The organism is Saccharopolyspora halophila, assembly GCF_039531955.1.
In the GTDB taxonomy this organism is placed as follows: Bacteria; Actinomycetota; Actinomycetes; order Mycobacteriales; family Pseudonocardiaceae; genus Saccharopolyspora; species Saccharopolyspora halophila.
The window spans coordinates 1-56,152 of record NZ_BAAARA010000007.1; the positions used below are offsets into that span (position 1 = coordinate 1).

60 protein-coding genes and 1 pseudogene (1 of these 61 cut by a window edge) are annotated in these 56,152 nt (G+C 69.7%); 12 read left to right on the forward strand and 49 right to left on the reverse strand.

Annotated features, from left to right (window positions below; translation table 11 throughout):
* Positions 1–185 precede the first annotated feature (185 nt).
* The 5 genes from ABD289_RS11045 to ABD289_RS11065 all read left to right on the forward strand — a co-directional run bounded on the left by ABD289_RS11045 (position 186) and on the right by ABD289_RS11065 (position 6,519).
* Positions 186–1,808 carry a glucose-6-phosphate isomerase gene (locus tag ABD289_RS11045; RefSeq protein ID WP_344129722.1) on the forward strand — a complete coding sequence of 541 codons (1,623 nt, stop codon included), beginning with the start codon at positions 186–188 and terminating at the stop codon, positions 1,806–1,808.
* Positions 1,805–3,334 (forward strand): glucose-6-phosphate dehydrogenase, encoded by a 1,530-nt coding sequence (gene zwf, locus ABD289_RS11050; RefSeq protein ID WP_344129724.1) that lies wholly within the window; start codon positions 1,805–1,807, stop codon positions 3,332–3,334. Before ABD289_RS11045 ends, zwf begins: the two co-directional genes overlap by 4 nt.
* Entirely contained in the window at positions 3,331–4,317 is a 987-nt protein-coding gene (locus tag ABD289_RS11055) for a glucose-6-phosphate dehydrogenase assembly protein OpcA (RefSeq protein WP_344129727.1), read from the forward strand. The genes zwf and ABD289_RS11055 overlap by 4 nt, the downstream gene beginning before the upstream one ends.
* Positions 4,314–5,069, forward strand: a complete 756-nt coding sequence (pgl, locus tag ABD289_RS11060; RefSeq protein ID WP_344129730.1) for a 6-phosphogluconolactonase — start codon at positions 4,314–4,316, stop codon at positions 5,067–5,069. The genes ABD289_RS11055 and pgl overlap by 4 nt, the downstream gene beginning before the upstream one ends.
* 238 nt (positions 5,070–5,307) lie before the next feature.
* Positions 5,308–6,519: a glycoside hydrolase family 10-like protein gene (locus ABD289_RS11065; RefSeq protein WP_344129733.1), complete on the forward strand. Its 1,212-nt coding sequence runs from the start codon at positions 5,308–5,310 to the stop codon at positions 6,517–6,519.
* A gap of 167 nt (positions 6,520–6,686) precedes the next feature.
* Here the strand turns inward: ABD289_RS11065 and ABD289_RS11070 are convergent, their stop codons facing one another.
* The 4 genes from ABD289_RS11070 to ABD289_RS11085 form a co-directional block, all read right to left on the reverse strand.
* A complete protein-coding gene (locus tag ABD289_RS11070) occupies positions 6,687–7,352 on the reverse strand; it encodes a potassium channel family protein (RefSeq protein ID WP_344129736.1) in 666 nt (221 codons plus the stop codon).
* Positions 7,345–8,706, reverse strand: a complete 1,362-nt coding sequence (locus ABD289_RS11075) for a TrkH family potassium uptake protein (RefSeq protein WP_344129739.1) — start codon at positions 8,704–8,706, stop codon at positions 7,345–7,347. The genes ABD289_RS11070 and ABD289_RS11075 overlap by 8 nt, the downstream gene beginning before the upstream one ends.
* Positions 8,707–8,749: 43 nt before the next feature.
* Entirely contained in the window at positions 8,750–9,223 is a 474-nt protein-coding gene (gene rraA, locus ABD289_RS11080; protein ID WP_344129742.1) for a ribonuclease E activity regulator RraA, read from the reverse strand.
* A 67-nt stretch (positions 9,224–9,290) separates the two neighbouring features.
* Positions 9,291–10,088 (reverse strand): alpha/beta fold hydrolase, encoded by a 798-nt coding sequence (locus ABD289_RS11085; protein ID WP_344129745.1) that lies wholly within the window; start codon positions 10,086–10,088, stop codon positions 9,291–9,293.
* A 26-nt stretch (positions 10,089–10,114) separates the two neighbouring features.
* Between ABD289_RS11085 and ABD289_RS11090 the strand changes: the two genes are divergently transcribed.
* On the forward strand, positions 10,115–10,576 hold the full coding sequence (locus tag ABD289_RS11090) for a MarR family winged helix-turn-helix transcriptional regulator (RefSeq protein WP_344129748.1): 462 nt from the start codon (positions 10,115–10,117) through the stop codon (positions 10,574–10,576).
* Positions 10,577–10,624: 48 nt separating this feature from the next.
* On the opposite strand, the gene ABD289_RS11095 is transcribed toward ABD289_RS11090, so the two are convergent.
* The 11 genes from ABD289_RS11095 to ABD289_RS11145 form a co-directional block, all read right to left on the reverse strand.
* On the reverse strand, positions 10,625–10,969 hold the full coding sequence (locus tag ABD289_RS11095) for an RNA polymerase-binding protein RbpA (protein ID WP_344129751.1): 345 nt from the start codon (positions 10,967–10,969) through the stop codon (positions 10,625–10,627).
* Positions 10,970–11,023: 54 nt separating this feature from the next.
* A complete protein-coding gene (gene secG / locus ABD289_RS11100; protein ID WP_344129754.1) occupies positions 11,024–11,257 on the reverse strand; it encodes a preprotein translocase subunit SecG in 234 nt (77 codons plus the stop codon).
* 335 nt (positions 11,258–11,592) lie between these two features.
* Complete coding sequence (gene tpiA, locus ABD289_RS11105; protein WP_344129757.1) at positions 11,593–12,378, reverse strand: triose-phosphate isomerase; 786 nt, start codon at positions 12,376–12,378, stop codon at positions 11,593–11,595.
* Positions 12,378–13,580 (reverse strand): phosphoglycerate kinase, encoded by a 1,203-nt coding sequence (locus ABD289_RS11110; RefSeq protein WP_344129760.1) that lies wholly within the window; start codon positions 13,578–13,580, stop codon positions 12,378–12,380. The genes tpiA and ABD289_RS11110 overlap by 1 nt, the downstream gene beginning before the upstream one ends.
* A 444-nt stretch (positions 13,581–14,024) precedes the next feature.
* Positions 14,025–15,035 carry a type I glyceraldehyde-3-phosphate dehydrogenase gene (gap, locus tag ABD289_RS11115; RefSeq protein WP_344129763.1) on the reverse strand — a complete coding sequence of 337 codons (1,011 nt, stop codon included), beginning with the start codon at positions 15,033–15,035 and terminating at the stop codon, positions 14,025–14,027.
* A 348-nt stretch (positions 15,036–15,383) separates the two neighbouring features.
* Positions 15,384–16,370, reverse strand: coding sequence for a DNA-binding protein WhiA (whiA, locus tag ABD289_RS11120; protein WP_344129766.1), 987 nt, complete (start codon positions 16,368–16,370; stop codon positions 15,384–15,386).
* Positions 16,371–16,373: 3 nt separating this feature from the next.
* Positions 16,374–17,318: a gluconeogenesis factor YvcK family protein gene (locus tag ABD289_RS11125; RefSeq protein WP_344130562.1), complete on the reverse strand. Its 945-nt coding sequence runs from the start codon at positions 17,316–17,318 to the stop codon at positions 16,374–16,376.
* A gap of 8 nt (positions 17,319–17,326) precedes the next feature.
* Complete coding sequence (rapZ, locus tag ABD289_RS11130) at positions 17,327–18,208, reverse strand: RNase adapter RapZ (RefSeq protein WP_344129769.1); 882 nt, start codon at positions 18,206–18,208, stop codon at positions 17,327–17,329.
* Positions 18,209–18,210: 2 nt separating this feature from the next.
* Positions 18,211–20,214: an excinuclease ABC subunit UvrC gene (gene uvrC / locus ABD289_RS11135; RefSeq protein WP_344129772.1), complete on the reverse strand. Its 2,004-nt coding sequence runs from the start codon at positions 20,212–20,214 to the stop codon at positions 18,211–18,213.
* A 164-nt stretch (positions 20,215–20,378) separates the two neighbouring features.
* Positions 20,379–21,401, reverse strand: coding sequence for a beta/alpha barrel domain-containing protein (locus tag ABD289_RS11140; RefSeq protein WP_344129775.1), 1,023 nt, complete (start codon positions 21,399–21,401; stop codon positions 20,379–20,381).
* Between the two features lie 107 nt (positions 21,402–21,508).
* On the reverse strand, positions 21,509–21,655 hold the full coding sequence (locus ABD289_RS11145; protein WP_344129778.1) for a hypothetical protein: 147 nt from the start codon (positions 21,653–21,655) through the stop codon (positions 21,509–21,511).
* A gap of 82 nt (positions 21,656–21,737) precedes the next feature.
* On the opposite strand from ABD289_RS11145, the gene ABD289_RS11150 reads away from it, so the two are divergent.
* On the forward strand, positions 21,738–22,112 hold the full coding sequence (locus tag ABD289_RS11150; RefSeq protein ID WP_344129781.1) for an FKBP-type peptidyl-prolyl cis-trans isomerase: 375 nt from the start codon (positions 21,738–21,740) through the stop codon (positions 22,110–22,112).
* A gap of 70 nt (positions 22,113–22,182) precedes the next feature.
* Here the strand turns inward: ABD289_RS11150 and ABD289_RS11155 are convergent, their stop codons facing one another.
* From ABD289_RS11155 to ABD289_RS11215, 13 genes are all read right to left on the reverse strand, one after another.
* Positions 22,183–22,620, reverse strand: a complete 438-nt coding sequence (locus tag ABD289_RS11155; protein ID WP_344129784.1) for a PH domain-containing protein — start codon at positions 22,618–22,620, stop codon at positions 22,183–22,185.
* On the reverse strand, positions 22,617–23,117 hold the full coding sequence (gene ribH / locus ABD289_RS11160; protein WP_344129787.1) for a 6,7-dimethyl-8-ribityllumazine synthase: 501 nt from the start codon (positions 23,115–23,117) through the stop codon (positions 22,617–22,619). Before ribH ends, ABD289_RS11155 begins: the two co-directional genes overlap by 4 nt.
* Positions 23,114–24,412: a bifunctional 3,4-dihydroxy-2-butanone-4-phosphate synthase/GTP cyclohydrolase II gene (locus ABD289_RS11165; RefSeq protein ID WP_344129791.1), complete on the reverse strand. Its 1,299-nt coding sequence runs from the start codon at positions 24,410–24,412 to the stop codon at positions 23,114–23,116. The genes ribH and ABD289_RS11165 overlap by 4 nt, the downstream gene beginning before the upstream one ends.
* On the reverse strand, positions 24,412–25,068 hold the full coding sequence (locus tag ABD289_RS11170; protein ID WP_344129794.1) for a riboflavin synthase: 657 nt from the start codon (positions 25,066–25,068) through the stop codon (positions 24,412–24,414). The genes ABD289_RS11165 and ABD289_RS11170 overlap by 1 nt, the downstream gene beginning before the upstream one ends.
* 37 nt (positions 25,069–25,105) lie before the next feature.
* The gene (gene ribD / locus ABD289_RS11175; RefSeq protein WP_344129797.1) at positions 25,106–26,128 is read right to left on the reverse strand and encodes a bifunctional diaminohydroxyphosphoribosylaminopyrimidine deaminase/5-amino-6-(5-phosphoribosylamino)uracil reductase RibD; all 1,023 of its coding nucleotides are present in this window, start codon (positions 26,126–26,128) and stop codon (positions 25,106–25,108) included.
* 13 nt (positions 26,129–26,141) lie between these two features.
* Positions 26,142–26,822 (reverse strand): ribulose-phosphate 3-epimerase, encoded by a 681-nt coding sequence (gene rpe, locus ABD289_RS11180; protein WP_344130565.1) that lies wholly within the window; start codon positions 26,820–26,822, stop codon positions 26,142–26,144.
* A 194-nt stretch (positions 26,823–27,016) separates the two neighbouring features.
* Positions 27,017–28,402, reverse strand: coding sequence for an amino acid permease (locus ABD289_RS11185; RefSeq protein ID WP_344129800.1), 1,386 nt, complete (start codon positions 28,400–28,402; stop codon positions 27,017–27,019).
* A gap of 227 nt (positions 28,403–28,629) precedes the next feature.
* Positions 28,630–29,043 (reverse strand): OsmC family protein, encoded by a 414-nt coding sequence (locus ABD289_RS11190; protein WP_344129803.1) that lies wholly within the window; start codon positions 29,041–29,043, stop codon positions 28,630–28,632.
* Between the two features lie 213 nt (positions 29,044–29,256).
* A complete protein-coding gene (locus tag ABD289_RS11195) occupies positions 29,257–30,666 on the reverse strand; it encodes an RsmB/NOP family class I SAM-dependent RNA methyltransferase (protein WP_344129806.1) in 1,410 nt (469 codons plus the stop codon).
* On the reverse strand, positions 30,663–31,586 hold the full coding sequence (fmt, locus tag ABD289_RS11200; protein WP_344129809.1) for a methionyl-tRNA formyltransferase: 924 nt from the start codon (positions 31,584–31,586) through the stop codon (positions 30,663–30,665). Before fmt ends, ABD289_RS11195 begins: the two co-directional genes overlap by 4 nt.
* Positions 31,586–32,131 carry a peptide deformylase gene (gene def / locus ABD289_RS11205; protein ID WP_344129812.1) on the reverse strand — a complete coding sequence of 182 codons (546 nt, stop codon included), beginning with the start codon at positions 32,129–32,131 and terminating at the stop codon, positions 31,586–31,588. The genes fmt and def overlap by 1 nt, the downstream gene beginning before the upstream one ends.
* A gap of 81 nt (positions 32,132–32,212) precedes the next feature.
* Positions 32,213–33,943 (reverse strand): gamma-glutamyltransferase, encoded by a 1,731-nt coding sequence (gene ggt, locus ABD289_RS11210; protein WP_344130568.1) that lies wholly within the window; start codon positions 33,941–33,943, stop codon positions 32,213–32,215.
* A gap of 351 nt (positions 33,944–34,294) precedes the next feature.
* Entirely contained in the window at positions 34,295–35,716 is a 1,422-nt protein-coding gene (locus ABD289_RS11215) for a putative glycoside hydrolase (RefSeq protein ID WP_344129815.1), read from the reverse strand.
* Positions 35,717–36,041: 325 nt separating this feature from the next.
* Between ABD289_RS11215 and ABD289_RS11220 the strand changes: the two genes are divergently transcribed.
* Complete coding sequence (locus ABD289_RS11220) at positions 36,042–37,064, forward strand: polysaccharide deacetylase family protein (protein ID WP_344129819.1); 1,023 nt, start codon at positions 36,042–36,044, stop codon at positions 37,062–37,064.
* A gap of 116 nt (positions 37,065–37,180) precedes the next feature.
* On the opposite strand, the gene ABD289_RS11225 is transcribed toward ABD289_RS11220, so the two are convergent.
* Together ABD289_RS11225 and ABD289_RS11230 are read right to left on the reverse strand one after the other, a co-directional pair.
* A complete protein-coding gene (locus tag ABD289_RS11225) occupies positions 37,181–39,205 on the reverse strand; it encodes a primosomal protein N' (protein WP_344129823.1) in 2,025 nt (674 codons plus the stop codon).
* 9 nt (positions 39,206–39,214) lie between these two features.
* Positions 39,215–39,367 (reverse strand): hypothetical protein, encoded by a 153-nt coding sequence (locus ABD289_RS11230; protein ID WP_344129826.1) that lies wholly within the window; start codon positions 39,365–39,367, stop codon positions 39,215–39,217.
* 242 nt (positions 39,368–39,609) lie between these two features.
* Between ABD289_RS11230 and ABD289_RS11235 the strand changes: the two are divergent.
* Both ABD289_RS11235 and ABD289_RS11240 read left to right on the forward strand, forming a co-directional pair.
* A pseudogene (locus ABD289_RS11235) lies at positions 39,610–39,999 on the forward strand (SDR family oxidoreductase); the annotation flags it as partial.
* A gap of 42 nt (positions 40,000–40,041) precedes the next feature.
* On the forward strand, positions 40,042–40,497 hold the full coding sequence (locus tag ABD289_RS11240) for a tRNA (cytidine(34)-2'-O)-methyltransferase (RefSeq protein WP_344129829.1): 456 nt from the start codon (positions 40,042–40,044) through the stop codon (positions 40,495–40,497).
* Between the two features lie 188 nt (positions 40,498–40,685).
* Here the strand turns inward: ABD289_RS11240 and ABD289_RS11245 are convergent, their stop codons facing one another.
* The 17 genes from ABD289_RS11245 to ABD289_RS11325 all read right to left on the reverse strand — a co-directional run bounded on the left by ABD289_RS11245 (position 40,686) and on the right by ABD289_RS11325 (position 53,860).
* Positions 40,686–41,363 carry a YwaF family protein gene (locus tag ABD289_RS11245; protein WP_344129834.1) on the reverse strand — a complete coding sequence of 226 codons (678 nt, stop codon included), beginning with the start codon at positions 41,361–41,363 and terminating at the stop codon, positions 40,686–40,688.
* Positions 41,364–41,468: 105 nt separating this feature from the next.
* Positions 41,469–42,665: a methionine adenosyltransferase gene (gene metK, locus ABD289_RS11250; protein ID WP_425564655.1), complete on the reverse strand. Its 1,197-nt coding sequence runs from the start codon at positions 42,663–42,665 to the stop codon at positions 41,469–41,471.
* 44 nt (positions 42,666–42,709) lie between these two features.
* Positions 42,710–43,960 (reverse strand): bifunctional phosphopantothenoylcysteine decarboxylase/phosphopantothenate--cysteine ligase CoaBC, encoded by a 1,251-nt coding sequence (gene coaBC / locus ABD289_RS11255; protein ID WP_344129837.1) that lies wholly within the window; start codon positions 43,958–43,960, stop codon positions 42,710–42,712.
* Positions 43,957–44,250 (reverse strand): DNA-directed RNA polymerase subunit omega, encoded by a 294-nt coding sequence (rpoZ, locus tag ABD289_RS11260; protein ID WP_344129840.1) that lies wholly within the window; start codon positions 44,248–44,250, stop codon positions 43,957–43,959. The genes coaBC and rpoZ overlap by 4 nt, the downstream gene beginning before the upstream one ends.
* 70 nt (positions 44,251–44,320) lie before the next feature.
* Positions 44,321–44,923, reverse strand: coding sequence for a guanylate kinase (gene gmk, locus ABD289_RS11265; protein WP_344129843.1), 603 nt, complete (start codon positions 44,921–44,923; stop codon positions 44,321–44,323).
* The gene (mihF, locus tag ABD289_RS11270; protein WP_344129846.1) at positions 44,920–45,237 is read right to left on the reverse strand and encodes an integration host factor, actinobacterial type; all 318 of its coding nucleotides are present in this window, start codon (positions 45,235–45,237) and stop codon (positions 44,920–44,922) included. Before mihF ends, gmk begins: the two co-directional genes overlap by 4 nt.
* 458 nt (positions 45,238–45,695) lie before the next feature.
* Positions 45,696–46,544 (reverse strand): ESX secretion-associated protein EspG, encoded by an 849-nt coding sequence (locus ABD289_RS11275; protein WP_344129849.1) that lies wholly within the window; start codon positions 46,542–46,544, stop codon positions 45,696–45,698.
* A 7-nt stretch (positions 46,545–46,551) separates the two neighbouring features.
* Positions 46,552–47,766, reverse strand: a complete 1,215-nt coding sequence (locus tag ABD289_RS11280) for a hypothetical protein (RefSeq protein ID WP_344129852.1) — start codon at positions 47,764–47,766, stop codon at positions 46,552–46,554.
* 14 nt (positions 47,767–47,780) lie between these two features.
* Complete coding sequence (locus ABD289_RS11285) at positions 47,781–48,347, reverse strand: DUF3558 domain-containing protein (RefSeq protein ID WP_344129854.1); 567 nt, start codon at positions 48,345–48,347, stop codon at positions 47,781–47,783.
* Positions 48,344–48,745, reverse strand: a complete 402-nt coding sequence (locus tag ABD289_RS11290; RefSeq protein WP_344129856.1) for a hypothetical protein — start codon at positions 48,743–48,745, stop codon at positions 48,344–48,346. Before ABD289_RS11290 ends, ABD289_RS11285 begins: the two co-directional genes overlap by 4 nt.
* Before the next feature lie 186 nt (positions 48,746–48,931).
* Positions 48,932–49,126 carry a DUF397 domain-containing protein gene (locus ABD289_RS11295; protein WP_344129859.1) on the reverse strand — a complete coding sequence of 65 codons (195 nt, stop codon included), beginning with the start codon at positions 49,124–49,126 and terminating at the stop codon, positions 48,932–48,934.
* On the reverse strand, positions 49,126–49,995 hold the full coding sequence (locus ABD289_RS11300) for a helix-turn-helix domain-containing protein (protein ID WP_344129862.1): 870 nt from the start codon (positions 49,993–49,995) through the stop codon (positions 49,126–49,128). The genes ABD289_RS11295 and ABD289_RS11300 overlap by 1 nt, the downstream gene beginning before the upstream one ends.
* A gap of 332 nt (positions 49,996–50,327) precedes the next feature.
* A complete protein-coding gene (locus ABD289_RS11305; RefSeq protein WP_344129865.1) occupies positions 50,328–51,593 on the reverse strand; it encodes a WXG100 family type VII secretion target in 1,266 nt (421 codons plus the stop codon).
* A gap of 5 nt (positions 51,594–51,598) precedes the next feature.
* The gene (locus ABD289_RS11310; RefSeq protein ID WP_344129868.1) at positions 51,599–51,904 is read right to left on the reverse strand and encodes a type VII secretion target; all 306 of its coding nucleotides are present in this window, start codon (positions 51,902–51,904) and stop codon (positions 51,599–51,601) included.
* A gap of 15 nt (positions 51,905–51,919) precedes the next feature.
* Complete coding sequence (locus ABD289_RS11315) at positions 51,920–52,339, reverse strand: YbaB/EbfC family nucleoid-associated protein (protein ID WP_344129871.1); 420 nt, start codon at positions 52,337–52,339, stop codon at positions 51,920–51,922.
* A gap of 22 nt (positions 52,340–52,361) precedes the next feature.
* Complete coding sequence (locus ABD289_RS11320) at positions 52,362–53,267, reverse strand: DUF6346 domain-containing protein (RefSeq protein WP_344129874.1); 906 nt, start codon at positions 53,265–53,267, stop codon at positions 52,362–52,364.
* Positions 53,268–53,668: 401 nt separating this feature from the next.
* Positions 53,669–53,860, reverse strand: a complete 192-nt coding sequence (locus ABD289_RS11325; RefSeq protein WP_344129877.1) for a hypothetical protein — start codon at positions 53,858–53,860, stop codon at positions 53,669–53,671.
* On the opposite strand from ABD289_RS11325, the gene ABD289_RS11330 reads away from it, so the two are divergent.
* On the forward strand, positions 53,859–54,110 hold the full coding sequence (locus ABD289_RS11330) for a hypothetical protein (protein WP_344129880.1): 252 nt from the start codon (positions 53,859–53,861) through the stop codon (positions 54,108–54,110). The two genes, ABD289_RS11325 and ABD289_RS11330, sit on opposite strands and share 2 nt — an antisense overlap.
* Positions 54,111–54,119: 9 nt before the next feature.
* Here the strand turns inward: ABD289_RS11330 and ABD289_RS11335 are convergent, their stop codons facing one another.
* Together ABD289_RS11335 and ABD289_RS11340 are read right to left on the reverse strand one after the other, a co-directional pair.
* Positions 54,120–54,743, reverse strand: coding sequence for a phosphatase PAP2 family protein (locus tag ABD289_RS11335; protein ID WP_344129883.1), 624 nt, complete (start codon positions 54,741–54,743; stop codon positions 54,120–54,122).
* 79 nt (positions 54,744–54,822) lie between these two features.
* Complete coding sequence (locus ABD289_RS11340) at positions 54,823–55,617, reverse strand: methyltransferase (RefSeq protein ID WP_344129886.1); 795 nt, start codon at positions 55,615–55,617, stop codon at positions 54,823–54,825.
* Positions 55,618–55,678: 61 nt separating this feature from the next.
* Between ABD289_RS11340 and ABD289_RS11345 the strand changes: the two genes are divergently transcribed.
* On the forward strand, positions 55,679–56,152 hold the 5' portion of the coding sequence (locus tag ABD289_RS11345; RefSeq protein WP_344129889.1) for a hypothetical protein. Its footprint extends 57 nt past the window's final position; the window shows 474 of its 531 coding nt (coding positions 1–474); its start codon is at positions 55,679–55,681; its stop codon lies off the right edge, out of view.

The window sequence follows — 56,152 nt, forward strand, 5'->3', positions numbered from 1 at the left end:
AGCGAAGGCGTCGCCAAGTTCGAGAAGTCCTGGAACGAACTCCTCGACACCGTCGCGCAGCAGCTCGAGCAGGCCAAGTAAGGCCTCGCCGCGTTGAACCCGGGCCGGTGCGGCAGCTCGCCGCACCGGCCCGGGTCGGCGAGAATTTGATCGAATCGCATACTCTCGAGCCCTGAAGGATCTTCATGGCAACCGATGTTTCTGTCCGTATTGCCGATGTGGCGCTGGAGGCCGACGCCCGGCCGCTGGCCGAGCGGCTGGCCGCTGACGCGGTTGCCGGCAAGCTCGCCGACCAGGACGCCACGCTGTGGGGCCCCGACGCGGAGTCGGAGGCCTCCATCCGGCTGTCCTGGACGACGCTGCACGAGAGCTCCCGCCCGCTGCTGGCCGAGATCGACGCGCTGCGCGCCGAACTGCAGGCCGAGGGCCTGGACCGGATCGTGCTCGCCGGGATGGGCGGCTCCTCCCTCGCACCCGAGGTCATCACCGGCACCGCCGGTGTCCCGCTGACGGTGCTGGACACCACCGACCCCGGTCAGGTCGCCGACGCGCTGGCGGGAGACCTGGAGAACACCGTTCTGGTGGTGTCCTCCAAGTCCGGCAGCACCGTCGAGACCGACTCGCACCGTCGGATCTTCGAGGCGGCCTTCCGCGAAGACGGAATCGATCCTGTGAGCCGGATCATCGTCGTGACGGACCCCGGCTCGCCGATGGAGAAGGCGGCCAACGAGGCCGGTTACCGCAAGGTCTTCACCGCCGACCCGAACGTGGGCGGCCGCTACTCCGCGCTGACCGCGTTCGGCCTGGTCCCGGCGGGCCTCGCGGGCGCCGACATCGCCGCGCTGCTCGATGACGCCGCTGCCGCGTTCACCGCCGTGCGGGCCGACGACGCCGACAACCCGGCGATCCAGCTGGCCGCCGCCATGAGCGCGGCGCACTCCAAGGGCGCCGAGAAGGTCGTCTTCGCCGACACCGGCTCCGGCATCGCGGGCTTCGGCGACTGGGTCGAGCAGCTCATCGCCGAGTCCACCGGCAAGAACAGCACCGGCCTGCTGCCGGTCGTGGTGGAGAGCCCCGGGGCCCCGGGCTTCGCCGACGCCGGCTCCGACGCCACCGCGGTCGCCGTGGGCCCGGGCGTCGACGCCGCGAGCATCTCCACCAACGGCCCGCTGGGCGGCCAGTTCCTGCTGTGGGAGTTCGCCACCGCGCTGGCCGGCAGGCTGCTGGGCATCAACCCGTTCGACCAGCCGGACGTGGAGGCCGCCAAGAAGGCCGCCCGCGCCCTGCTGGACGCCCCGACCGACGACGGGCAGGCCACTCCGGTGCTGTCCGAGGGCGCCGTGGAGGTCCACTCCGCGGGCGACTGGCTCTCCGGGGCGAACGACCTCGCCGAGGCGCTGCGCGCGTTCGTCGACGCCGCGCCGCAGGCCGGCTACCTGGCGGTGCAGGCCTACCTGGACCGGCTCGACGACGCCTCCGCCACGGTGCTGCGCACCGAACTGGCCAAGCGCACCGGACTGCAGACCACCTTCGGGTGGGGTCCGCGGTTCCTGCACTCCACCGGCCAGTACCACAAGGGCGGCCACCAGAACGGGACGTTCCTGCAGATCACCGGCGATGCCGAGGAGGATCTGCAGGTCCCGGACCGGCCCTACACGCTTTCCGGACTGCAGCGGGCACAGGCGCTGGGCGACGGCCAGGTCCTGGCCGACCACGGACGTCCCGTGCTCCGGCTGCACCTCACCGATCGCGCGGCCGGCCTGGTTCAGCTGGTCAAGGCCGTGCAGGAGCTGGAGGCTCGGCAGTGACTTCCGAATGGCAGAACCCGCTGCGGGACCCGCGGGACAAGCGGCTTCCCCGGATCGCCGGCCCGAGCGGACTGACGATCTTCGGTGTCACCGGTGACCTGTCCCGCAAGAAGCTGATGCCGGCGATCTACGACCTGGCCAACCGCGGCCTGCTGCCGCCCGGCTTCGCGCTGACCGGCTTCGCTCGCCGCGACTGGGCCGACCAGGACTTCGGACAGGTCGTCTACGACGCGGTCAAGGAGAACGCCCGCACCCCGTTCCACCAGACGGTGTGGGACCGGCTGGCCGAGGGGATCCGGTTCGTGCCGGGTTCCTTCGACGACGACGCCAGCTTCGACCAGCTGGCCTCGACGATCAAGCAGCTGGACGCCGAGCGGGGCACCGGTGGCAACCACGCCTTCTACCTGTCGGTACCGCCCTCGGCGTTCCCGACGGTGCTCAAGCAGCTCTCCCGGTCCGGGCTGACCGAGCCGACCGACGAGAGCTGGCGACGCGTGGTCATCGAGAAGCCGTTCGGCCACGACCTGGACAGCGCCAAGGAACTCAACCGGATCGTCAACGACGTCTTCCCCGAGGAGTCGGTGTTCCGCATCGACCACTACCTCGGCAAGGAGACGGTGCAGAACATCCTGGCGCTGCGCTTCGCGAACCAGCTGTTCGAGCCGCTGTGGAACGCGCACTACGTCGACCACGTGCAGATCACCATGGCCGAGGACATCGGCCTGGGCGGTCGCGCGGGCTACTACGACGGCATCGGCGCGGCCCGCGACGTCATCCAGAACCACCTGCTGCAGCTGATGGCGCTGACCGCGATGGAGGAGCCGGTCTCCTTCTCGCCGGACGACCTGCGCGCCGAGAAGATCAAGGTGCTCTCGGCGACCAAGCCGGTCGGCCCGTTCGACGAGACCACCGCGCGCGGTCAGTACACCGGCGGCTGGCAGGGCGGTTCGCTGGTGCCGGGGTTGCACGAGGAGGGCGGTTTCGCGTCCGACTCGATCACCGAGACCTACGCGGCGATGACCCTCGAGGTGGAGAGCCGCCGCTGGGCGGGCGTGCCGTTCTACCTGCGCAGCGGCAAGCGCCTCGGCCGCCGGGTCACCGAGATCGCCGTGGTGTTCAAGCGCGCCCCGCACCTGCCGTTCGACTCCACCATGACCGAGGAGCTGGGGCAGAACGCCCTGGTCATCCGGGTTCAGCCGGACGAGGGCGTGACCATGCGCTTCGGTTCGAAGGTCCCGGGCACCTCGATGGAGGTGCGCGACGTGACCATGGACTTCGGGTACGGCCACTCCTTCACCGAGTCCTCACCGGAGGCCTACGAGCGGCTCATCCTGGACGTGCTGCTGGGTGAGCCCTCGCTGTTCCCGGTCAACCAGGAAGTCGAGCTGTCCTGGGAGATCCTCGACCCGGTGCTCAAGCACTGGGAGTCCAGCGGCAAGCCCGAGCCCTACAAGGCCGGCACCTGGGGTCCGTCGTCGGCGGACGAGATGCTGGCCCGCACCGGACGCGTCTGGAGGCGACCGTGATCATCGACCTGCCGTCGACCACCACTTCCAACGTCAACAAGAAGCTGGTGGAATTGCGCGAGTCCGGTGGCGCGGTCGCGCTCGGCCGGGTGCTGACGCTGGTGATCGTCACCGGTGACGGCTCCGAGGTGGAGGAGGCCGTGCAGGCCGCCAACGACGCGAGCCGGGAGCACCCCTGCCGGGTGATCGTGGTCGCCAGCGGTGCGCGCCAAGCGGCGCCGCGGCTGGACGCCCAGATCCGCATCGGCGGTGACGCCGGCGCCTCCGAGGTGGTCGTGCTGCGGCTGTACGGGCCGCTGGCCGACGAGGGCGCGGGCGCGGTCGTCCCGCTGCTGCTGCCGGACGCCCCGGTGGTGTCCTACTGGCCCGGCCAGGCACCGGACGTGCCCGCCAAGGACCCGATCGGGGCGCTGTCGCACCGCCGGATCACCGACGCGGCCGCCGAGCCCAATCCGATCGCCGCGCTGCACAAGCGGGTGCGGTCCTACACCGCCGGGGACACCGACCTGGCTTGGACGCGCCTGACGTCGTGGCGGGCGATGCTGTCCTCGGCGCTGGACCTGCCTCCGCACGAGAACGTCACCGCGGCCGCCCTCAAGGGTGCCCCAGATTCGCCCTCGACCGATCTGCTGGCCGCCTGGCTGGCGGTCTACCTGGACATCCCGGTCACCCGCGAGGATCACCCGCGCCAGGGGTCGGGGCTCTACTCGGCGGTGCTGGAGCGCCCCTCGGGCAACATCGAGATCGTCCGGCCGGACGGCAAGGTCGGGTCGCTGACCCAGCCGGGCCAGCCGGATCGGCGGATCGCGCTGCAGCGCCGCGAGGTCCGGGACTGCCTGAGCGAGGAGCTGCGGCGCCTCGACCCGGACGAGATCTACCACATCACCCTCGGCGGCCTGGACAAGATCGAGCGGGCGACCGACCGGCCCGACGACGAGGCGGACGAGGAAGCGGCCGCCGAGGCCGGGAAGGGGCAGTCGTGACCCGATCCGAGGTCCTGATTCATCAGGACGGGGACGTACTGGCCGCGGCGGCCGCCGCGCGGCTGATCACCCGGATCGCCGATGCCCAGGCCGCGCGCGGTTCGGCGTCGGTGGTGCTCACTGGTGGTCGTACCGGGATCGGCGTGCTGGAGCGGGTTCGCCGGTCCCCCGCGCTGGATGCGGTGGACTGGTCCTCGGTCGACTTCTACTGGGGCGACGAGCGGTTCCTGCCGGACGGTGACCCGGAGCGCAACGAGACGCAGGCCCGGCACGCGCTGCTGGACCACATCGGCGTCGACCCGAGCCGGGTGCACCCGATGGCGCCCTCGGACGGCAAGTTCGGCGACGACGCGGACGCCGCGGCGGCGCACTACGCGGAGGTCCTGGCGACCACCTCGGCCGCCGAGACCGACATCGCGGTGCCGCACTTCGACGTGCTGATGCTGGGCGTCGGCGAGGAGGGGCACACCGCCTCGTTGTTCCCGGACACGCCGTACGTCGCCGAGCGGGAGCGCACGGTGGTCGGCGTGCACGACTGCCCGAAGCCGCCACCGACCCGGATCTCGCTCACGCTGCCGGCGATCCGGGCCGCCGGCGAGGTCTGGCTGATGACCACGGGCAAGGCCAAGGCCGAGCCGATCGCGGCTGCCCTGGCGGGCGCCGAGCCGGTCGACATCCCGGCAGCGGGAGCCACCGGCCGAGACCGCACCCTCTGGCTCCTGGACGCGGACGCGGCCAACACCCTCCCCTGAACAACCGAACACGAAGGCCCGGACTCCACATCGGAGCCCGGGCCTTCTCAGTTCGGTGACAGTTTTGCCTAGAACTGTCCGGACATTTCGGGCGCCGGAGGCTCACAGTTTTAGGCAAAACTGTCACCCGTCCCCCGTCCCGGTGAGCAGTTGGCGCCAGTTCGCGCGTTTTCGGGGATCGGGTGGTGACTTCGGCCTAGGGTCCCGAACACCACGACTGCTGCGCGAAGGGGACGTGATGGGGCCGCGGAAGACACGCCGCATCGGCAGGTCGGGACTCGCACTGGCGATGGCCACGGCGTTGAGCGGGCTCATCGCGGGCTCCGGGACCGCGTCACCGGCCGCTGCGGATCCCGCAGTCGCAGCTGCGGATTCCACCGCGATGCGCGGCGTGTGGATCGCGAGCGTGGCCAACACCGACTGGCCCACCGAACCCGGCTTGTCGCCGCGGCGGCAACGCGACGAGTACCGCGCCCTGCTGGACCGGGCCGCGGCCGACGAGATGAACGCGGTGTTCGTGCAGGTCCGCCCGAGCGCGGACGCCTTCTGGCCGTCACCCCACGAGCCGTGGTCGCGCTACCTCACCGGCGAGCAGGGCCGCGATCCGGGCTACGACCCGATGCGCTTCCTGGTCGACGAGGCGCACGCTCGCGGTCTGCAGTTCCACGCCTGGTTCAACCCCTACCGCATCGGCGACCCGAGCGCGCTGACCCCGGACCACCCGGCCAACCAGCACCCGGAGTGGACCTTCGACTACGACGGCCAGCGCTACTACGACCCGGGCGTGCCGCAGGCGCGCGAGTTCGTCACCGGCGCGATCATGGACGCGGTCCGGCGCTACGAGGTCGACGGCGTGCACCTCGACGACTACTTCTACCCCTACCCCGTCGACGACGCCTCGATCCCCGACGAGCGCACGTTCGAGCTGCACGGCAAGGACTTCGACAGCATCGAGGACTGGCGCCGCGACAACGTCGACGACCTGGTGTCCGAACTGGACCGCCGGGTGCACCGGGCGCGGCCGGACGCGAGCTTCGGGATCAGCCCGTTCGGCATCTGGCGCAACGCCTCCAGCGATCCGGCCGGGTCGGACACCAGCGGGCTCGAGTCCTATTCGGCGATCTACGCCGACACCCGCAAGTGGGTGCGGGAAGGCTGGGTCGACTACATCGCCCCGCAGGTCTACTGGCCGATCGGGCATGACGCCGCCGACTACGCCGCGCTGATCCCGTGGTGGTCGCGAACCGTCGCGGGCACCGGCGTGGAGCTCTACATCGGACAGGCCGCCTACAAGGTCGGGCAGCAGGGCTGGAGCGATCCGGGCCAGCTCAGCAGCCACCTGACGTTCAACGCGCGGCACGGGGTTTCCGGGGACATCTTCTTCAGCGCCACGTCACTGGCCACCAACGCCGCCGAGGCGATAGCACGGGTCGTGGCCGATCACTACTGACCGGCGGCATCCGCGCCGACGAGCCCGCCGAACACCGCTCCGGACGTCCGCCGCACCCGAACGCGGTCCTCGAACTCGCCGGAAACCGGGGTCGCGTTCTCACGGGTTCTCGGCGAGTTCGCCGGTTGGGGAACGGTGCTCGCGGTGTGCCGGAGTTGCGGAGCCGGTCAGACGCGTTCGGCGAAGCGCTCGACCTGGGTCGTGGTTCCCGCGACGACGAGGATGTCGCCCTCGCCGACCTGAGTCTCCGCGGTGGCGTAGGTGAAGTCCTCGTCGGGGCGCTTGATGCCCACCACCGTGACGCCGTACTTGGAGCGCAGCCGCAGCTCACCCAGCGTCCGGCCGAACGCCTCCGCTGGGGCGTGCGTCTTGATCAGGGCGTAGTGCTCGGCGAGCTCGATGTAGTCGAGCATCCGGCCGAAGACCAGGTGTGCGACGCGCTCTCCCATCTCGTGCTCGGGCAGCACCACGTGGTGCGCGCCGACCCGCTGCAGGATGCGGCCGTGCTGCCTGCTGGTGGCCTTGGCCCAGATGTTGCCGATCTCGAAGTCGGCCAGCAGCGAGGTGGTCAGGATGCTGGCCTCCAGATCGGTGCCGATGGCCACCACCGCGCGGTGGAACTGGTGCACGCCGAGCTGCTTGAGGCTCTCGCGGTCGGTGGTGTCGGCGACCGCGGTGTGCGTGATCTCGTCCGCGTGCCGCTGCACCACGTTCGGCCGCGAGTCGATGGCCAGCACCTCCGACCCGCGCCGGACGAGCTCACTGGCCAGCGAGCTGCCGAACCGGCCCAGCCCGATGACCACGATCTGGTTCGTCGCGTCGTTCCTAGCCAACGATCGGTCGCTCCTCAGGTAGTTCGTAGCGCCTGCTGCGTTCGCGCAGCGCCAGCGCGGAGGCGAGGGTGATCGGGCCGAGCCTGCCGATGAACATCAGCCCGATGAGCATTACGTGGCCGAGCGGAGGCAGCTCGCCGGTGATGCCGGTGGACAACCCGACGGTCGCGAACGCCGAGATGGCCTCGAACATCGACCGCTCCAGCCCGAACGGGGAGATGGCCAGCAGCGCCAGCGTCGCGGCGACCACCGCGCCGACCCCGATCAGCACGATGGTCAGCGCCTGCCGCTGCACGGTGTTGGGCAGCTTGCGGCCGAACACGTGCACGCTGGGTTCGCCGCGGACCTCGGCCAGGATCACGAAGGCCAGCAGCGCGAAGGTGGTCACCTTGATCCCGCCCGCGGTGCTCGCGCTGCCACCGCCGATGAACATCAGGATGTCCTGCACCAGCAGCGAGCTGTGGTTCATGGATCCGATGTCGATTCCGTTGAACCCGCCGGAACGCGGCATCAGCGCGGTGAAGAACCCGACCAGCAGCTTCGCGTGCCAGGACATCGGGGCGAGCGTGTCGGGGTTGTTCCACTCCGCCACGGTGATCGACAGCCAGCCCCCGGCGATCAGCACCGCGGTGGCCAGCAGGGTGATCCGCACGTGCATGGTCATCCGGTGCGGACCGCGCAGGCGCCGGAACAGCTCGATCCACACCGGGAAGCCGAGCCCGCCGGCGAACACGGCCAGGCAGATCGGCAGGCTGAACCACGGATCAGCGGCGTACCGCATCAGGCTGTCGGTGTGCAGCGCGAACCCGGCGTTGTTGAAGGCCGATACCGCGTAGAAGAGCCCCTGGTACAGCGCCCGTCCCGGTGCGAGGTCGTATCCGAGGATCAACCTCCCGGTCAGCAGCACGAGCACGACGACCTCGAACACGAGGCTGAGCACAACGATGCCGCTGACCATGCGCCGCACGTCGCCCATGCCCAGCGCCTTGGTCTCGGCCTGAGCGGTCAGCCGCAGCCGGAGCCCGAAGCGCCGGAACATCAGCAGGCTCAGCGTCGAGGCCACGGTCATGATGCCCAGGCCACCGAGCTGGATCAGCCCGAGGATGACGACTTCGCCCGCGGTCGACCAGTACGTCGGCGTGTCCACCACGATCAGACCGGTCACGCACACCGCGGAGGTCGAGGTGAACAGCGCGGTGACCAGGTCCGCGCTCTCGCCGGACTCGCTGGAGAACGGCATCACCAGCAGCAGCGTTCCGATACCGATCAGCCCGGAGAAGCCGAGCACGATGGGCAGCGCCGGCCTGCGCAGGACGGTCGTCAGCGCGAGGTTCAGCCGCGGGTGGACACGCACGAGGAGGAACTGTACTTCGACTCCGAGCGCGATTAACGGTGGGTCACGGTTCCGAAACCACGATTACCCCATCGTGGTCTGCACAAACGTATTCGCCGGGCACGAACCGGACGCCGCCCAGCTCCACGACCTCGTCGACGGCTCCGTCTCCGGTCTTCGTGGACTTGCGCGGGTTGGTCCCGAGCGCCTTGGCGCCGAAGTCCATCTCGCCGATCACCGCGGAGTCGCGAATGGCACCGTTGACGATGACGCCGCTCCACCCGTTGGACCGGCCGAGTTCGGCGATGAGGTCGCCCACCAGGGCGGTGTGCACCGACCCGGCACCGTCGATGACCAGGACCGCGCCCTCACCGGGCTCGGAGAGCACCTTCTTGAGCAGCGCGTTGTCCTGGAAGCAGGTGACCGTGCGGATCCGGCCCTCGAAGGTCGTTCGCCCGCCGAAGTCGCGGAACTGCGTGTCGCAGCTGCGCACCTCCGGGCCTTCGCGGTCCGCCAGATCAGCCGTCGCCCAAGCCATGAGAATCCTCCCGCTCGCTGTTTGCGCCGGATGCTACCGGTCGGTAACAAAGGGCGCCACTCCCCCGTCAGCGCAGGAAGTCCCGCAGCGTCCGGTTGAACTCGGCGGGCTTCTCCATGCTCAGCATGTGCCCGGCGCCGGGCACGACCTCCAGCCGAACGTCCGGCATCCCGCCGGCCAGCATCCGGCCCATCCGGTGCAGCTCGGCGGCCTCCAGCTCGCCGACGACCACCAGCGTCGGCGCGCTGATCTCCGGCAACCGGGACCGCACGTCGGCCTCGAGCATCGCGCCGGTGGCCGTGCGATGCGCCGCAACGGTGTCCGCGAGCATCTCGCGGCAGCGCTCGCGCACGCCACCGGGCACCTCCTCGGGCCTGCGGCGGGGACCGTCGACGCTCATCCGCAGCATCGAGGACAGGTAGCGGTCGAGATCCATCGCCTCGACGGCAGCGGCCTGCTCGCGGTGTTCGGCGAGGATGAACGGATCCTGGAACTCCACCGGCGGCACGCCCGGGCCGACCAGCGCGAGCCGATCCACCCGGTGCGGGTGGCGCAACGCGAAGGTCAGCGCGGTCGCACCGCCCATCGAGTTGCCCAGCAACGTCGCCGCCTCGACGCCGAAGTGGTCCAGCACCGCCAGCAGGTCGTCCTCCAGCCGAAAATCGGCCATCGCGGTGCTGGAGCGCCCGTGCGAGCGGGCGTCGTAGCGGATGATCGTGCGCTCGTCGGCGAGCTCCAGCTGGTCGTCCCACATCCGCGCGCTCTGGCCACCGGCGTGCAGCAGCACCAGCGGTGACCCCGACCCGCCGATCTCGGCGTGGAGCTCACCGCCCTCGACCGGAATCCCCACCTTCTTCAGCTCCATGACAACCAAAGTGTCATAATGACACCGTGGTTGACAAGTTGAATCCGCTACCGCCCGAAGAGCTGGGACCGAGGCTGGCCGAGGTCTACGCCGTGGTCGGCCCGCTGTACCGGCGCGCGGCGCGCGTCGTCGAACAGGAGACCCCCCACACCGGCCTGTCCGTGGGCGTGCGCGCCGTGCTGGAACGCCTGGAGATGGCGGGCGAGCCGGAAACCGTCCCACAGATCGCCAGGAGCCTGGAGCTGAGCAGGCAGTTCGTGCAGCGCATGGTGAACGAATCGCTCGAGCGCGGCTTCGTCGAGCTGGACGCCAACCCGGCGCACCGGCGCTCCTCGCTGGTCCGGCTCACCGAGCCCGGCCAGGCGGCGATCCGAGCCGTGCAAGCGAGCGAGCACCGCACGCTGGGCGAGGTCGCAGGCGAGATCACCGGCCCCGAGGTGGACACCACGCTGCGGGTGCTGCGGCGGATGCTGGCCGCCGTGGAATGACGAAACCGGGCCGGGAGCGCACTCCCGACCCGGTTTCCACGTCGCTGTTCAGCGGCCCGTGCGCTCGCGCAACTTGGCCAGCGCCTCGTCCAGGATCGCCATGCCGTCTTCCTCGCTGCGGCGTTCCTTGACGTAGGCCAGGTGACTCTTGAACGGCTCGTTGCGGCGCGCCGGAGGCGGGTCGTTCCGGTCCTGTCCGGCGGGAAGCCCGCAGCGCGGGCAATCCCACTGGTCCGGCACCTCCGCGTCCAGCGCGAACGACGGCGTGCTGTGATGCCCGTTCGCGCACCAGTAGTCGACCCGCTTGCGCGGCGCCGACTCCCCCCGTTCCGCCTCGCCTACCGCGGGGCCGGAGCCCACGCGAGTACCGCGAATGGCGTTACCACCAGTCATCCATCCTCACCCACCAAGCGGCCGAGGTCGTCGACCGGCCCGTGCGCCGGTCGATCAACCGATCTTGATCAACAGGCCGACGGCCACGATGGAGATGACCCAGAGAGCCAGGACGAACAGCGTCATCCGGTCGAGGTTCTTCTCCGCCACGCTGGAGCCGGCCAGGTTGGACTGCACACCGCCGCCGAACAGCGAGGAGAGTCCGCCGCCCTTGGCCTTGTGCAACAGCACCAGCAGGATCAGCAGGACACTCGTCACGATCAACATGATCTGCAGGAAAAGATTCATATCGTCCTCGTTCGCACAGCGGTTCGCAACACAGCGTACCGGCCCGCCTACCCCCAGTTGACCAGTGCGCCGGTTTTCCGTTCGTAGGTTCTCACACCTCGACCTCGGCAATTCCGTCGGGCGAGAACCCGACACCGGCGGATCATCGAGAATCCCGAACCCAAAATCACCTGAAAGCACTAAGCTCTGTCGAGAGACTGTTCTGCTTGGCGGTGCGGGTAGCGGGCTCTCCAGCGATGCGAGCTGAGTCCCGCACCTGAAACAGCGGCTCCGCCGCACCCCCGACAGCCCTTGAGCGTGCGGGGCACCTGATCAAGCGCCCCGCACGCCTGCGCTCACGGCAGCGGGCCGCCCGCGGCCATCGCGGAGAGCTTGGCGAACTCGTCCGCGTTCAGGCTCGCGCCGCCCACCAGCGCGCCGTCGATGTCGGCCTGGCCGACCAGCTCGCCGATGTTGCTGGACTTGACCGAACCGCCGTAGAGCACGCGCGCCTCGTCGGCGATCTCCTTGCCGTACTTGTCGTTGAGCGCCTGCCGGAGCGCACCGCACACTTCCTGCGCGTCGTCGGCGGTGGCCACCTTGCCGGTGCCGATCGCCCACACCGGTTCGTAGGCGATCACGACGTTGCGCACCTGATCGGCCTTGAGGCCCTTGAGGCCGTCGATGAGCTGCGTGGTGCAGTGCTCCACGTGCCCGCCGGACTCGCGGACCTCCAGGTCCTCGCCGACGCACACGATGGGCGACATGTCGTTCTTGAGGACCTGGCGAACCTTCTTGTTGACCAGCTCGTCGGTCTCGCCGTGGTGCTCGCGGCGCTCGGAGTGCCCGACGGTGACGTAGCTGCAGCCGAGCTTGGCCAGCATCGGCGCGGCGATCTCACCGGTGTAGGCACCGGACTCGTGCACCGAGACGTCCTGCGCGCCGTACTTGATGCTCAGCTTGTCGCCGTCGACGAGCGTCTGCACGCTGCGGATGTCGGTGAACGGCGGCAGCACGGCGACCTCGACCTTGCTGAAGTACTTCTCCGGCAGCGCGAAGGAGAGCTTCTGCACCAGGGCGATGGCCTCGAGGTGGTTGAGGTTCATCTTCCAGTTGCCGGCGATCAGGGTCTGGCGCGTCATCAGGCACCGCCTTCCAGGACCGCCACGCCCGGCAGGTCCTTGCCTTCGAGGAACTCCAGCGAGGCGCCGCCGCCGGTGGAGATGTGCGAGAAGCCGTCCTCGGACAGCCCCAGGGTGCGCACGGCCGCGGCGGAGTCGCCGCCACCGACGACGCTGAAGGCGTCACCGTCGATGATGCTCTGCGCGACGGCCTTGGTCCCCTCCGCGAAGGCCGGGAACTCGAACACGCCCACCGGGCCGTTCCAGAACACCGTCGAAGCCGAGGACAGCACCTGAGCGAACAGCTCGCTGCTGCGCGGGCCGATGTCCAGACCCATCAGGTCGGACGGGATGGCGTCGGCGTCGACGACCCGGCGCTCGGCATCGGCCGCGAAGCGGTCGGCGGCCACCAGGTCGACCGGCAGCACCAGCTTGTCGCCGGCGTCGGCCAGCAGCTGCTTGGTGTTGTCGATCTGGTCCTCCTGCAACAGCGACGTGCCCACGCCGTGGCCCTGAGCGGCCAGGAAGGTGTAGGCCATGCCGCCACCGATGACCAGCTTGTCGACCTTGGGCAGCAGCGCCTTGATGACGCCGAGCTTGTCGGAGACCTTCGAGCCGCCGAGCACCACGACGTACGGGCGCTTCGGCTCGCCGGTGAGCGTGCGCAGCACCTCGACCTCGGTGAGCACCAGCCCGCCCGCGTAGTTCGGCAGCTTGCGCGCGACGTCGAAGACGGAGGCCTGCTTGCGGTGCACCACGCCGAAGCCGTCCGAGACGAACGCGGCACCGTCGCCGACCAGGGCGGCGAGCTCGGCGGCCAGCGCCTCGCGCTCGGCGTCGTCCTTGCTGGTCTCGCGGGCGTCGAAGCGGACGTTCTCCAGCACCGCGACCTGGCCGTCGGCCAGGCCACCGACGGTGGACTTCGCGGACTCGCCTACCAGGTCACCGGCCAGCGCCACCTCGGAGCCCAGCAGCTCGCCGAGCCTGCGCGCGACCGGGGCCAGCGAGAACTGCGGGTCCGGCTCGCCCTTGGGGCGGCCGAGGTGAGCGGTGACCACGACCTGGGCCCCGGCCTCGGTGAGCTTCCGGATCGTCGGCAACGAGGCGCGAACCCGGCCATCGTCGGTGATGGTCTCGCCGTCCAGCGGGACGTTGAGGTCGGCGCGCACCAGCACGCGACGACCGGAAACGCCCTCGGACAGCAGATCGTCGAGGTTCTTCACGCTCTGCTCCTTCTCAAGACGGGAAAACCCGCACGAACCGGCGGTCCTCAGCACGGCTCATGCGGGTCTCATTGCTTTTCGCCCCTCGCAGCTCGCACCGCCGCAGGTTCTCAGACGCCCTCTGGACAGGACAGCCATAGCGCCGTGTACCGCGGTCGTACATCAGTCTCGAATCCCGGAGCCAGAGGGCGTCTGAAGTCCCGCTACCCGCACCGCTGAGCGAGGGGAGTAGGAAGAACTGCTCTTGGGTCTATTTCAGTTCGCGGCGGAGCCGCTGCCTCAAGTGTGGGACTCAGCCCGCACCGCCGCGGGTTCTCAGACGTCGTCGGGCGAGGACAGCCGCGACGCCGCGCAGGCCGCTGCTCAAGGAGCGGATCCCGCAGCCCGACGACGTCTGAGGTTCCGCTCCCGGCACCGCCACCCCAAACTGGAACCGACCTCAGGTCAGGCCAGCTTCTTGCCGACCAGGGCGGCCAGGTCGGCGAGCCGGTTGGAGTAGCCCCACTCGTTGTCGTACCAGCCGACGATCTTGACCTGGTTGCCGATGACCTTGGTCAGCGGCGAGTCGAAGATCGTGGAGTGCGGGTCGGTGACGATGTCGCTGGAGACGATCGGGTCCTCGCTGTACTTGAGGATGCCCTTGAACCGGCCCTCGGCGGCAGCGGACTTGAACGCCTCGTTGACCGAGTCGGCGGTGACGTCCTGCTGCACGGTGGCCGTCAGGTCGGTGACCGAACCGGTCGGCACCGGCACGCGCATGGCGTAGCCGTCGAGCTTGCCGTTGAGCTCCGGCAGCACCAGGCCGATGGCCTTGGCCGCACCGGTGGAGGTCGGCACCACGTTGACGGCCGCGGCGCGCGAACGACGCAGGTCCTTGTGCGGGCCGTCCTGCAGGTTCTGGTCCGCGGTGTAGGCGTGCACCGTGGTCATCAGGCCCTCTTGGATGCCGAAGGCGTCGTTGAGCACCTTGACCATCGGGGCCAGGCAGTTGGTGGTGCAGGAGGCGTTGGAGATGACGGTCTGCGAACCGTCGTACTTGTCGTCGTTGGCGCCCAGCACCACGGTCAGGTCCTCGCCCTTGGCAGGCGCGGAGATGATGACCTTCTTGGCGCCGCCCTCGTCGACGTGCTTGCGGGCGTCCTCGGCGTTGGTGAAGAAGCCGGTGGACTCGACGACGACGTCAACCCCGAGGTCGCCCCAGGGCAGCTTGCCCGGGTCGCGCTCGGCGAGGATCTTGATGAGCTTGCCGCCGACCTCGATGCCCTCGTCGACGACCTTCACTTCCTGGTCGACGCGACCAAGGATGCTGTCGTACTTGAGCAGGTGCGCCATGGTCGCGACATCGCCCAGGTCGTTGGCGGCCACGATCTCGATGTCGTGATCGCTGGCGGTCGCCGCCCGCCAGAAGTTCCGCCCGATCCGACCGAAGCCGTTGATGCCTACGCGAACGGTCACGCCGATCTCTCCTCGTGACTGACCCGGCCGATGACATCGGCGGGTGAGTTGATGGTCTCGTGGCTCACCCTATCGCTCGGCGAGCGCCCCGCACGGGGCCCAGCACGAGCGGCCTCCGGGTGAAGCCGACCCGATCCTACTCATTGGCGATCGAATGTCGATGTTTCCGGGGTATTGCCTGTTCAGGAACTCTGAATCGAATACACCCGGGAACCCGCGATCGGGTGATCGACTTCATCTTCACCGGTTCGGCGGGACAGCGGCTCCCGCCGAGATTGACCTGGCAAAACGCCCGTTTCGCCAGGCCGGTTTCAGCGAGAACCACCTCGTCCGCGCACCACCCCGAGGTCAGGCCTCGGCTTCGAGCATCTCCGCGGTCACCGCCGACTCCGTGTCCGGCAGACCCAGTTCGCGAGCGCGCTTGTCGGCCATGGCCAGCAGCCTGCGAATCCGCCCCGCGACGGCGTCCTTGGTCATCGGCGGGTCGGCCAGCTGACCGAGCTCCTCCAGGGAGGCCTGCCGGTTGGCCAGGCGCAGCCGTCCCGCGACGCCGAGGTGCTCGGGCGCGTTCGGGCCGAGGATCTCCAACGCCCGCTCCACGCGGGCGGCCGCGGCGACCGCCGCGCGGGCCGAGCGGCGCAGGTTGGCGTCGTCGAAGTTGGCCAGCCGGTTGGCGGTCGCCCGCACCTCGCGGCGCATCCGGCGCTCTTCCCAGGACAGCACGCTGGAGTGCGAGCCGATGCGGGTCAGCAGCGCACCGATGGCATCACCATCGCGCACCACGACCCGGTCCGCCCCGCGCACCTCGCGGGACTTGGCCGAGACCCCGATCCGCCGCGCGGCACCGACCAGCGCCAGGGCCGCCTCGGGTCCGGGGCAGGTGACCTCCAGCGAGGACGACCGGCCGGGCTCGGTCAGCGAGCCGTGCGCCAGGAACGCTCCGCGCCAGGCGGCTTCGGAATCGCAGGCGCCGCCGGAGACCACGTGCGCGGGCAGCCCGCGCACCGGGCGTCCGCGCGGGTCCAGCAGGCCGGTCTGGCGGGCCAGGCTCTCGCCGTCCTTGACCACGCGCACCACGTAGCGGGTGCCCTTGCGCAGGCCGCCCGAGGTGATCACGTGCACGTCGGAGTGGTGCCCGAACAGCTCGTGGATCTCCTTGCGCAACCGGCGCGCGGTGGAACCGCTGTCCAGTTCCGCCTCTATCACCACTCGGCCGGCGACGATGTGCAGTCCGCCGGCGAAGCGCAGCAACGACGACACCTCCGCCCGCCGGCAGCACGTCTTGGTCACCGGCAGCCGGCTCAGTTCGTCCTTGACCGCCGCGGTCATCGCCACTGGTCAGTCCCTCCTCTCCAGTGCGGCCTGCAGGCTCGCCGCAAGCGCCTGCGGGTCGTGCCGTCCGTCTACGCCGGGTGCCGCGATGGTGTCCAGCTGAGTTCGCGCACCCATCCCGGCTGCGGCCGAGCGCAGCCGGTCCGGCGTGGGCACGGAGTCCGCGTCGGCCAGCACCGCGTCGACCCGCAGCCGTGGTGCGTGTTGCGAGAGTACGTCTAGGTGTTGTTCGGGCGAGAAGCCCGCCGTCTCCCCCGGTTGGGGGATGAGGTTGAGGACCACGAACCGCTGCGCGGAGGTCGCCACCAAGGCCTCGTGCAGCTCCGGGACCAGCAGGTGAGGCAGCACGCTGGTGAACCAGGAGCCGGGTCCGAGCAACACCAGATCGGCGTCCGCGACGGCCTTCACAGCCTGCTCGCAGGCGGCCGGCTGCTCGTGCCCATTTGCGTGCAACCGCACTTGTTTCACCCGGCCGGGTGTACTGGCGATGGCCACCTGGCCGCGGATCGTCCGGACCGCGTCCGGATCCGAGTCCAATCCGACCACGTCGGCGGCCATGTCGAGCGGCATCGTGGACATCGGCAGCACCCGCCCGCGCACGCCCAGCAGCCTGCAGGTGTGGTCGAGCACCTCGACGGGATCGCCCAGCACCTCCAGCAGCCCCGCCATCAGCAGGTTGCCCACGGCGTGACCCGCCAGCGCGCCGCTACCGCCGAAGCGGTGCTCGAAGACCGTCGTCCACAGCCTGCTGTCCGAGTCCGAATCGGACAACGCGGCTAACGCCTTGCGCAGGTCACCGGGCGGCAGCAGGCCGAGCTCGCGACGCAGCCTGCCGGAGGAGCCGCCGTCGTCGGCGACGGTGACCACCGCCGTGACGTCGTCGGTGAGTCGCCGCAGCGCGGCCAGGCTCGCCTGCAGACCGTGCCCGCCGCCGAGGGCGACGGCGCGCAACCGCCCCGTCACTCGCGCCCCAGGTCCCGATGGACCGTCTTGACCATCATCCCGTCGTCCTCGGCCAGTCGCCGGGCCAGCTCCTCGACCAGCGCGACGCTGCGGTGCTTGCCGCCGGTGCAGCCCAGCGCCAGGGTCAGGTACCGCTTGCCCTCGCGGTGGTAACCGGCGCCGACCAGGCGCAGCAGCTGGAGGTAGTTCTGCAGGAACTCGTCGGCGCCCTCCTGACCGAGCACGTAGTTGCGGACCTCGTCGTCGAGGCCGTTGAACTCGCGCAGCTCGGGAATCCAGAACGGGTTCGGCAAGAAGCGGCAGTCCATCACCAGGTCGGCGTCCATCGGCAGCCCGTACTTGTAGCCGAAGGACAGCACGGTCACCCGGGTGCGGGTGCTGGCCTCGGTGCCGAAGGCGTCCTCGATCTTGGAGCGCAGCTGGTGCACCGACAGCCCGCTGGTGTCCACGATGAGGTCGGCCTCCGAGCGCAGCGGCGACAGCAGCGACCGCTCGGCGGCGATGCCGTCAGCCAGCCTGCCCTCGCCCTGCAGCGGGTGCCCGCGCCGGACCTGCTCGAAGCGGCGGATGAGCGCGTCGTCGGTGGCCTCCAGGAACACCACCTTCGGCTTGTAACCGCGGGCGTCGAGGTCCTTGATGACCGATCCGAGATCCTCGGTGAAGGCCCGGCTGCGCACGTCCATGACCACGGCGACGCGGGTGATCTGGCCGCTGGAGCTGGCGCCGAGCTCGACCATGGTCGAGATCAGCTCCGGTGGCAGGTTGTCCACCACGAACCAGCCCAAGTCCTCCAGGCACTTGGCCGCGGTCGAGCGCCCCGCTCCGGACAGGCCGCTGACGACCGCGACCTCGATGCCCGAATGCTTCTCGTCAGTCACTGCTAACCCCTTGTCGTGTCCTCGGCGGAGTCGGCTCCCTGCCCCGGCTCCGCCTGTCCCCCATCGTCCTCGATCGCGCCGTGCAGCGCGTTGTGGACGATCTCCGCCGTGCGACGACCGATCCCCTGGACCGCGACGATGTCGTCGACCGTGGCCTGGCGGAGCTTCTTCACCGAGCCGAAGTGCTTGAGCAACGCCGCGCGCCGGGTCTCGCCGAGACCGGGGATCGCGTCCAATGTGGAGCCTGTCATGCGCTTGCCGCGCTTCTGCCGGTGGTAGCTGATCGCGAACCGGTGCGCCTCGTCGCGGACGCGCTGGAGCAGGTAGAGCGCCTCGCTGGTGCGCGGAAGAATCACCGGATCGGGGTCACCGGGCAGCCACACCTCCTCGAGCCGCTTGGCCAGGCCGATGATCGCGACATCGGTGATGCCCATCTCGGTGAGCGCGTCCGAGGCCGCGTTGGCCTGCGGCGCACCGCCATCGATGACCAGCAGGTTCGGCGGGTAGGCGAACTTGCGCGGACGCCCGGTCTCCGGATCGATGCCCTGCTCGCCCTCACCGGATTGCCCGCTGTCCGGCCCGGTTTCGCTCAGGTAGCGGGCGAAGCGGCGACGCACCACCTCGTCGATGGACCCCACGTCACCGCCCTCGGCGCCCTCGCGCACCTCGAAGCGGCGGTACTCGGACTTGCGCGGCACGCCGTCCTCGAAGACCACCAGGGAGGCGACGACATCGGTGCCCTGCACGTGGCTGACGTCGATGCACTCGATGCGCAGCGGCGCCGAGTCCAGCGCGAGGGCTTCCTGCAGCTCCTGCAGCGCGGCCGAGCGGGCGGTGAGATCGCCCGCCCTGCGGAGCTTGTACTGCTGGAAGGCTTCCTTGGCGTTGCGCTCGACGGTCTCCATCAGGGACCGCTTGTCGCCGCGCTGCGGGACGCGCAGGCTGACCTTGCTGCCACGCAGCTCGCCGAGCCAGCCCGCGATGACCTCGGAGCTCTCCGGCAGCTGCGGGACCAGGACCTCGCGCGGGACCGGGCTGCCGCCCGCGTCCGCCTGATCGGCCAGCGCCGCCTGCTCGCCGTAGAACTGGGTGAGGAACTGCTCGGTCAGCGCCTTGGTGTCGGTCTCCTCGACCTTGTCGATGACCCAGCCGCGCTGACCGCGCACCCGGCCGCCGCGGATGTGGAACACCTGAACGGCCGCTGCCAGCTCGTCCTCGGCGAAAGCGGCCACGTCGGCGTCGGTGCCATCGCCGAGCACGACGGCCTGCTTCTCCATCGCCCGCCGCAGCGCCTCGAGATCGTCGCGCAGCCGGGCGGCGCGCTCGAACTCCAGCTCGGCGGAGGCCTCCTGCATCTGCTTGTCCAGCCTGCGCATCAGCTGGTCGGTCTGGCCAGCCAGGAAGTCGCAGAAGTCCTCGACGATGCTGCGGTGCTCGTCGGCGCTGACCCGGCCCACGCAGGGCGCCGAGCACTTGCCGATGTAGCCGAGCAGGCAGGGGCGCCCGATCTGGGAATGCCGCTTGAACACGCCGGAGGAGCAGGTGCGCGCGGGGAACACCCGCAGCAGCATGTCGAGGGTCTCGCGGATGGCCCAGGCGTGCGCGTAGGGACCGAAGTAGCGCACACCGCGCTTGCGGGGCCCGCGGTAGACGAACAGCCGGGGGAACTCCTCGTCGAGCGTCACGGCCAGCACCGGGTACGACTTGTCGTCGCGGTAGCGGACGTTGAACCTCGGGTCGTACTCCTTGATCCAGGAGTACTCCAGCTGCAGCGCCTCCACCTCGGTGCCCACCACGGTCCAGGTCACGCCGGTGGCGGTGGTGACCATCTGGCGGGTGCGCGGATGCAACCCGGCGAGGTCGGCGAAGTACGAGGACAACCTGCTGCGCAGGCTCTTCGCCTTCCCGACGTAGATCACTCGCCCGGTGGCGTCGTAGAAGCGGTAGACGCCCGGAGAATCCGGAATCGTCCCTGGTGCAGGTCGGTAAGTGGACGGATCGGCCACGCCCCCACCCTACGTCGACCCCCGGACGCCCCCTGACACGCGGGGTGACAGTTCTGCCTAAAACTGTACGGAGACTGCGCGCTCACAGTTTTAGGCAAAACTGTCACGAACCCCACCCGCACCGCCACGCAGAACGAGCCCAGGAAAACCTCGGGGCAGAACAGTCAGCGGGGCGGGGGTGTGTAGTTCTCGATGCGGTGCAGGACCCTGCGGATGCGCATCCCGTGCACCGGGGAGAGGACGTAGCCGGGGTAGCTGGCGAACCAGCTGGCGCTGCCCAGGCTCACGGCGTCGGCGCCCGCCCAGAAGTACTCGCGGCAGTCGTCGAAGCTGCGGATGCCGCCGGTGGCGATGATCGGCATCGTCACGCCGGAGTCGCGCAGTTCCTTGACCACCCGCAGCCCGATCGGCTTGATGGCCTTGCCGGACAGGCCCCCGAAGCCGTTCTTGAGCAGCGGCGTGCCGGTCTCCGGGTCCAGCCGCAGGCCCTTGACGGTGTTGATCGCGGTCAGCGCCGAGACGCCGTGCTTGGCGGCCAGGCGCGCGTGCGCGAGGTAGTCGTAGTCCGGGCTGAGCTTGAGGATGACCGGGTGGTTGCTGCGCGGCACCGCCTCGGCCAGCACGTCCTCGATGATCCGGTTGAAGTCGAAGTTGACGTTGTGGCAGGAGACGTTGAACTCCAGCGCCGCGATCTCACCCGCGGGCACGGAGGTGTTGACCTTGTCCACCAGCGTCACGAACTCCTCGGCGGAGAACCCGCCGACGGAGATGATCCGGTTCTGCTCGCGGGTGCGCGGGTAGTAGTCCCGCAGGTAGGCGTCGATGCCGACGTTGCACCAGCCGAAGGCGTTCAGCCAGCCGCCATCGACCTGCCGCAGCGCCTGGCCGTAGCGCTTGAGCAGCCCGGGGAGCTCGCTCAGCGCCCAGTCGTCCCTGGTGGTGAAGTGCCCCTCGCGGGGCTCGACCGTCAGCGTGCGCGTGGTGATCGCGCCGAAGCGCTCCAGCGGCACGAAGTTCGAGATCGGACTCATCCCGTAGGCCATCACCTTGGCGTTGGCCACCCCGTAGCCCAGCAGGCTGGACGAGGTCACCAGACGATTGCGCAGCGCGATGTCGCCGAGCCGCACACCGGGCTCGTCCGGCACGTCCCGCACCAGCCGAAGGTTGCGCTCCTGGGCCAAGCTCACGATCTCCTCCTACCAGCCGACCACCCCTCATTGTCCCCGAACCCGGCCGCTCCGGCCCATGCGGGTTCGGCCACACCCGGCCGGGTTGGGACGAAAGACCCGGTCGCCTAGCCCGCTGCGGAGTCGAACACCGCGCGCCGACAACGCGCCTCGACCCGTTCCACGGAGGCGGTGAGGTCCTCGGGAGTCAGGGCGGCGATGATCTCGTCGAGCTCGCGCAGGCCCGCGCGGGCGAGCCGGGCACCTCCGTCCACCCGCCGCCGGGGCGGTCCTGCCCGGCGGGCGCCTACCGACCACAATGGCCGGTGAACGTTTCCGGAATCAAGGAGCACATTCGTGAACACCGACAAGCCCGTGGTCGAGGCCCCGTCCGGCGAGCCGCCGGCCGACCTGGTGATCGAGGACCTGGAGATCGGCGACGGCCGGGAGGCCAAGGCCGGCGACACCGTCGAGGCGCACTACGTGGGGATCTCGCACTCCACCGGTGCCGAGTTCGACGCCAGCTGGAACCGCGGCCAGCCGCTGCGCCTGCAGCTGGGCTCCGGCATGGTCATCGAGGGCTGGGACCGCGGCCTGCAGGGCATGCGCGTCGGCGGCACCCGCAAGCTGTCCATCCCGCCGCAGCTGGCCTACGGCGACCGCGGCGCGGCCGGTGTCATCAAGCCGGGCGAGACCCTGATCTTCGTCTGCGACCTGGTCTCGGCGGAGTAGTTCCTCGTGCGAAGACCCCGGCGACATGGCTGTCTCGCCGGGGTCTTCGCACGTCGTGGCCGTCGCGGCGCTACACCTCGATGCTGCGGCGCAGTTCGCGCAGCTCGCGCATCGCGACCACCGCGTGCTGCCCGTCGGTGGCCTGGATGGCCATGATCGGCACGTACTCGTCGTCGGGCAGCTCGATGCGGGCCCAGGGGGCTCCGTCGGGGAACGAGACCCCTTCGACCAGGTTCCACGGGACCCGGGTGGTGCCGATGATGTTGCGCACTTCGAGCCCCTCGGCGTCGGCGCGCAGTCGCGGCCGGGTCAGCAGCAGCGCACCCGCGGCCAGCAGCACGCCGAGCAGACCCATCGCGACCTGGTCGGACACCGAGAAGACCACGCCGGTCGGCGTGCTGCGCAGCATCGTGCCCACCGCGGCGAAGACGACGACCAGCACGATCGCGATCGGATAGGCCGTGCGCCGCATCTTGACCGGCTTGGCCACCACTTCCCGGTTGCTCACAGGAACCCCCGCTGTCCGTCCCAGTCACCGCGCAGCTCGCGCAGGGTCAGCGCCGTCTCCAGCGCCGCCGCGGTGGCCTCGAAGCCCTTGTCCTCGATCGAGTCCTCGAAACCGGCCCTCGCCAGCACCTGGTCCAGGTCGTCGCAGGTCAGCACGCCGTTTCCGACCGCGGTGGACTCGTCGAGCGCCACCCGGGTCAGGCCCTGGGTGACCGAGTCGCACACGTACTCGAAGTGCGGGGTTCCGCCGCGCACGACCACACCGAGGGCCACCACGGCGTCGTGGGAGTGCGCCAGCTGCTGGCAGACCACCGGCAGCTCGACCGAGCCGGGTACCCGGGCCACCGTCGGCTCGGCGATCCCGGCGTCCTCGGCGGCCCGCAGCGCGCGGTCCAGCATCTGATCGACGACCCGCTCGTGCCAGCGGATCGCCGCGATGCCCAGCCGCAGCCCCTCGGCGTTGGGCACGCTGATCCGCGGCCGTCCTTCCCCGCTCATGCCGTCACTCCCGTGTCTCCGCTGATCGACGAGTCCTCGCCGTCGTCGAGATTGTCCAGCACGTGCCCCATCCGGTCGCGCTTGGTCCGCAGGTAGCGGATGTTCTCGGGGTTGGGCCGGATCGGCAGCGGCACCCGGTCGACGATCCGCAGGCCGTAGCCCTCCAGGCCGACGCGCTTGGCGGGGTTGTTGGTCAGCAGCCGCATGGACTTGATGCCCAGGTCGCACAGGATCTGCGCGCCCTGGCCGTAGTCCCGGCTGTCCACCGGCAGGTTGAGCTCGACGTTGGCGTCGACGGTGTCCGAGCCGGAGTCCTGCAGCTGGTAGGCCTGCAGCTTGTGGATCAGGCCGATGCCCCGGCCCTCGTGCCCGCGCATGTAGAGCACGACCCCGCGCCCGGCCTCGGCGACCTTGGCCATCGCGGCGTCCAGCTGCGGACCGCAGTCGCAGCGCAGCGAGCCGAGCACGTCACCGGTGAGGCATTCCGAGTGCACCCGGACCAGGATGTCCTCGCCGTCGCCGATGTCGCCGTAGACCATCGCGAGGTGCTCGATGCCGTCCAGCGTGCTGTCGTAGCCGACCGTGCGGAACTCGCCGTGCACGGTCGGGATGCGGGCCTCGGCGACGCGCACCACCTGCTTCTCGAACCGGCGGCGGTAGACGATCAGATCGGCGATGGTGATCAGCGCCAGGTCGTGCTCGTCGGCGAAGACCTCGAGCTCGTCGCGGCGGGCCATGTCGCCCTCGGACTTCTGGCTGACGATCTCGCACAGCGCGCCCGCCGGGCGCAGCCCGGCCAGCCTGGCCAGGTCGATGGAGGCCTCGGTGTGGCCGGGACGGCGCAGCACGCCGCCGTCGCGGGCGCGCAGCGGCACGACGTGGCCGGGCCGGGTGAGGTCCTCGGGCTCGGCGTCGTCGCGAGCCAGGATGCGCAGCGTCTTGGCCCGGTCGGCGGCCGAGATCCCGGTGCTCACGCCCTCGGCGGCGTCCACGGTGACGGTGTACGCGGTGCCCTTGCGATCCTCGTTGGTGTGATACATCGGCGGGAGGTTGAGCCGGTCGCAGTCCTCTCCCGGCATGCCGACGCAGATGTAGCCCGAGGTGTAGCGGACCATGAAGGCCACCAGCTCGGGCGTGGCCTTCTCCGCGGCGAAGATCAGGTCGCCTTCGTTCTCGCGGTCCTCGTCGTCGACGACGATCACCGGGCGCCCGGCCGCGATATCGGCCAGCGCGCGCTCGATGGTGTCGAACTTCTTCTCGGTCACCGTGTCCGAAACCTTGTCATCGGGGTTCATCAGCGCGCCTCCCTGCTGCCGCCATTGTCCTCCGAACCAGCAGTGGCACCACGCGTGGTGCGGGCCAGTTGCGCTGCGGAGAGCCGTTCCAGGTGCTTGGCCAGCACGTCCACCTCGATGTTCACCTCATCACCCGGGCCCTTCCGCCCGAGGGTGGTCAGCTCTTCCGTCGTGGGGATCAACGCGACGGAGAACCGCGCGGGTTCGCCGTCCGCGATCCCGGCCACCGTCAGCGACACGCCGTCGACGGTGATCGAACCCTTCTCCACCAGGTAGCGGGCGAGGTGCCCGGGCAGGTCGAAGGAGGTCAGGCCGTCGGAACCGGTCTCGCGCAGGGTGGCGGTGCCGTCGACGTGGCCCTGCACGATGTGGCCGCCGAGGCGCTCGCCCAGCGACATGGCCCGCTCGAGGTTGACCCGCTCGCCCGCGGCGACGTGCTCCAGGGAGGACCGGCGCAGCGTTTCGGCGACCACGTCGACGGTGAACTCGCCCTCGCCGGTGGTGACCACGGTCAGGCACACGCCGTTGACCGCGATCGAGTCGCCGTGCTTGGCATCGGCGGTGACCACCGGCCCGTCGATGGTCAGCCGTGCGCCGTCGTCCAGCGGCTCCACGGCCCGGACGGTGCCGAGCTCTTCCACGATCCCGGTGAACAACTGCTGCCTCCTACTTGCCTGCCGGGCTGTGCCGGTTTCACCGGTCACGCGGAACCGCGCTGATGCGCAGGTCCGGGCCACTCATCGTCGTCTCTTCGATCCACAACCGCCAAGCCTGCGAGATGCTTCCCACGCCCGCCTCGCCGAGCGCCGCGGGCCCGGAGCCCAGCAGCGTCGGCGCGACGTAGGCGAGCACCCTGTCGACGCGACCCGCCGCCCAGAAGGCACCCGCGAGGGTAGGACCGCCTTCCAGGAGCACGTCGACGACACCGCGATCGGCGAGCGCGCGCAGCACCGCGTCCGGGTCGCCGCCGGGCAGCCGCAGGGTCTCGGCCGCGTCGTCGAGCGCCCGGACGTCGGCGGGCAGGTCGCGGTCCCCGACCACCACCCGCAGCGGTTGCCTGTCGAGCAGGTTCCCGTCCGGGTCGCGGGCGGTCAGCTGGGCGTTGTCGGCCAGCACCGTGCCGGTTCCGGCGATGATGGCGTCCATCGCGGCTCGCACCCGGTGCACCTCGTTGCGCGAGGTCTCCGAGCTGATCCACTTGCTGGTGCCGTCGGCTGCGGCCGACCGACCGTCCAATGTGGCCGCGTACTTCCAGGTTACATGGGGCCGTCCGGTGTGGACGAAGTGCAGCCAGGCCCGCAGCGGGCCCTTTTCCACCTCCTCGGCCAGCAGACCACTGTGGACCTCGACACCACCGGCGCGCAGCAGCTCGGCACCGCCGGACGCCTGCGGGTTCGGATCGGAGACGGCGTGCACGACCTCGGCCACCCCGGCCTCCCGCAGCGCCTGCGCGCACGCGGGCGTGCGCCCGGTGTGCGCGCACGGCTCCAGCGTGACGACCGCGGTGCCGCCCCGCGCCCGCTCGCCGGCCTCGCGCAACGCGACCACCTCGGCGTGCGACCCGCCCGCGGGCTGCGTGGCACCGACCCCGGCGATGTGGCCCTCGGCGTCGAGCAGCACGCAGCCCACCGGCGGGTTGGGGCTGGTGGTGCCGCGCACGTCCACACTGGCCGCGATGGCGGCACGCATCGCCCGCTCTACGGCATCGGCGGCCATGGCTCGATCTCGATCAGCTGTGCGCGGTGTTGTACGCCGGAGTGGCCTGCTCGCGCAGCGCCTGGACGGCCGCGACCGGATCGTCGGCGTTGTAGACCGCAGAGCCCGCGACGAAGCAGTCGACACCGGATTCGGCGGCCTGCTCGATGGTGTCGGCGTTGATGCCCCCGTCGATCTCGACGAGGAGCTTGAGGTGCCCGGTGTCGACGAGCTCACGAGCCTTGCGGGCCTTGTGCAGGACCTCGGACATGAACTTCTGACCGCCGAAGCCGGGCTCGACCGACATCACCAGCAGCGTGTCGTAGTGCTTGAGCACCTCGAGGTAGTCGTCGAGGCTGGTGTTGGGCTTGATCGACAGGCCTGCCTTGGCGCCCGCGGCGCGCAGGTCCTTGGCGACCGCGATCGGGTCGTTGGCGGCCTCGGCGTGCACGGTGACGTTGTACGCACCGGCCTCGGCGTAGCCGACCGCCCAGCGGTCCGGGTCGTCGATCATCAGGTGGCAGTCCACCGGGATCTCGGTGGACTTGAGGATCGACTCCACGACGGGCAGGCCGAGAGTCAGGTTCGGCACGAAGTGCGCGTCCATCACGTCCACGTGCAACCAGTCCGCCCGTTTGCCGGGCTCACCCCCGACGGCGTTGATCTCGTCGGCGAGCCGGGCGAAGTCGGCGGAGAGGATGGAAGGCGCGATCATCGGCTGGTTCGACACAAGCCGGAGTCTAAATCCTGCGGGCGCCGGTTGACGCCCCAGCCCTCCCTGTCAATCCCCTGCGCGGGTCGTCCGGCCGGATTCTCGGATTCGCCCTGGGTACGAGCGCCCCCGACCGACTTGCTCGGTCAAGGGCACCCAGCGCCTCGGAGATCGCTCGTTCCGGCCCGGCGGATCGCTCAGGCGCGCTGCTTTCGGGTGATCAGGTAGTACGCCAGGCACAGCAGCAGCAGGAAGGGAACGCCCGCCTTCCACGCCGTGTTGAACTGCGCGGTGAACGGGGTGGTCAGCAGCACCGCGGCGATGAACAGCATCGCCAGCACCGTGGTCACCGGCGCACCGGGCAGGCGCACCGGCGACGGCGGCAGGCCCTCGGCAGCGCGACGACGGCGGAACGCGATCTGCGCGGCGAAGATCAGCAGCCACACGATCAGCGCGCCGAACAGCGCGAGCCCGATCAGCAGCGGGAAGGCCGATGCTTCGGCGTAGTAGGCGACCGCGGCGGCCAGGGCGAGCCCGATGGCCGACAGGCCGAGGGCGCGGCGGGGCACGCCGTTGCCGCTGACCTTGGCGAAGAACTTCGGCGCCAGACCGTCGATCGCCAGCGAGTGGGTCATCCGGGCGGTCAGGTAGAGGTTGGTGTTCATCGCCGACAGCGCGGCGGTGAGCACCACGAAGTTCATGATCCCGGCCGCCGCCGGGATGCCGACCAGGTCGAACAGCCGCACGAACGGGCTCTCGGTGACCGCATCGGAACCGGATACCTGGTTCCACGGCAGGATCGAGACGATCACGAGCATGCCCAGCACGTAGAACAGGCCGAGCCGCAGCACCGTGTTGCGCGCGGCGCGGGGCACGTCCCGGCCGGGGTTCTTGGACTCGGCCGCGGTCAGCGAGACGGCCTCGGTACCCAGGTAGGAGAACGTGACCACGGCCAGCGCGAGCCACACCGCACCGAGGCCGTTGGGCAGGAAGCCGCCGTGCGCGGTCAGGGCGTCGACGCCCACGGCCTCCTGGCCGGGCAGGCCGAAGATCATGTAGATGACGCCGAGTCCGATGAACACCACGATCGTCGCGACCTTGATCATGGCGAACCAGTACTCGAACTCGCCGAAGAAGCGCACCGCCGTGATGTTGACCGCCAGCATGACCGCGGAGAAGGCCACGACGGGCATCCACAGCGGCAGCTCGGGGTACCAGAACTGCAAGTAGAGCCCGGCGGCGATGACCTCGCTACCGATGTTGACCACCTGCGCGGCCCAGTAGATCCAGCGCGAGATGAACCCGGGCAACCCGCCGAGGTACTCGCGGATCACGGCACCGAAGCCACCGGCCTCGGGATGCACCACGATCATCTCGGCCAGTGCGAACGCGAGCGCCAGCGCGGCGAACGCGGCCACCGCGTAGGCGATGATCACCGCAGGGCCCGCGATCGAGATCGCCAGGCCCGAGCTGAGGAAGAACCCGGTCCCGATCGCTCCGCCGATCGCAATCATCCCGACCTGGCGACCGGACAGCGACCGGCGCAGCCCGGTCTCGACCGGAGGGGCGTCCTCCTGCACCACCTGGGTTCCTCCTCGCTAGTGCTCCACGCGCGAACCCGAGCACCCTACGACGACCAACCCCGCGAAAAGGCGGGCGGTGTCCGAGTTGTTGCCTCCGCGCGCCCGCGCCGAGGGGAGACCGAGATGCGGGTCACGCGCTGCGTGAGCCCGCCGTGCCGTCCGCGCGGACGGCACGGCGGGTCGAGGCTCGCTCCGCGAGCGGGACGAATCCGCAGCCGGGCCGGCCGTCAGCTCGGCAGCGTGAGTTCGATGGGCGTGGACTCCTCCACCGAGCGCGAGACCGTGCAGTACTTCGCGATGGAGCGCTCGACGGCCTCGACGAGCTTGGCCCGCTCGTCCTCCGGGATCGCCGAGAGATCGACGTCGAAGGCCGTCTGGATGGCGGCGAACTTGTGCTTGTCCTCCGCGGTCTTGGTCCGGTCGGCCCGCACGGTGAGCTCGGCGTCGGCACCGAGCCTGCGGATCAGCAGGTTCTCGCTGGTCACCGCGGAGCACCCGGCCACGGCCGCCAGCAGCAGCTCACCCGGTGTGAACGCTCCCTCGGCACCGTCGCGCCCGATCTGCACCGAGGCTCCGCGCTCGTTGGTCGCCACGAACCGGTGCTCACCGCTGCGCGAGACCTCGACAGGAGTGCCAGACATCAGAACCACCCAACTTCACCGACGACAACGGAACCCGACCCCGAACTCCACCACCTCCACCCCCACCCTGTCCCTCCCCCGAGCGACCCGCCCCCGAATTCCCTGGAAATCCGTCCCCCGAATTCCAGGGAATTCGGGGGCACGTTTTCGAGGGAAGTTGGTCGGAGCAGTGGCGGGTCGAGGAAAAGACCAGGGCAAGGTGGGTGTTATGCGTCACACTCGCAGCAGGGCGCAGAACATGGCGTCGGTGCCGTGGCGATGGGGCCAGAGCTGAACACCCGGGCCCTCGCCCAGGTCCGGGACGTCCGGGAAGTGCTCGCGAGCGTCGAGCTGGGTGACGCCGGTGCGCCGGACCACGTCGGCGACCACGCCTTCCGTCTCCGGCAGGTGCGGCGAGCACACCACGTAGGCGACGACCCCGCCGGGACGGGTCAACTCGATCGCCGAGGTCAGCAGCTCCCGCTGCAAGCGCGTGAGTTCGCCGACGTCCTCCGGGCTGCGCCGCCAGCGAGCCTCCGGACGGCGGCGCAGCGCGCCGAGCCCGGTGCACGGGGCGTCCACGAGCACGCGGTCGTAACCAGCCCGCAGTCCCGGATCCCGGCCGTCGCCGACATGCACCTCGACCGACAGACCCTCGGTGGTCTTGCGCACGAGGTCGGCGCGGTGCTTGGCCTGCTCGACGGCGTCGAGCTCCCCGCCGTCGAGGGTCACCAGCGAGCCGAGCAGCCCGGCCTTGCCACCGGGACCCGCGCACAGGTCGAGCCACCGCAGGTCGGAACCCTCCACCGGCGGGCTCGTCAGCGCGAGGCTGACCAGCTGGCTGCCCTCGTCCTGCACGGAGGCGAAGGCCTCCTGCACCGGTTCCAGATCCCCGGGGTCGCCTGCGCCCGCGTCCAGCCGCACGCCGTACGGCGAGTACGGCGCGGGGTCTCCCCCGGTGATGGCCGCCAGCTCGTCAGCGCTGATCTCGCCCGGCCGAGCCGTGAGATGCACCGCGGGACGCGCGTCGTCGGCGGCCAGGGCGTCCTCGAGTTCGTCGAGGCCGATCGCGTCGGCGAAGGCCTGCGCGATCCAGCGCGGGTGGGCGTGCTTCATCGCCAGGTAGCCCACCGGGTCCTTCGAGCGGTCCGGCGCGACCTTGTCGACCCACTCGGATTCGTCCAGCTCGGCCGCTCGCCGCATCACCGCGTTGGCGAAACCGGCTGTCTTGGAACCGTTCTCGAACCGGACGATGTCCACGGTCGACCCGACCGCGGCGTGCGCCGGAATCCGGGTCCGGAGCAGCTGGTACACCCCGACGCGCAGCGCGTCGAGCACCTTCGGGTCCAGTTCGGACAGCGGCCGGTTGCTGCACTCGCCGATCACCGCGTCGAGCAGTCCCCGCGCGCGGCAGGCGCCGTAGGTCAGCTCGGTGGCCAGACCCGCGTCGCGCCCGCTGAGCTCGCGCTGCTTGAGCAGCGGCGGCAACGCGAGGTTGGCGTAGGCGTCGCGTTCGCGGACCATCCGCAGGGTTTCCACCGCGACCAGCCGGACCGGATCGACATCGACCGGCCGCGGGTTGGGCTTGCGCTGCGGCGGACGGGCCTTCGGCGGACGATTGGGCCGCCGGCGGCGATCGTTCACTTGAGTGCTTCTCCTTGCTCGATGTGGGTGCCGCGGGCCCAGTCGGTGGCGCGCATGCGCTTCTTGCCCGCCGCCTGCACCTCGCCCAGCGCGACCGCTGTGGTGCCGGTTCCGACCAGCACGCGCTTCTTCTCCGGCTTGATCTCGCCGGGCGAGAGCCGCTCCTCGGTGATGGTCACCGGACCGAGCTTGAACCGCTCCTCGCCCAGCAGCGCCCAGGCTCCGGGATCGGGGGTGACCGAGCGGATGACGCGGTCGACGGCCGCGGCCGGCGCGGTGAAGTCGACCTTGGCGTCCTCCACGGTGACCTTGGGCGCGTAGCTGACGCCATCGGCCGGCTGCTCCTCGGCGCGCACGCTGCCGTCCTCGACGCCGTCGAGGGTCGCGGCCATCAGCTGCGCCCCGGAGACCGACAACCTCTCGAGGAGTTCACCGGCGGTGTCGGTCTCGCGCACCGGCTCGGTGACCACGCCGAACACCGGGCCGGCGTCGAGCTCGGGGACGATGCGGAACGTGCTGGCGCCGGTGATCTCGTCGCCGTGCCGGATCGCGGCCTGCACCGGAGCGGCACCCCGCCAGGCGGGCAGCAACGAGAAGTGCAGGTTGATCCAGCCGTGCTCGGGGATGGACAGCGCCTCCTCGCGCAGCAGCGCGCCGTAGGCCACCACGGGGCAGCAGTCCGGGCCGATCTCGGCCAGCCGCGCCAGGAACTCCGGATCGGAGACCTTGGCGGGGGTGAGCACCTCGATGCCGTGCTCGTCGGCCAGCGCACCGACCGGCGATCGCACCAGCTTGCGACCGCGTCCTGCGGGCGCGTCGGGCCGGGTGACCACGGCGGCCACCTCGTGCCGGTCGGAATCGATCAGCGCCCGCAGCGCGGGCACCGCGGGCGCGGGCGTGCCTGCGAAGACGACGCGCATCAGCGGCCTCCGAACAGCGGGTGCGGATTCTGCTTGATCACCGGCGCGGAACCGTCGAACCAATCCGCAGCGCGGATCTCGCGCATCGCGGCCTTGCGGGTCTCCTCGTCGAGCCGGTCGAGGAACAGCACGCCGTCGAGGTGATCGGTCTCGTGCTGGATGCAGCGGGCCAGCAGGTCGGTGCCCTCGACCTGGATCGGCTCGCCGTGCGCGTTCCAGCCGGTTGCCACCACGTGCTGGGAGCGCAGGCAGTCCCAGGACATGCCCGGGATGGACAGGCAGCCTTCCGGTCCGAGCTGGTCCTCGTCGCCGACGCGCGTCCAGGTGGGGTTGACGATGTGGCCCGCGAAGCCGTCGCAGTGGTAGGTGAACACCCGCTGGCTCACGCCCAGCTGCGGGGCGGCCAGACCGGCGCCGCCCTGCTTCTCCATGGTGTCCCAGAGGTCCTTGACGAGGGTGCGCAGCTCCTTGTCGAAGTCGACCACCTCATCGGCCTCGGTGCGTAGTACGGGGTCGCCGAAGAGTCTGATCGGCTGGACGGTCACGGGTACTCCCTGAACTGTCGACTGCTGCGGGGCGACCCGACGAGTCTAGAGGTCAGCCCGTTCAGGTCGCCGCACCGGCGGTCAGGGAGCGGGCACCACGACCCCGGCCGCGCCGCCGCCGCGCCGCTCGGATTCGGCGGCGGCCACCCAACGCCCGTCCGGGAGGCGCTCGACGCCGGTGGCGGCGCCGATCTCGGCCGTGCCGGCGAACCGGTGTCCCAGCCGCCGGAGGGAGTCGGCTTCGGGCCTGGCGAGGAAGCCGGGTTCGGCGTCGGTCTCGTCGCTGTTGCGCTGCGAGGCGCGCGGCTCGGCGATGGCCTGCTCCAGGGACATGCCGCGGTCGAGTCGTCCGGTGAGCACCTGCAGCACGGTGGTGATGATCGTGGAGCCGCCCGGACTGCCGGCGGCCAGCACCGGCTCGCCGTCGCGCAGCACGATGGTCGGGCTCATCGAGGAGCGGGGGCGCTTGCCCGGGCCGGGCAGGTTCGGATCGGGCTGTCCCGGGGCGTTCGGGGTGAACGAGAAGTCGGTGAGCTCGTTGTTGAGCAGGAATCCCCTGCCGGGCACGGTGATCGCGCTGCCGCCGGTCTGCTCGATGGTCAGCGTGTAGGACACCACGTTGCCGCGGGCGTCCGCGACGGTCAGGTGCGTGGTGTTCGGCCCCTCGTAGGGCTCGCGGGCGTCGCTGGTGCGCGCGGTGCAGTCCTGCGGCCCGCGCGGGTCGCCCGCCGCGACCGGTGCGGGCAGCACGGCGTCATCGCTGATCAGGCACTCGCGGGCGGCGGCGAACTCGTCGCCGGTGAGCTCCTCGGTGGGCACGTCGGAGAACTCGGGGTCGCCGACCCAGCGGTTGCGGTCGGCGAAGGCGACCTTGGCGGCCTCGAGGTAGCGGTGCAGGTAACCGGCCTCGTCGGCAGCGGCGAGGTCGGTGCGCTCCAGGATGTTGAGCGCCTCGCCGACGGTGGTGCCGCCGGAGGATGCGGGCGCCTGGCCGTAGACGTCGTAACCGCGGTAATCGACGTGCGTGGGCTCCGCGTCGAGGGCGCGGTAGTCGGCGAGGTCCTCGGCGGTCATCGCTCCGGGACGGACCTCGCGCTCGGCGGCCGGGTCGACGGGCGGGTCGGTGACGGTGCGCGCGATGTCCCGGCCGATCGGGCCGCGGTAGATCTCGTCGGTGCCCTCGCGCGCCAGCCGCCGGTAGGTGTCGGCCAGGTCCGGGTTGCGCAGCACGCTGCCGATCTCCGGTGGTTCACCGCCGGGCAGGAACAGCTCCTGGGTGGCCGGGAAGTCGGCGAAGCGCTCGGCGTTCTCGGCTGTCTGGTCGTGGAAGGTGCGGTCCACCACGAAACCCTCGCGAGCGAGTTCCTCGGCGGGTTCGAGCACATCGCCGAGGCTCTTGGTGCCCCACCGGTCCAGGGCGCGCTGCCAGGTGGCCGGGGTTCCCGGCACTCCGACACCGAGCCCGCTGGTGACGGCTTCGCCGAAGGGCAGCGGGTTGCCGTCCTCGTCGAGGAACAAGCCCTCGTCGGCCGCGGCGGGCGCGGTTTCCCGGCCGTCGATCGTGTCGACCTTCCCGGTCGCGGCGTCGTAGCGCACGAAGAACCCGCCACCACCGATGCCTGCGGAGTAGGGCTCGGTCACCCCGAGCGCGGCGGCGGTGGCCACGGCCGCGTCGGTGGCGGTCCCGCCGCGGCTCAGCACGTCGAGCCCGATGCGCGTGGCGTCGGGATCGACGCTGGAGACGGCACCGCCGTACCCGGTGGCCACGGCTCGCTTGGGCGGCGGTTGTTCGACGGGCCGGGCCTGCGCCATCGGCGCGATCAACCCGAGTGCCGCGACGACGCTGATACCGACCCGCAGACCACGACCCACGATCGCTCCCCTCGCGAAGATCACCGACGGGCAACACCCTGCCCACCCGGGCACATCGCCACAACTCAGATCACCCGACCGCCCCAACGCCACCCCCGCACCCCGAAAACCCTCGAAAACGCGCCCCCGAATTCCCTGGTTTTCGGTACCCGGAATTCCCTGGAATTCGGTGTTGGCGGGGCGCGAGGGGTGGAGACAGACGAGGGCGGGTCGTTCGTCTCCCCCGACGAGACGAACACCCGCCCTCATCAACTCGTGGGCACCGCAGAGAACCCACGAGGGCCTACCCGGTCAGCCGGTCTTGGGAACCAGCGCCGCTTCGTGGTAGCGGCAGTTGGGAGCCCACAGCAGGAACGAATCCATGCCGTTGCTCGCCGCCGCGTCGATCTGGGCCTTGACCTCGGCAGGACCGTACCCCACGCCGAGGCTGAAGTCCTGCAACCACGGGATGATCTGCACGTCGGTGCCCTCGACCTGCTTGCCGAAGGCCGCCAGCGAGCGCTGCACGATGTCGAACGGCTGGGAGTTCGGGTTGGCCACGCCGAACTCGCCCTCCGCCCAGTGCGACGGGTAGACCATCGGCGAGATGTAGTCGACGTACTTCGACATCAGCGGGATGTCCTGCGCGATCTCGGTCGGCCGGTCCACCGCGACGCCGAACACCGAGGCGCCGAGCAGCGCACCGCTGGAGCGCACCGCCGACTGGGTCTCCTTGAGGAACTCCGCGATGCCCTGCTCGGGAGTGCCCTTCAGGTTGGGGATGCGCATCTGCTCGATGTGGCCGTCCGGACGGCGCACGTAGTCGTAGAGGATGTCGTCGAAGCCCAGCTTGGCGGCCTCGGTGGCGATGTCGACGTTGTACTTGCGCACCACCGGGTCGGCGAAGTTGGTGAACGCGTAGGACCCGTAACCGCCCTGCCAGGCCTGACCGTTCGCGTTCTGCACGACCCGTTCGGGATGTCCGCTCTCCCAGGACGCCTTGCCCAGGATCGGGTCCTTGAACGCGACGAGCCTGCCGACCACCCGCACGCCCATGCCGTGCAGCTGGTCGAGGGCCTGCCGCGCGTCGTAGTAGCCCTTGACCGCGCCGATCTCGTTGGCCATCGGCACCTTGGAATCGTAGACGACCTCGCCGCTCTCGTCCTTGATGTCGAGCTGGACGGTGTCGATCTTGCCCTGGCGGGCCATCTCCAGGACCGGTTCGCGCAGCGACTCGCTGGTCCAGGCCAAACCGGTCATGTGCACCGCGCGCATCCCGGGGTGCTTGGTGTGCACGGTCATGGTCTTCTCGGCCCGGTTGCCCGCCGCGTCGGTGGCCACGACGCGGACTTCGCGGTCCGGGCGGTCGATCCGGACGCTGAACCCGCCGTCGCGCCCGGTTTCGACCTTCTTGCCCGCCACCTCGACGCTCTCGGCGCCCTTGGCGGCACCCGTGACGGTGACCGGCTTGTTCGGCGCCTCCGGACGCAGCGAGTCATCGACCTGCAGTTCCGGCGGGGTGGAGTCCACTGTGAACTTCTTGGTGATGGTGTCTGAACCGAGCCAGGAAGGACTCCGCTCGGTCTCGACGGCCAACTCGTGCTCGCCGTCGGGCAACCCTGCGGTGCCGACGTTCAAGCCGCCCGGCGCCTTCCGCGCCGGAACCTTCTCGCCGTCCACCGTGATCGTCGCGTTGCTCACGCCCCGCACACCGACTTCGGCATCAGGGGTCACCGGCTGCTCCAGTCCGGTGACACGAACATCCTGTGTGGACAGCGTTCGTAACAGTAGGAAACCGAGGACCAGAACCAGAGCGGTCCCGATCCCGATCGCGATTGACTTGCCTGTGATGCGAGAGCGCGCTGTGGCCGCATCCGACATGGCTTTCGCCTCCCCGACTTAAGGCGAACCCGCGCGGTGCACGAATTTCGTTGCTGTACATGTGCATTCCGGAGTGCTCTGCGCATCCGGGATACCACTGTCGCAGGCGTTTCGGGCTAGCTCAATTGGCCAGTTGGAGTATCCCGCCGACGGAAGTCGATCTATACCGTTGGTGCCGATGCTGCTTTCCAGAGCGATGATTCGCGCCGCCGCGCTCGCGGGCCTGCTGGCCGCCGCCGCGTGCAGCGCCCCCGCCGCGCCCACCGAGCCCTCCGCACCGGCACCACCACCGGAACCCGCCGCACCACCACCCCCGCCGGATCCCGCCGCCATCGGCGCCAACGAGCTCGGCGACGTCCCGGTGCTGATGTATCACCGGATCACCCCCGACCCGAGCAGCGTCTACGACCGCACGCCCGAGGACTTCCGCGCCGAGCTGGAGAGACTGGCCGATGAGGACTACGTCCCGGTCACCGCCACCGAGTACGCCACCGGCAAGATCGACATCCCGGCCGGGAAGCACCCGGTGGTGCTGACCTTCGACGACGGTTCGGCATCGCAGTTCACTTTGGACTCCTCGGGCGAACCGGCACCCGGCACCGCGATCCGGATCCTGCTCTCGGTCGCCGAAGCACACCCGGATTTCCGCCCCACCGCAACGCTGTACGTGTTCGACCCGCCCTTCGAGGAGCCCGGCGGGCACCGCACGCTCACCTGGCTGCACGAACACGGCTTCGAGATCGGCAACCACACCGTCGACCACCCGAACCTGGGCAACGTGTCAGCCACCGAGGCGCAGCGCGAGATCGCCGGCATGCAACGCGTGATCAACGAAGCCCTTCCGGACGTACCGGTCAACTCGATGGCGCTGCCGCTGGGCGTGCACCCGGACGCCGAGGCGCTGGCCTCCAGCGGTTCCGCCGACGGCGTGAGCTACCGGCACAGCAGCGTCATGCTCGTCGGTTCCAACCCGGCCCCGTCGCCGTTCAGCAGCGACTTCGACCCGGCGAACATCCCGCGGATCCGCTCGCAGGGCCCCGAGGGCGAGGGCGCCGACTACGGCTCGACCAAGTGGCTCGACAAGCTCGCCGCCGATCCGGACTCGCGCTACACCTCCGACGGCGATCCCACCAAGGTCTCGGCGCCGCAGGCGGCCTCGACCGAGCCGGCACCGCACGTCGGCAACCTCCACCGCTACTGACCCGACGAAAACCGCACCGATTCAGGGGCCCTCGCAGCATGCGGCGGAGCCGCGGATCCCGCAGCCCGGCGGCTTCCGAGGTTCCTCCCGCGCGAAGCACAAACCGAAGTGTCCCCTCAGAGCATTTCGAGCGGATCCAACCGGACCTGCAGCTCGGTGGCCTTGCGCGCGGCGCGCACGGCCTGGGCCGCGTGCAGCGAATCCGCCAGCGCGCGGCCCTCGGTGCGGTCCACCCGCACGATCAGCCGCTCCCGCTCGGAGGCACCGTCCTCGTCGACCTCGCCGAGCGGCACCGGCCCCAGAACCTCCGCGGTGGAAGGCAGATCCGCCGAGTCCAGCAGCGCTTCGATGGCTTCCGGCGTCCCGTCCACGGCGGCCACCCGGCGAGCCGGCGGGAAGCCGAGCTCGGTGCGCTCGGCCAGCTCCATCGACGCGAACCAGGAGGGGTCCCAGCGGACCAGCGCCTGCACCGGCTGCAGCGAGGACTCCGCCATCACGACCACTCGCCCGCCCTCGCTCGCAGGCCGGACCAGCGCGGCCGCGGCGAACCACTTGCGCAGCGCGTGCTCGGCGGCCCGCAGTTCCGGTCGCCCGAGCAGCGTGCGCCCGTCGAGCAGCAGCGCCGCGCCGTAGCCGCCTTCGGCGACCGGTTCGGCTCCGGGCGTGCACACGATCAGCGCGGGTTTGCCCGGCACGCTGGACAGCACCTCCCCCGCCCCGGAGGTGCGCACCGGCACCCCGGAGAACGCCCGGCCCATCTCCTCGGCGGTGCGGCCCGCCCCGACGGAGATGGCGCGCAGCCTGCGCGACCCGCACTCCGGGCATTTGAACGCCGCCTCGGTGGCCCCGCACCACTTACACGCCGCGGGTTTCGGCGCCCCTGCCTCGGTCCCGCCGGGCAGCGCGAGCGGTCCGGCGCAGCGCCTGCACCGCGCCCGTTCCCGGCAATCCCCGCAGGCCAGCGCGGGCACGTATCCCCGCCGCGGAACCTGCACCAGAACGGGTGCTCCCGCCTTCAACGCGGCCCGCGCGGCCTCGAAGCCCACCGAGGGCAGCCGCGCGGCGCGAGCGGCGGGGTCGCGGGCGATCTGCGTGTCGTCCTCACCGATGGCGGTCACCCGCGGGGCCGCGTTGCGCACCTCGGTGCGGTGCGCGACGAGCTCGTGCGCCCAGCCGGATTCGACCAGCAGCGCCGCCTCGGCGGTGCGCGCGAACCCGCCGACGACCAGCGCGGCTCCGGTGGTGTGCGCGCGCTGGGTGAGCACGTCGCGGGTGTGCGGGTACGGCGTGTTCGGATAGCTGTGCAGGTCGTCGCCGTCGTCCCAGACCACGGCCAGGCCGAGGTCGCGCACCGGCGCGAACATCGCCGCGCGCGTGCCGATCACCACGCGCGCGGCGCCGCGAAGAGCCGCGAGCCAGCGCTTGTAGCGCTTCTCCGGCGCGGTGTCGGCGGCCAGCGCGACGACCGAGTCGCCCACCAGCAACCGGCAGGCGTCCTCGAGACGTTGCAGATCCCGGTGGTCGGGGACCACGATCAGCGCCCCGCGCCCGCCCGCGGCGGTGGTCGCGGCGGCCTCGGCCAGCCGCATCGGCCAGTCCTCGCCGGGCAGCGCCTGCCACACCGCCCGCGCGGGGCGTCCCGCGTGCACCGCGTCCAGGAAGGACCCGGCGTGCTGGTAGCGCTGCCAGCCCTCGGCCGCCGGCCGCTCGGGTGCGGGTACGGGCTCGGTCGGCGCGGACTTCTCCGCCCGCGCGTGCCTCGGCGGGATCGCCAGCCGCACGACGTCGGCCAGCATGCCCCCGTACCGGGAGGCCACGGCCTGCGCCTGGGCCAGCAGATCCGGGGTCAGCACCGGCTCGGGCGAGGGCACCCGCTCGACCCAGGCCAGCGCGCCCTGGAAATCGCTGGTCTCCCGACGCTCGAGCAGGTAGCCGTCGACGAGCCTGCCCCGGAACCGCACCCGCACGCGGCAGCCGGGCACCGCCTCGGCGTCGAGCCGTTCGGGGATCTTGTAGTCGAAGGGGCGGTCCAGGTGCACCGGCAGCGCCACGTCGACCAGCACGCGCGCGATCGGCAGATTCGCCGCTGCGGCCGTATCGGTCTGCTCCCCCTTCTTCTTCCGGGGTTGTGCACCTGCCATACCTCTTCTCTACCACGCACCGCTGGCACCCTCGGCGGCCAGCCGACACCGCTCGGCGAGTCGCGCGGTGGCCGCGGTGAGCTCCGGTGCGTCGAGGATCTCGAAGTCGTGCCCGCGCGCACCCGGGTACGGCGGGCAGGTCCGGTGAGTCCGCCCCGGCATCCACCAGGCAGCTGTCCGCGTCGATAGCGGTGACGAGCCACAACGCGGGCGGTACCCGTTCCAGCACGGTCTCGGCGGCGCCCGCACCCGCACCTGCCCGCGGTAGGTCCACGGCCGCGCGGACACGCCGCGCGCGACGAACTCGGTGAATTCTTTCGGGCGGACCAACGCGGAGACGGTGACCGATGCACCGTTCGAGGAGTTGACCGAGGCCGAGTTCGACCGCGTGCTCGCGGTCAACGCGAAGGGCCCTGCTCGCCATGCAGCACGCGGCGCGCAGGATGGGCGCGGGCGGCCGGATCGCGAACATCTCATCGATGAGCACGCTCTGGCCGTCGCCGGGCGAATCCGCCCGTGCCGCGAGCAAAGCCGCCGTCGAGCAGCTGACCTGCGTCGCGGCCAAGGAGCTCGGGGCTCGCGGGATCACCGTCAACGCGCTGTCGCCGGGGCCGACCGATACCGACCTGCTGCGCGCGGCGCTGCCCGACGGTGCGGAGGCCGCGGCGGGCATGATCCCGCTCGGCAGGCTGGCACGGCCCGCGGACGTTGCCGACGCGGTGGCGCTGCTGATCGGCGAACGAGCCCGCTGGGTGACCGGTCAGAACGTGCGCGTCACCGGCGGGCCCGTGTGACCCCGGGGGTTGATCCGGTTCCGGTGTGGAAAAATTTTTCGGGTGTTCGACGTCGTCTTCTACCGACCCGAGATCCCGGGCAACGCCGGGAACGCGATCCGGATGGCAGCCGGTTCCGGTGCCGCGCTGCACCTGATCCAGCCGCTGGGGTTCTCGGTGGAGGACTCGAAGCTGCGTCGCGCCGGCCTGGACTACCACGACCGCGCGGCCCTGCACGTGCACCCGGACCTGCCCTCGGCGTGGGAGGCGATCCGGCCGGAGCGCATCATCGCGTTCACCGCCAACACCGAGCGCTCCTTCCACGAGGTCGAGTACCGCCCCGGCGATGCGCTGCTGTTCGGCCCGGAGTCCGTGGGCCTTCCCGAGGACGTGCTCGCCGAGGCGCAGCTGCACGTGCGCATCCCGATGCTGCCGGGCATCCGCTCGATGAACCTGGCCAACTCGGCGGCGGTGGCCACCTACGAGGCGTGGCGTCAGCAGGGCTACAAGATGCCGTGACCCTTGGGCGTCCTTTCAGGATGCGGCGGACCCGCTGTTCCAGGTGTGGGACTCACCCCGCACCGCTGCGGGTTCTGATGCGCCGTGTGGCGAGGACAGCCACGACGCCGCGGTTGCTACTCGAGGAGCGGATCCCGAGCCACACGGCGCGTCAGGTTCCGCCACGCAAACCCCGAACTGAATGCCCCTTAGGTCCGCCGGGTCCACGGCCAGGTCAGCAGCGCCCAGGCGGCCATGCCGACCACCAGCTCGACGGCGAGGTACCAGGGCCAGCCGCCCATCAGGTCGAGGATCGACGGGTTGTCCGGCTTGCTGCTGACGAAGCCGTAGTTGCTGCCGAACCGGGCGTTGAACGCCAGCATCGCCAGCGCCCAGGCCACGGTCACCACGACCGAGAGGCGATAGCCGCGCCAATCGGGGCGCATCCCGGTTCCCCAGGTCAGGAAGGCCGCTGCCCAGATCACCAGCAGGTGCTGGCCCCAGAACTCGACGAAGTCGAGGTGCGGGAAGTCCGGTGAGTTCAGCGCCGGGGTGAGCATGGCCTGCGGGGTCAGCGTCAGACCCCAGAAGTACAGCAGCGCGTGCGGGCGGACCCGGCGGGTCCACAGCGCCCAGGCGGCCACCATCCAGGCCAGATCGCACAGGTGCAGCGGCAGCGAGTTGCGGACGTCCCACTGCCCTGGGGTCAGCCGATAGACCAGCAGCGGGACGTTGAAGCCCAGCACCAGCAGCGCGAACGCCCGGCACCACGGACCTGTTCGCTCGATGCGCCGCCCCAGGACGACGAGACCCACGGATCCGACGACGATCAACGCCATCAGCGCCCAGTGCGACGTCCCGTAAGGCACGAACCGCTCCGGCCCCATCGTGCCACGGTAAGGCCTCTGCGATCACCCGGTCGAGCAGAGCGGACCGTCCGACGACGACGGGCGTCCCGGGTGATCCCGGAACGCCCATCGTGCGTGGTCTCCTCAGGCTCCCGCAGCCGCCTTGAGCGCGTCCGCGCGGTCGGTGTTCTCCCAGGGGAGGTCCAGGTCCGGACGGCCGAAGTGGCCGTAGGCCGCGGTGCCCGCGTAGATCGGGCGCAGCAGGTCCAGGTCGCGGATGATGGCGGCCGGGCGGAGGTCGAAGACCTCGTTGATGGCCGTCTGGATCCGGTCCGGGTCCACGGTCTCGGTGCCGAAGGTCTCGATGAACAGGCCCACCGGCGCGGCCTTGCCGATCGCGTAGGCGACCTGCACCTCGACCCGCTCGGCCAGGCCCGCGGCCACCACGTTCTTGGCCACCCAGCGCGTCGCGTACGCCGCCGAGCGGTCCACCTTCGACGGGTCCTTGCCGGAGAAGGCGCCGCCGCCGTGCCGCGCGATTCCGCCGTAGGTGTCCACGATGATCTTGCGCCCGGTCAGCCCGGCATCGCCCATCGGGCCGCCGACGACGAACCGGCCGGTCGGGTTGACCAGCAGCCTGCTGGCGGAGGTGTCCAGGTCCAGCGCGGAGATCTCCGGCTCGACGATCTTCTCCCTGACGTCCACCGAGAGCATGGCGTCGAGATCGATGTCGGCGGCGTGCTGGGTGGACAGCACCACGGTGTCCAGCCGCACCGGCTTGTCGCCGTCGTACTCGATGGTGACCTGGGTCTTGCCGTCGGGACGCAGGTAGGGCAGCACGCCCTCGTTGCGGACGTTGGTCAGCCTGCGCGAGAGGCGGTGGGCCAGCGCGATCGGCAGCGGCATCAGCTCGGGCGTGTCGTCGCAGGCGTAGCCGAACATCAGGCCCTGGTCACCGGCGCCCTGCGAGGCGATCTCGTCGATGACGCCCTCGACTCGCGACTCGTGCGCGGTGTCGACGCCCTGGGCGATGTCCGGGGACTGCGCGCCGATCGCGACGTTGACGCCGCAGGAGTTGCCGTCGAAGCCCTTGGCCGAGGAGTCGTAGCCGATCTCGAGGATCTTGTCCCGCACGATGGTCGGGATGTCCGCGTAGGCCTCGGTGGTGACCTCACCGGCGACGTGGACCTGTCCGGTGGTCACCATCGTCTCGACGGCCACGCGCGAGCGCGGGTCCTGCGCGAGCAACGAGTCCAGGATCGAGTCACTGATGGCGTCACAGAGCTTGTCCGGGTGACCCTCGGTCACCGACTCACTGGTGAACAACCGCTGCTGGCTCACGACACTCCTCGAACAAAAAAGGCGGCGGCTTTGGCTCACCAACCCTACTGGTGGGCCAACCGTCGATTCACAGCATCCCACAGAGTGGACGCCAGCAGTGATTTCGAACCGTGCGGGATGGTCGTCTCGGTCCCGTCGTCGCCGAGCAGCCAGCCCGCGTTGTCCTCGACCTCGAACGCGCGACCCTCCCCGACGGCGTTGACGACGAGCAGATCGCAGCCCTTGCGGGCCAGCTTGTCCCGCCCGTACTCCAGCGGCGAGGAGGACGGATCACCGGTCTCGGCGGCGAACCCGGCGATCAGCGAAGCCGACAGCTTTCCTGCCGCACGGGCCTCGACCAGTTCGGAGAGGATGTCCGGGTTCTTGGCCAGCGCGACCGGCTCCGGCCCGGAATCGGACTTCTTGATCTTGTAACCGGCCTGCGCGGAGACCTTGAAGTCGGCGACGGCGGCGGCCATCACGACCGCATCGGCCCCGTCGGACTCGGTCAGCATCACCGACCGCATCTCCTCGGCGGTGCCGGTCCTGATCAGCCGCACGCCCGCGGGCGTGACCAGCTCGGCCGTGTGCCCGGCGACCAGGGTCACCTCGGCACCGCGATGCGCGGCCACCCGGGCCAGCGCGTAGCCCTGCCTGCCGGACGAGCGGTTGCCCAGGTAGCGCACCGGGTCCAGCGGCTCGCGGGTGCCTCCTGCGGAGATCACCACGCGGCGACCCTCCAGGTCGCGCGGCAACGCGTTCCCGGCGGCCAGCAGCAGCCGGGCGAGGTCGACGATCTCGGCCGGGTCGGGCAGTCGCCCCTTGCCGGTGTCGGCGCCGGTCAGCCGTCCGGTGTCGGACTCGGCGACCACCACGCCGTCGCCGCGCAGCGTGCTGATGTTGCGCTGGGTCGCCGGGTGCTCCCACATCTCGGTGTGCATGGCCGGGACCATCAGCACGGGACACCGCGCGGTCAGCAGCGTGGAGGTGAGCAGGTCATCGGCCTGCCCGTTCGCCGCGCGGGCCATCAGGTCAGCGGTGGCCGGCACGACGAGGACGAGATCGGCCTCCTGGCCGAGCCGCACGTGCGGCACCTCGTGCACGTCGGAGAACACACCGGTCTCGACGGGCTGGCCGGACAACGCCTCGAAGGTGGCGGCGCCGACGAACTGCAACGCGGCCTCGGTGGGCGCCACCCGGACGCGATGCCCGGACTCGGTGAGCCCGCGCAGCACCTCGCACGCCTTGTAGGCGGCGATGCCACCACTGACGCCGAGGACCACCCGCGGGCGGTCCTCGGTCGAACCCTGCGTCACTCGCCTTCGGTGTGCTCGAGAACGCCGGCGTGGATCTCGCGCAGCGCGATCGACAGCGGCTTCTCCCTCGGGCCCGGCTCGACCAGCGGCCCGACGTACTCGAGCAGGCCCTCGCCGAGCTGCGCGTAGTAGTCGTTGATCTGGCGGGCGCGCTTGGCCGAGTAGACCGCCAGGGCGTACTTCGAGCTGACCTGCTCGAGCAGGTCGTCGATCGGCGGGTGGGTGATGCCCTCGACGGTGTCGGTGGAAGGGCTGCTGTTGAGCGCAGCCAGAGCGCTGGGGGTGCTCACTGTTGTGGCTCCTGAGTCTCGTGGATGTCCTGGGGGCGCGGATTAGGCACGGGGAGGAACCCCGGGCGCATCACTGCTCGCGGCCGAGAATCAAGTCTAGCAATTCGCTGGTCGCGGAGTGCAGGTCGGCGTTGACGACGGTCGCGTCGAACTCCGGCTCGGCGGCCAGCTCCTCGCGCGCGGTGGCCAGGCGCTGTTCCACGACGTCCTCGGGTTCGGTGCCGCGACCGGTGAGCCGGTCGACGAGCGCTTCCCACGACGGCGGCAGCAACATCACCAGCTGCGCGTCCGGCCATGCCTGGCGGACCTGGCGCGCACCCTGCAGTTCGATCTCCAGCACGGCCGGCCTGCCCTCATCGATCGCCTTCTCCACGGGCTTTCGCGGCGTGCCGTACAAGTTGCCCGCGTACCGGGCGTATTCGAGCATCTCGCCGTCGGCGATCATCCGCTCGAACTCCGCGACGGAGACGAAGTGGTACTGCACTCCGTCGATCTCCCCAGGCCGCGGCGCGCGGGTGGTCGCGGACACGCTGAAGTAGACCTCCGAGGACTGCCTGCGCAGCTCGTCGAGCACGCTGGACTTGCCAACGCCGGAGGGGCCGGAAACGACGGTGAGCCGAGGCTCGCCCGTGCGGGCGGTCCTCGGCTCAGCGCCGGACTTCGCGTCGATCACTCGCCGCTGAACTCGGTGAGCAGCGCCTTGCGCTGGCGCTCACCCAGCCCGCGCAGACGACGGCTGTTGGCGATCTCCAGCCGCTCCATGATCTGCTGCGCACGGACCTTGCCGACACCGGGAAGGGCCTCGAGCAGGGCCGAGACCTTCATCTTGCCCAGAGTCTCGTCGTTGTCGGCGGTGTCCAGGACCTCCGCCAGCGTGGTTCCGCCTCGCTTGAGGCGCTCCTTGAGCTCAGCTCGGGCACGACGGGCGGCAGCCGCCTTTTCCAGAGCTGCTGCCCGCTGCTCCTCAGTCAGCTGGGGAAGGGCCACCATGTCCTCCGTGATGTGGGGTTTCTCTTGATCGGTGCGGGCGACGGTACCGAGTCCCGAAAGGCGGCTGCCCACGGGGGTCCCGGTTTTGCGAGGCAGATTCACTCCACCTCCGACACCCTGGCCCTCCTTGCCGCTCGCACGAGGGGTGTACGAGCACCGGGCCTGCAGCAAGTCCTATCAACAAAGCCGCTGAAGTGCACTAATCTCGGCAAAAAACTTCAAAAGTGTCCGATTTCCGCACGGTTGAGCGGCACGAGGGTCGTCCGCGCAGGTCACGACGACGTGAAAAAGGTCCCAAAGTAGCCGCGCGGAAGGCCATGCGCTAAGATGATCTTGACCAAGATCAAATTCCGGGATGCGGAACACGAAGGGGTTGTTGACCTTGCTCCAACTCGGTGACCTGCGCAGAAGAAACGAAGCCGCCGCGATCGGCGACCCCGTCACGTGACGTTTCCTCACAGGGCCTTGAACAGGTCCTGCACGCGCGCGCTCATCCGCGGCTTGTCGATGGGCGCGATGGTGGTCCACGCCTCCGCGCTGCGCTGGCTGTTCTCCATGAAGTACCAACCGTTGGCGGTGGCGAAGAAGTTCGTGACCAGCGGCGCCCGGTGCCGCTTGCCAGCCCCGTCGACGACGGCGGCACCGATCTGCGCGTAGGCGAGGCGCCGACCCCCGGCCATGTCCACCAGAGTTTTCGCGTCCTCGCGCCGCACACCCTGCCGCACAAGGTTTTCCACCATCGCCCGGTCGTCGCTTCCGGCTGCCTTGGCAGCGGCCTCCATCGCCGCGCTCCGAAGCGAAACCCCCTTGCCCGGACCGGCTTTGATGTCATCGGGCAGCACGCTCAGCGCCGCGCGGGTCATCGAGTCCGCCGTCAGCGTCTGCATCCGCACGGTCTCGCCGTCGAGAACGGCCAGCGTCCCGCGGTCGCGGATGCAGGCCGCCAGCGCAGCCACGACGCGCTGCCCGCCGTCGGGCGTGCGCTGCCGGAAGTTCACGTCGAAGGCCTTCTCGCAGCGCGCGAGCGGCAGGAAGACGGCTTCGATGTCCTCCTCGCGCATCTCGTTGCCGAACCCGAGCGAGGACAGCTCCTCGCGCGCCCGCGCCTGCACCCGGCGACGCTCGGATTCCTCGATGCCCTCGGGCAGCACGTTGAGCACCAGCGGTTTGGCACCCAGGTTGAAGTGCTCCCAGGCCTCGTGGAACGCCTGCGCCGACAGCTCGATCTTCACTGATTGCCCCCAGCCATCAAGCGTGGGCGGCACCGAACCGGTGCCGCCCACGAGGTGATCCGAATCGTTCACGCGCTACTTACTCGCCGAACACGGGAGGAGCCACCCTCGGCAGATCCTCGTCGAACACGCCCTGGTCGCCGACCAGGTAGTCCGGAGTCTCGTGCTCGGCGTCCTCCTCGCCCTGCTGACCGCTACCGCGCGCACCGGCACCGCCCATCCCGGCACCGCCGCGACCACCGGCGCCACCCGCGGCACCACCGGCAGCGGTGGAACCGGACGCGCCACCGAGACCACCGGCCCCAGCACGACCACCAGCACCCATCCCGGGCCCACCGGCCCGACCAGCACCACCACCGGCACCGACACCGCGGCCCGCTCCGGAACCGGCACCGCGCGCGCCGCCGGAGCCCGCACCGGCACCCGGCCGACCCGCGCCCGGCATGCCCGGACGACCCGCGGTACCGCCGTAACCCGGCGTGCCGGGTGCACCCGTGCGACCGGCATTCCCGCTGCCGCCGTTGCCCGCGCCACTGCCGTTGCCGGGCACGTTCGCCCAGGCGGAGCCGGTACCGGCAGGAGCGCTCCCAGAGCCAGCGTAACCACCTGACCCGGCACCCGAGCCAGCAACGAGTCCCGCCCCGGAAGCCGTACCGGCACTACCGGCGGAGGAACTCGACGTCGAAGCCGGCTGCTGAACACCGCCAACGCTCGGGGGCGCTGAACCAGAAGCCTCGGGATTGTGCACCGCGATTTCCGGCGGCTTCTGGAAGACAGCACTGCCGGAGACGTTGCTCTGGCTGCTCTCCTGATACGTGTTGAACGCCTGAACGGCGTCCTGACGCAGTTTCTCGTTGTGCGCCTTCGCATCCTCGGCATCAGTCGAGCCGGTCCAGAAGTTGTCCCAGCCCTCTTCGAGGGCGCTGTCGTCCGGGACAGCCTGTTCCTCGCCCTCGCCGGGGATCGAATCTTGGACCCTCTTGAACGCCTCGCCCTGGGCAGTCATCTGCTCGGACTGAAGCTTGGCCTGATCTGCCGTGACCTCGGCCCACAGCACGACCGGCAACGCCTGGTTCTGCATCGCGTCGCCGGACTTCGACTGCATGACCGCGCCGGCCTGCTTGAGCTTCTCCTCGAGCTCGCCCTTCAAGCCGCGAAGAAGCTTGTCCTCGGCGTCCCACATCGAAGCGGCGTTGTAGCGAACCTCAGAACCACCGCCCTTTTGGACCCACTCCCGCATCTGGGCCAACTGGGCGCCTTCGAAACTGGCAGGTGGGAGGTTTCGTTCAGTCATCTCCTCTTACCCCCTCAAGCGTTCGGGAGATTCTGAATAGCGGCCTTGGCGAAATCCTGCCCCTTCTGACAGAGATCCACCCCCGGGTCGTCCGGGCTTGTCTGGAGAACGTTCACAAGCAAGTAGCCCTGATCAGCAACATCCGAGTAGATGATGCAGCCGGACGATTCCTTGAATACCGCCGTCGGATACCCATCGACCTCAACAGTCGTGGTAGGCGCTTCATTCATAGCGAGCTGATCGCTGTAGCTGCCGTCATTGGCGACCGCGACGAACACGCCCCACCCGGTCGTCCCCGCCTCACTCGCCTGGTACTGGCATCCCGGGTTGCCGTTCGACACGCGCTCACGCGGCGGCAGAACAGCCCCCAGCTCACGCCACTGCTGCTCCGAAACGACCGAGCACTTGTCAGGGACGTCGATCGCCTTGACAGGGGCGTTCCGCGACGACGAGGACTGCCCATCCGACTGCTCTCCTCCACCCTGAGTAGGCGGAGCTGGAGACTCTTCAGGGGCACCACCGCAGCCCGCAGCGACGGAACCGAGCATGGCCACACCGGCCACAAGAGCCTTACGCTTCACGCTTTTCCTCCACCGAGGCTGTCGGCGCTATCTTGATCATTGACACGCCACTGGCGGGTGTTGCCCTCCAGCGCATCCGCCGCTTCTTCCAGGACCTTCGCCAGCTTCAGGTAGTTCTCGACATACCCGTTGCCATCGCCGGAGCCGACCGCGCCGAACACCTTGGTGCTGCCCAGACTCACCGGATCGCGACCAGGCGTCTTCACGTTGGCCAGCTCCTGAACATCCATGGACCGGTCGAACAGCATCTGCGACTTCTCACGGAAAAACGCGGCGATCTCGTCGACCTTGTCCGGGTCAACCGTCATCGAGCCAACGTCGTTCTGCGCGCTCGCGAGCGCGGCCTTGTCCACAACGCGGTCAATCGTCTCGTAGAAATTGCCGAAGAAGCTGGTCACGCCACGACCCCCTCGTTGCTCACGCTGAACTCCCCTTGTCCACGCGCCGTCGCATGAGGGCGACGGACATCCACTTGCCAGCGTGGAAGACGTTAGCGCACGAGACCCTGACGTTGGGCGTCCTTGGACAAAACAGACTGGGCCAAGCGAGTGAAATGGATCTCAGAGCCGGGTTGCACCGTCCCATTAGTTGATCTTCCGATCAAAATGCCCGCGCCGAAGGCCGTCGAGGAAGGAGGCCCAGCTTAAGGTGTTGATGACAAGGCGGTCACCGCCTGGATCCTTGGAGTCGCGAGTCAGCACACCATCACCCGCGAAAGCCACCTCGACGCAGTTCCCGTAGTTGCTGCTGCGGCTGCTCTTCCGCCACTGAAGCGACATCACCCGGCTCCTTGCCCACGCACTAGCGCCTCCGCGATGCAGTTCATCAGGTCAACTGAATCTTCAGCGGACAGTGCCACGCGCTGCAACCGCCGATGGGCTTCTCTCGTTGCCGCTATGTGCTGGCTCTCCTCGAGGAACGCGCTGCTGGCACGGTTCTCCAGGTAGACAAGCCCTTGCTGGCTCTCGAAGTCATAGATCACGAACGGCCCGGAGATCCCGGGGTGTACGCCCGCTTCAGTAGGGACAACGCGCACCGTGATGTTGTCCTGACCTGCCGTCGAGACGAGGTGGCGAATCTGCCGGAACATTACGCCTGGCCCTCCGGCTGGACGTTCCAGGATGCTCTGCTCAATCAGCGCCTCCAGACGCGGCGCCGAGGGCCGGTTCAGCACCGTCTGCCGACTGAGCCGCGCTGAGACCAGCGTTTCAACCTCGGCGACGTTCAGGTCGGGATCGGTACCACTCACGACAGCGGTCGCATACTCGACCGTCTGCAAGAGACCGGGTACCAGCGTGCTCTCGTAGTTGATTATCGATCGCGCTTCGCGCTCGAACCGAATTACGTCTTCCCACATCCCAGGCAAGCGACCATCCTGCACCTGCCACCAGTTCGGATGCGCCGCATTTCTGAGAAGCTCCAGCAGCTCCTCCCGCCGCTGCGCCGGCACGCGGTAGAGCCCCAGCAGCGCCGACACGTCATCGGCCTGCAAACCCCGCTGCCCGTTCTCCATCCGCGACAGCTTGCTCATCGACATCCCCAGCGCCGCGGAAACCTCCTCCGCCCCGAGCCCGCTCCGCAACCGCAACTCCCGAAGCTCGCTCGACACCCGTCGAACCCGCACGGGAACCCCGACCCGAGAACCCATCAACCCTCCCGATCGCAACCGCGCTCAACCTGCACGATCACGATCGACACTTGCCCCCGCGGCAAGTAACCCCACTCCCCCAAAGGTGATCACGCCACACTCCACTTGCACGTAGTGCGATCACACCCCCGCCGCACACGATGAGCCCCGCCCAAAACCACCAGTGCAGGTACCACCGAGGGGGCGAGAGGTCGTGAGCGCAGACCTACGCGCAGCCTTTTGGCAGGGCAACACGGAACGCCGTCGCGCACGAACCAGCCCGGAAGTATGACCTTTTGCAGCACACACCAGAACTCGACGACCGTTCGCGGACGCTGTGATCAGCTGTCAGTTCACCCGGGTTCCTGGAGGGTGCCCGACCAGCCCTTCGTGGCACCTTCACCGGTGGGGTTGCCGTTGCGGTCGTACCCGTCGTAGTACGAGCCGGAGTCCTCGTCGTAGTTCTGCTCGTGGTACTGCTCCTGCCCGAAGCCGAAACGGGAAACGCCGCTAACAGGCTTGCGCACGTCCGCGACCTGTTCCACCGCCTCGGCAGTGGGGCCTTTTCGACTCAAACCGTTCACGAAATCCGTGGTGCTCTGCTTCAACCCATCAGCGTTCTGCGCAATCCTCGACCCGGAATCCGCGAGGCTTTCCGAAGCTCCTCGCACCCCAGAAGCCAAGTCTGCCGTGCGCCCGGATGCCGCAGCCAAGCCGTCCGAGGCGCGGGCCGTGCCGGTCGCGGCCGAACTCACGGCGTCAGCGCCTGCCGAAACCTTGCTTCCAGCCGACAGCATCTCCCCGGCCGCCGCCGGCGCGGTCGAGGCCGCCTTGGTACCGGCGGTGGTCAGGTCGGCACCAACCTTGGCGCCGACCTGAGCCATGTCGTCGAGCACGCGGGCCAGCATCGCACCCGCCTTGCCCAGCTTGGCGAGCAGCTGGCTGATCTTCGCCGTGATCTTGGCGATCGTCATGCCGATTCGCCCGGCGGCGTAGGCGAGGTAGCCGGCTACAGTCGCACCGAAGCTGACCACAGAACCGGCTAGCGCAGCGATGGCGCCCTTGACCAGCTCGGCGACGATGGCGGCGATGATGTCGCGGACGATCGCCCGGCAAGTGGCGACCATGGTTCCCGCGGTCGCGATCGTGGCCGAAGCGCTGCCTGCGCTGATCGCCATGCCCTGCAGACCCTCGGTATAGGCCTTGACCTGCTTGGCGTATGCCTCCTTGGCCGGACCCGACCAGCCCGCGGTCTGCTGCTCAGCCTGACTCGGGAAGTCCTCGGCCAGTGCCTGCAAGTCCTCCTTGATCGCCTTCCAGGTGTCTGCGCCACCCTTGATCGCGTCGGGATCACCGGCGAGGAAATCCAGCAGTTCCTTCAACGGCGTCAAGTGCTCCATCAACCACCCGACACCGGCCGCCAACGCCGTGCCCACCGGGTCGATCGCGGTGACTAGACCGTCGAGCGCGAGAACTCCTGCGCTGGCCGCAAAATCGCCCCAATCGCCCTGGTCGATCGCATTGGCTGTCGCCCGCGCGGAGTCAACAGGGCCTGCGCCCATGCTCCAGGAACCCGATTCCAGCGAGGGCGCCTCGGTGTTGACGAACATCGAAGACATCGAGCTCACCACTCAATCTTGGCCAGGCAAGCGGCCTGGTTGTCGTCTTCAGCGGTGTAGGCCTTGGCGCAGTCGCCGACGGCCTGGCCGAGCTTGTCGGTGCGTTCAGAGAAGGTGTTTAGCTGCTCGACGGCCTGCTGCGAGGTCTCCCGTGCCTCCGTGGCGAACACCTGACCCACCAGTCCGAAGGAATCCACGCCGAAGGTCACACCATTGCCCTTGGCGGCGGCATCGGAAATCTTTCCAGCGAGCTCGGCCAAGTAGTTCGCGTGCGAACTCAACGCCTGCGGCGTAACGGACATGTGCGTCATCGTCGGATCTCCTCGTCAGCGAAGGAACGACTGCGGTGGCTCGTCGTCGAAGTCGTCGCCTGCAGGGCGTCGAGCCTGGTCGTTGGCGGCATCGGGGTCGGCGGGAAGCTGCGATCGCAAGAACTCGAGCCCATCGTGTCCCGCCACCGGCTCGACCGTTTCCACCACGCGACCTGCGACCTTGGCCTGCGCCTGCCCGGCAAGCCGCAGGATCGTGGTCTTCAGGTGCTCCGGCCCGCGACTGAACGCCTGCTTGTCGATGTGCAGGTCCTTGAGCGCACCGTTGGCACTGACCGTGACCGAGACCGAACCATCCGCCTCAGCCGCAGTTTCGGCCATGTCCTGCAGGTTCTGCTGGATCTCCTGGGACTGCCGAACCATCTCGTCGGCTCGTTCCTGCATCGCAGCCAGCCACTGCTCCGGAGACTGCTCCACTACGACCCCCTCTTCCTCGCTGCTACGACGCAGCGGAATTCCCAACGGTTCCGTCGAATTGTCTGCGGTGCCGGTTCGTGACCAAGAGCAACCTCTGCCCAAAAGTGACCAGCGCCAGCGGAATCGCTACCACACCGAGAACACCGAGCCAGTTGCCAAAGCCAAGAATTCCGCCGAAGATCACTCCGAGCCCACCCAACACACGTAGGAAGTGACCTCCAGCAAGGCAAGCGGACTGAGAATCCGACGACAGCAGGGTAGGTTCCGGGAATCCCTTGCGGGCCCTGTTCCGGGAGAGCGCCCACATGACGATCAGAGCGACGTAGGCCACCACGAGCGTCACCACGGCCATCCCTGGGATCACTGCTGGTGCCGCAGTAGCCAGACCACCGGCGACCAACAAACCCCAGCCCACCGGGATCATCAACGGTTGCCACAACTGCAGTCGCCGCTTCCTGCGATACTCCGTCCGCTCGTCGGTAGGCAGCGGCGGAACACCGGGGATGCGGGCCCCGAACACGGCCAGCCCGAACAAGGGGACCACCATCAACCGGCCGAACGTGACAAAGGGTCGAGGCTTCTCGACTGTGATCTGGTGTCCACGGTTTCTGATCTCACGCCACGCAACCGGGGCCGGCTCGGTCTTGTTACTCGGGGTGAGGTCGGAACCGGTGAACGTCGACGTCCCCTGCTTGCCGTCCTGCCAGGTGATCTTGCCCTCGCACTGCCAGTACCAGCCCAGGCCTGAGCGACTGAGCGGGCCCACGCGTTCGCATGCTGTCGCCAACGCGGTTCCGCGCTTAGTAACGATGCCATCGGCAGCCAAGGAACCCGTGTTCACGAAGACCGCGTACAGAATCACCAGGACCAACGCCCGCAGGACGGTCTGCGCGGCGACGTGGATAACCAGCCACTGCCGACTCCGCACAGGACTCTCCCCGGTCGACGGCGCGGCGTCGTCCCTTCCTCCCATAGACACCCGGCTTATCGACCACTTCGCTTACTGGCCGTCATCACCTTGTACCCGACAAAGCCGACGAACAAGATCACGATGACGGGAGCGGCGCTCGGGTAGTTGACGTATACAGCTCCCGCCAGAATCAGGAGCGGGACGAAAAAGAAGAGCGTGCGCAGGCCTTCCCTCGCCCTCCCCCGGGGGTCCACGGAATCCCACTTCGACGACACGATGTCCAGGCCTCCTCAAACGCTCCTCACGGCCACGCCAAACGTAGCAGCCACCTGGACACCGATGGCGTGATACGGCCGACAGACCGCAGCGACACGCGCCCGTGTCCGTGTCCGCTTGGCGCACGATCAGCGGCAGGGGTCTCAACGGTGATGGTCGCCAATCACGGCGGCCCATCCGCCAGGACTTACTGCCCGAGATTCGCCAACACGAATCGCCAGACGGATGAGAACCACCCCGGCAACCGGAATGGCACCAACGGGAGCATTGCGCAAAGTCAAGATGCCGGCAAGCATCGCAGTGAGGAAAGCGGCCATCTGGTAGAGACGGCCCATGACGAACCCACCTGTCCAGTCCCGGTTTCCGCAGTGCGAGCTGTGCGGCGGCACCTTCGTCGGCGGGCTCGGCCTGACGGGGGCGCACAAGATGGGCCTGCACCCGCACCGGAAGACGTTGTGGGCGAACCCGATGTCGAGCCTGAGCGCGGTCGTGTGCCTGGGATGCGGCAACGCGAAGTTCTTCACCGACGATCTCGCCAAGATCCGCGAGCACGCGCAGAAGCATCCCGAGGACTTCGTCTGGTGAGCCTCGCCGTCAGAGCAGGGCGACGAAAAGTCCTCCGGCCATTGCGATTCCGGCGAGCGCGCCGACGGTGACCTGGGCCGTGGTGTGGTCGTCGAGGCGCACCCGGGACCAGGACACCGCCACGACCAGGGCGAGAAGGATCCAGCAGGCCGGTCCGTAGATCGCGGCGAGGACCGGTACCGCGCCCGCGGTGACCGCGGCGTGCAGGCTGACCTTCCACCACGCGGTGATGCCGCTCGTGACCAGCAGCGCGACGATCGTGGCGATGTCCAGGGCGATCATCGGCCACGGGGCGTCGAGCACCACGAGCAGGCCGAGGCCTACCGCGCTCATGGAGGTCAGCGCCAGCAGCGGTACGAGCCGTCCCGCGCGGTCGCGGACGTGGTGGCCGTCCCAGCGGCCGGTCCGCGCGCCCCACACGATCACGGTCATCGGCAGCAGACTGCTGGTTACGGCGACCAGCAGGCCCCAGCCGAGCGCGGGGCCGGGACTGCCGGTCGCTTCCCACGCCACCGCGAGCGGCAGGAACAGCACGACCACCCACGGAGCGCACACCTCCGTGATCACGCGCGCGACGTGGTCCGGGAAGGACCGGATCTCGGGTTCGGCGGTGATCTCGGAGGTGTGGTTCATGGGTTCCTCGGCGTCTCGGGTTGCTGCGGGCGTCGACGGTTCCGCGTGGCCTCCCCTTCGGCGCGCGTTTCGTTCCTGCTCAGTCTTCGCTCTTGCGGCCGAGAAGGTGGATCAGGCGACTGAGCTGCCGGTACGGGTCCCGCTTGCCGGCTTCGAGTTCGACCTCGGCGGCTGCCTGGAGCTGCTCCGCGTCGTCGGGGTCAAGGGCCGCGCCGCTGAGGTCGAACCAGTCGGTGAACAGCCACACGCCGTACCAGTCGAGCGGGTGCACGCCGCGCTTCCGCATGAGCGCGTCGAGCTCGTCGAGCGTGTCGGCGCGGGTGGCAACGCCCAAGACTCCGGTCTCGCAGGTGGTGTCGAAGGCGGCTAGCGCGTCTTCCCAGCGCTGTTCCAGGGCCGGGCGCACGGCCATCGCAGCGGCATTGCCGGTCACGATCGACACCACCCCGCCGGGCCGGACGCAGCGGCACAGCTGGTCGACCAGCGGCCCCGGGGCGTCCTGGTAACCGAGTACGCCGTGGCACAGCACCGCGTCGAAAAGCCGTCCCTGCAACACTTCTTCGGCGTTCTCGCCAGCTGCGTGCAAGAGCGTCGCTCGCTGCTGGACTCGCTCGGGCAGGTGTTCCAGGCGATATCGGGCCTTGTCCAGCATCGCCTCCGAGGCGTCGAGCAACGTCACCTCGTAGCCGACTTCGGCCAGCGGGAGGGACTGGTGGCCCGCACCGCCGCCGACGTCGAGCACCCGTGCCGGAGCCTCCGGCAGGTGGTTCAGCAGCTGCCGGTGCACCACGTAGGTGCGCACCCGCCCCTTCACCGAGGCGTACGCACCATCGGCGAACTCGTCGGCCAGCCCCGCCCAGGTGTCTGCTCCCATGCGGAGAAGATACAAGCGCGGACGAGAATTCGAGGAACATCCGAGGCGGGAGGTCGGTTGCATGCGCGAGGTTCGGCTCGAAGTCGGGCGAGCCGGGTCGATCAGCGGACCAGCCGACTGCTGCTCCGCGCACGGGAAACGAGCCGTGCGGCGCGTGGACTTCGCGCTGCAGTCGCGCACACCGCCCGAGGGAAGCCGCCTCTTGAACGCCAACCTGCTCGGCGTGGCGTCCCGGCTGGCCGACCGCGCCGCTCGGGTGCAGGTCACCCAGATCGTCGGTTGGCCGCTGTGCCGCCGGTGCGCCCGGCGACGGAACGGGCTGATCGTGCTGGCCGCGGTGCTGTTCTGGGGCGGTCTCGCAGCGGTTGGCGCGACGCTGCTGGTGCATCTGGTCACCGGCGCACAAGGCGGAGCGCTCGGTGCCGCGGGCGTGGCCGGTCTTGTTGCCGTGCCGGTCTCGCTCGTCTCGTTCGTGCTCGGGTCGATGCCGCGAATCACGCGGGCGCGCACCTCCGAGGACGGGAGTGCCGTTGTG

What these genes read in the sequence shown, in the direction of transcription:
- ggt (WP_344130568.1), bottom strand. Translation starts at nt 33,943, where the DNA reads ATGGCGCAGGCCCGGCCCGTCGAACAACCGCCGCCCAAGCGAGCCGTG.
- rpe (WP_344130565.1), bottom strand. Translation starts at nt 26,822, where the DNA reads ATGATCGCGCCTTCCATCCTCTCCGCCGACTTCGCCCGGCTCGCCGAC.
- ABD289_RS11220 (WP_344129819.1), top strand. Translation starts at nt 36,042, where the DNA reads ATGCTGCTTTCCAGAGCGATGATTCGCGCCGCCGCGCTCGCGGGCCTG.
- ABD289_RS11245 (WP_344129834.1), bottom strand. Translation starts at nt 41,363, where the DNA reads ATGGGGCCGGAGCGGTTCGTGCCTTACGGGACGTCGCACTGGGCGCTG.
- ABD289_RS11230 (WP_344129826.1), bottom strand. Translation starts at nt 39,367, where the DNA reads ATGCCGGGGCGGACTCACCGGACCTGCCCGCCGTACCCGGGTGCGCGC.
- ABD289_RS11165 (WP_344129791.1), bottom strand. Translation starts at nt 24,412, where the DNA reads ATGAACCCCGATGACAAGGTTTCGGACACGGTGACCGAGAAGAAGTTC.
- tpiA (WP_344129757.1), bottom strand. Translation starts at nt 12,378, where the DNA reads ATGACGCGCCAGACCCTGATCGCCGGCAACTGGAAGATGAACCTCAAC.
- ABD289_RS11325 (WP_344129877.1), bottom strand. Translation starts at nt 53,860, where the DNA reads ATGGGCCGTCTCTACCAGATGGCCGCTTTCCTCACTGCGATGCTTGCC.
- ABD289_RS11095 (WP_344129751.1), bottom strand. Translation starts at nt 10,969, where the DNA reads ATGACTGGTGGTAACGCCATTCGCGGTACTCGCGTGGGCTCCGGCCCC.
- ABD289_RS11085 (WP_344129745.1), bottom strand. Translation starts at nt 10,088, where the DNA reads ATGGAGCTGAAGAAGGTGGGGATTCCGGTCGAGGGCGGTGAGCTCCAC.
- ABD289_RS11300 (WP_344129862.1), bottom strand. Translation starts at nt 49,995, where the DNA reads ATGGGTTCTCGGGTCGGGGTTCCCGTGCGGGTTCGACGGGTGTCGAGC.
- ABD289_RS11340 (WP_344129886.1), bottom strand. Translation starts at nt 55,617, where the DNA reads ATGGGAGCAGACACCTGGGCGGGGCTGGCCGACGAGTTCGCCGATGGT.
- ABD289_RS11190 (WP_344129803.1), bottom strand. Translation starts at nt 29,043, where the DNA reads ATGTCTGGCACTCCTGTCGAGGTCTCGCGCAGCGGTGAGCACCGGTTC.
- ABD289_RS11045 (WP_344129722.1), top strand. Translation starts at nt 186, where the DNA reads ATGGCAACCGATGTTTCTGTCCGTATTGCCGATGTGGCGCTGGAGGCC.
- ABD289_RS11295 (WP_344129859.1), bottom strand. Translation starts at nt 49,126, where the DNA reads ATGTCGCTTCAGTGGCGGAAGAGCAGCCGCAGCAGCAACTACGGGAAC.
- ABD289_RS11305 (WP_344129865.1), bottom strand. Translation starts at nt 51,593, where the DNA reads ATGTCTTCGATGTTCGTCAACACCGAGGCGCCCTCGCTGGAATCGGGT.
- ABD289_RS11310 (WP_344129868.1), bottom strand. Translation starts at nt 51,904, where the DNA reads ATGACGCACATGTCCGTTACGCCGCAGGCGTTGAGTTCGCACGCGAAC.
- secG (WP_344129754.1), bottom strand. Translation starts at nt 11,257, where the DNA reads ATGAATCTTTTCCTGCAGATCATGTTGATCGTGACGAGTGTCCTGCTG.
- ribH (WP_344129787.1), bottom strand. Translation starts at nt 23,117, where the DNA reads ATGAGCGGGGAAGGACGGCCGCGGATCAGCGTGCCCAACGCCGAGGGG.
- ribD (WP_344129797.1), bottom strand. Translation starts at nt 26,128, where the DNA reads ATGGCCGCCGATGCCGTAGAGCGGGCGATGCGTGCCGCCATCGCGGCC.
- fmt (WP_344129809.1), bottom strand. Translation starts at nt 31,586, where the DNA reads ATGCGCGTCGTCTTCGCAGGCACGCCCGCGCCCGCGGTGCCCGCGCTG.
- ABD289_RS11065 (WP_344129733.1), top strand. Translation starts at nt 5,308, where the DNA reads ATGGGGCCGCGGAAGACACGCCGCATCGGCAGGTCGGGACTCGCACTG.
- ABD289_RS11335 (WP_344129883.1), bottom strand. Translation starts at nt 54,743, where the DNA reads ATGAACCACACCTCCGAGATCACCGCCGAACCCGAGATCCGGTCCTTC.
- ABD289_RS11330 (WP_344129880.1), top strand. Translation starts at nt 53,859, where the DNA reads ATGACGAACCCACCTGTCCAGTCCCGGTTTCCGCAGTGCGAGCTGTGC.
- rraA (WP_344129742.1), bottom strand. Translation starts at nt 9,223, where the DNA reads ATGGCTTGGGCGACGGCTGATCTGGCGGACCGCGAAGGCCCGGAGGTG.
- ABD289_RS11225 (WP_344129823.1), bottom strand. Translation starts at nt 39,205, where the DNA reads ATGGCAGGTGCACAACCCCGGAAGAAGAAGGGGGAGCAGACCGATACG.
- ABD289_RS11280 (WP_344129852.1), bottom strand. Translation starts at nt 47,766, where the DNA reads ATGACTGAACGAAACCTCCCACCTGCCAGTTTCGAAGGCGCCCAGTTG.